This window comes from Herbaspirillum sp. CF444 (genome assembly GCF_000282135.1).
Classification (GTDB): domain Bacteria; phylum Pseudomonadota; class Gammaproteobacteria; order Burkholderiales; family Burkholderiaceae_D; genus Herbaspirillum.
In genome coordinates, this window is the sequence record NZ_AKJW01000011.1 from 57672 (window position 1) to 115342 (window position 57671).

Below are 57671 nucleotides of genomic sequence, written 5' to 3' on the forward strand. Positions count from 1 at the left end.
GGTGCATGGTCACCATCAGTACGTGCGATTCTTTCCCCAGTTGCAAGAGGCTGGCGCGGAACAGGCCGCCGTCCGCCAGAACAAATGCGGTTTTTGCTTCCTCCGCGATCAGTTCATCCAATCGGGCGGATCGCGCTTCCGGCGTCAGATGATCCAGTTGCCGGGTCGGGATCTCAAATGCGCTATCCGTGAATCCCAGGTAGGGCATGCCGTCTTTTGATATGAAATAACTGCGCAATGCCTTGTGTCGTTCCACCAGGCTGCGCAAGGCGTTGAGAAGCGCCGGCTGATGCAGGGGGCCGTCGAACCGTATGGCGATTGCCATGTTGTAGTTGGAGCTCTGTCCCTCCAATTGATCGAGAAACCAGAAACGCGTCTGTGCATAAGACAGCGGCACCTCTTCATCCGCCACTGGCGTAATGGCTGGCAGCGCCTGCGCGAAACGCTGCGTATCTATCTGTGCCGCCATGTACTCGATGGTGGGATTCTGGAACAGCACATGCAAGGGCAGTTCGACAAAAAACACGTCCCTGATGCGCGAAACCACTTGCATGGCGAGGAGTGAATGTCCTCCCAACGCGAAGAAATCACTCCTGACACTGACTGAATCCAGTTTCAGAATATCGCACCAGATTTCACTCAACAGGGCTTCCTGATCGCTTTTTGGCGCTGCATGTTCGACGTTTCCTGTGTCTCGAAGATCGCGGGCGCGTTGCACCAGGCGTGAACGATCGACTTTGCCATTGGCGTTCAATGGCATCTGCTCGATGTCGATAAAGGCAGAGGGAACCATATAGGATTGCAGGCGTTCGGCACCCCAGATATGCAGGGTATTGGCGTCAAGAGACTTCCCGCCAGTGACGATGAATGCAATCAAGCGCTTGTCCAGCTCAGAATTGGTCTGCACAATCACCGTGCATTCAACGACATTGGGATGTTCCAGAATCACATTTTCAATTTCACCCAATTCGATGCGAAATCCCCGGATCTTGACTTGATTATCTATCCGGCCCAGATATTGGATATTCCCATCGGACAGATATCGCGCAAGATCCCCCGTTTTGTACAATCGCGCGCCTGGTTCCGCGGAAAAAGGATCCGGAATAAATTTTTCAGCGGTAAGCGCGGGGCGATTGACGTATCCACGCGCAAGTCCTATGCCGCCGATCAGCAATTCGCCGACCACACCGATAGGAACAGGATTGCAATGCGGGTCGACGATGTGCAGCTGAATGTTCGCGATCGGCTTGCCGATCGGGATCAAGTCCAAGTCTTCATCGGGGCCGCAGGGGCAATGGCTCACATCGACTGCTGCCTCGGTGGGGCCATAAAGATTGTGCAAAGCGATGGGAAGGCGTTTGAGAAAACGTGTCCTCAAGTCGAACGACAGGGCTTCTCCACTGCAAAACAGATACTTGATTGAATCCAGGGTTTCGATATTTTTTTCACGAGAAAATATCTCGAGCATGGAAGGAACAAAGTGCAGATGGGTCACATTCTGCTCGCGGATCAGCCTGACCAGGTAAGCCGGGTCCTGGTGTCCATTGGGCTTGGCAATGACCAGGCGTCCGCCGAACAGCAAGGGCAGGAAAAATTCCCATACGGAGACATCGAATCCGAATGGCGTCTTTTGCAAGACCGCGTCGCCTTCCAGGACGGGAAAGGTTTGTTGCATCCAATAGAGCCGGTTAAATATGCCTTCGTGTGAATTGCCGACGCCTTTCGGATTTCCGGTAGAGCCGGAGGTGTAGATGACATAGGCCAGATGCTCGGGCGAAGCGGGATTGGGGCAGTCGTCTTCGCTCCAGGCGTCGTCTGCATGTTGACCGTCATCGATGGCATCGCCGTCCAGCGACACGACGGTTCCTGAAAACGATGAAACGCTCTGCGCAACTGCAGGATGGGTGAGCAGAAGGGTGATGCGGGCATCATCCATCATGTACCGCAAACGCGCATCCGGGTAAGACGGGTCCAGGGGGAGATAGGCGCCGCCTGCTTTTTGTATGGCCAGGAGACCGACCACGAGCTCTATAGAGCGCTGCATGCAAATCCCGACCACAACATTCGGCGTTACGCCATGCCGGCGAAGACAGGCGGCAAGCCGGTTGGCGCGCTGGTTCAGGAGCTTGTAGCTGAGCTGCTCACCTTCAAAAGTCAAGGCGATGCGATCCGGAGTTCGCCTGACCTGGCTGAGAAACAGCTCGGGCAGGAGTTGCTGTTCTTTGGGGTAGTCGATTGCGGTATCGTTCCACGCGCGAAGCTGCGCGGCGTCCTGTTCGCTCAAGGCGCAATAGTCAAAATGGTCCGCCTCGGGATTCTCCATCAAGGTATGCAGCAACTCCTTGAAATGCAGCGCAAAGCGCTCGACGCTGGCGGCGGAAAAGAGATCGACATTGTATTCAAAGCTGGTATGAAGACCGTCTTCCGATTCGTCCAGAGAGAGCGTCAGGTCAAATTTCGCGGTCGGATTTTCCAGCCGTTGAAAGCGGCTCTTGCTCTGGCCAAAGCCGGGCGGATTCATTTTCTGATTCTGCAAGACGAACATCACCTGGAACAGCGGCGAGTGCGCCAGATTGCGGTCGGGCTGCAACTCTTCGACCAGACGATCAAAGGGCACATCCTGATGGGTGTAGGCGTCCAGGCAGGTCTTTCTGACGCGTCCCAGAAAGCCGGTGAAGCCTGGAGCGCCGGAATAATCCAGGCGCAGAACGATGGTGTTGAGGAACAGTCCGATCAACGATTCGACCTGGCTATTTTGCCGTCCCGCAATGGGCGAACCGATGACCACATCCGTGCCGCCGGTATAACGGGCCAGTTGAATGCCGAAAGCCGCCAGCAATACCATGAACAAGGTCGCGTCCTGTGCCTGGGCAAGTGCGTTCAGCTTGTCGGTCAAGGTTTTGTCGATGTCGAACTTCACACTGGCGCCCTTGAATGCGGGCACCGGAGGCCGAGGATAATCCAGCGGTGGATGGAACAGCGGCGGCGCGCCCTCAAGCTGCTGTTTCCAGTAGGCTAGCTGGTGTTGGGATGAGGGGCGTGTGAATTGGTCTCTCTGCCATTCGACGTAATCCGCATACTGTATCGGCAAGGCCGGCAATCGAATCTCGCGCCGGCCCAGCAGTGCGTCATAGATTTCCGCGATCTCGTCCATCAGGATGCCCAGCGACCAGCCGTCGGAAATAATATGGTGCATACACAAATAGAGTGCATTCTTCTCTGTTGAGTAGCGCACCAGGGCGGCTCTGAAGAGCGGGCCGCGCAAGAGATTGAAGGGCTTTTGAACATAGCTCAGCGCAGCCGCTTCCTGTTCTGCTTCGAACACCGCGAGTTTGAACTCCGCTTCCCGGTAAGCGGTGTATGCCTGCTGTTCCTTGATCGGATAATAGCTGTTCAAAATCCTGTGGCGCTGACAGATCATCTTGAAACAGGTCTCCAGGATGCCGGCGTCAATTTCTCCCTCGATTTCCAGGTTGAGCGGAACACTGTAGGTTAAATTGTCCGGCACCAATTGATCCAGGAACCAGATACGATTCTGGGCATAGGACATCAGCGTTATCGGGTGTTCTGAGTGAACAATCTCTGCGCTCTTGTCTTGTTTTTGTATTTGCAGCTCTCGTTCAATGAGCTTGGCAAAAGACGCTATCGTCGGAAATTGAAAGAGGGAATCAAGCGTAAGCTCGAGATCGAACTGCTCCCGCACGCGTGACATCACCAGCATCGCGAGCAGCGAATGTCCGCCCAGTCTGAAGAAACTGTCGGTGACGCCGATCTGACGACAAGCCAGTATTTCCGACCAGATGCTGCGCAGCTTTTCCTCGACTGGAGACAAGGCGCGCGGTTCTGCGGAGCTTGGCAAGCCATCTTCCACGTTGCCGGCGTGGGTCTTGAACGCAATTTCAGACGGCCTCGTTGCAACAAAATCTCGTCTCGTCAAAAACTGGTGCCCGGTTTCGTCCGGCATTTCCAAATCGGCGAGCGCCGATTCCGGGTTCCGCAAGGCGGAGTTCAACAAGGACGAAAAATGATGCGCCATTCGAGCAATCGTCTCTTGGCAAAAAAGGCTGGTGTTATACACCCATTGGCATTCCAGATGGCTGTCATGTTCCAAAAGATTTAAGGTAATGTCGAACGCCGCGCCGCGCTGCGTGCCGGTCACTTGGCTAAACCACATTTGTGACGGATTATCAGAGATGTCCGTGCTTCGCAAAGATTGCCAATTGACCAATACCTGGAATAACAGTGGGCGACCAGGATCGCGTTCGATGGCCAGGTCATTGACCAATTGTTCCAGGGAATACTGCTGATGTTCCAGCGTCTCCAACACTTCGGTTCGACATGCGAGCAACAAGTCGTCAAAAGAGATAGACGATTTAAAGGGGATTCTCAGGACGACGGGATTGACAAAATAGCCGATCAGATTTCTCGTCTCTGAAGCGTCGCGCCCCGCAGCGGGCAAACCGATGAGGATGTCGTCCTGAGCGGTATAGCGGTTGAGGAGGACCTGAAAGCTGCTTAACAAAATCATGTAGGGCGTGATCCCTCGTGATTTGGATAATTCATGCACGCGGTCACAGGTGGGTTTATCAATCGCGTGGCAATAGGTCTCACCACGGTATGTCTGGATCACAGGACGCGGATAATCGGTGGGCAAATTCAAGGTCGGCAAGTCTCCTTTTAATTTGTCGCACCAATACTGCTTCGACAGAGCGTGTTTCTCTCCGAGCAGGAATTGTTTTTCCCAATTGATATAGTCCGCATATTGCCACGGCAACTCTTCGGGAAATGTACTCGAGGCGGGAGCATAAAAATGGCCCAGCTCCTTCATCAGGATGTCGAATGAAAGATAATCCCATGCGATATGGTGGACCGAAAAGACGAACAAATTTTCTTTCGTCGCGTCTGTTTCGATCAGCGCCATTCTGCACACGCCGTCATGGCCGAGATCAAACGGGGCATCCGCTTCTTGCGCCAGGCAGTTTTCAATTTCTTGCTCTGTCCAAGTGGTCGCGTCGATGTGTTTGAGAGGGAGGTCATGCGACGCTTCAAGAATAAAATAAGGCTCCAGAAGGACATCAGCGTGAAAGCGCGCGCGCAAGATACTGTGCCTTGCCATCACGCGAGACAAAGCCGATGCGAGGGTCGGCAAATGGATTGCGTGATTCAGATGGATCGCATAAGAAATGTTGTATGCACTGCTCGTGGGGGACAACTGTTGAATGAACCACAATGCGCGCTGATTGCGTGACAATGCATAACGTGAAGCCTGGTCTTTGATGGTTGGAACCGTTGGCGTCTCTTGCTCCGCATGGGGTTTATTAAGCTTGATCTCCTCCGCCAATCGTCGGATGCTCGTCGTGTCCGACATCAAGTGAAGAATACTGCTCGCGTAGCCAAATTCGGAGGCGAGTTCTCGCTTTAACTCCAGGAGGACCAGGGAATTGATTCCCAATCGATTCATGGGAATATCCAGGTCGATTTCTGCGCTGGCGCGCAAACGCAAGGATAAGAAACGCACGAGATATTGCGCGGGCTCGTCGCCAGTCGATAAAATCTGCGTTTCGTTTTTCGCATGACGGGACGGAACGCGTTGGATCGCGTTGGGCTCCCGATCCGCATCAAACCAATGATAACGACGCTCAAACGGATAAGCGGGCAAGCGGATTTTTTGCCTGGGCAAATAGGCATCGCCTTTGCCATAGAGGGTCTTCCAATTGATGGCCAAGCCTTTGGACCAAATGGAGAGCAGCTTGCCAAATTTGCCCTTATCCATCCAGGCTTCAATGGTTTTCTCCATATCCTCGTCATTCGCCAGGAGCGACAAGGTGAGTTCAGTCTCGTCCTTGCAGCCAAAATAGACGTCGTTCAATGCGATGGTGGAAGAGGGCTTGGATAAGTCTTGCCGGGCTAGTTTTCCCAGGACTTCGCTCAATTCAGCCAGGCTGTGTACCAGTAGTCCTAGCCGGACGTTCATCATTTCACGACCCGTTTGCAATGAAAATGCCACATCCTCCAGCACCAGGTCGGCATTTTCATCGATGTGTTTTTTGAGGTTCTTGACAAGGGCGCTTAACTGCCCGGGATTTTTTGCCGATAGCGGAATGAGGCAGGGAAAGTGTCCACGGCTTCCGGGGGGAGGCAATGCCGCCTGGTATTCTTCGAGCAGGATGTGGGCATTGTTGCCCCCCGTGCCGAAGGAATGGAGCGCGGCAAGCCGAGCTTGTTTTGTTCTTGCCCACGTTTCGGTGCTCGTGGCCAGGCGACAAGCTTGTCCTGCTATCTCGAGGTCTTCATTGATTTCATTCAGTCCCCGGATTTTGTGTATCTTCCCGTTCTGAAAACTGCGGATGATCTTGGCAACGGCCCCCAAGGCTGAAGCCGCCTCCATATGTCCTATCATGGGCTTGAGCGAACTGACGCGGCAATATTGTTCGGGCAGCGTCACATTTTTTTTCTTCGCGACATTTTCCAATGCGCGATTAAATGCGCGCCATTCCGCACTGTCCGATAGCGGATTCCCCATGCCTTGGGCTTCGATATAGCCGAGGTCGCGCGGATCTATGCCTGCTTCGTCGTAACAACGCTCTACGAGGTCGGCGTGCGCGGAAGGGTTGGGCGCGCCGATGGATAGGCCGCCTCGTCCGTTAAAATTCACTGCCGTGTTCTTGATGACCGCATAAATTGCATCGCCGTCTTTTTCGGCTTGCTTCAATGGCTTCAACAAGAGGCTTATCACCCCCTCCGAGCGCAAGTGGCCATTTGCCTGGCGTCCAAAGCTCGCCACCGTCGATGTGCGATTCAACAAATTGGCGCGTTCCAGCGCGTCATAGGGTTCCGGGCGCAATAACAGATTCGCCGCACCCACGATGGCCTGGCTGATTTCCCCGGTTCTTAAAGCACTGACGGCTCTATGCAGCGCCACCGCGGCTCCTGAACACATGGCATTGATGGATTCGCTCGGGCCTCTCAGGTCAAAATGATAGGAAATCCGGTTGGCGAGCATGCTCGCGGACTGACCGATTCCATCACGCGTATCGATACCCAACAGCAACATGGTCTGGGCGTACTGATCTTCTTCGGCCGCCACATAAACGCCCGTGTCGCTGCCCGCCAAGCTACCCGGGATGCAGCAGGCATCTTCCAGGCAGTGATAGACCGACATCAACAGCAAGCGCTGGCGCGGGTCCATGACGTTCGCATCTAATGCGGAGATGCCGAAAAAGTCGGCATCGAATCCCGCGATGTCGGGAATGAACCCACCCCAGTGCTTGCTTACGGTTGTTCCGGGCGCACTCATGGCGGCACGGCTGTCGGGAGTTTCCTGGATGAGGCTGGTATCGAGATCGAGCGCTGCCCAGAATTCCTGAAGCGTCATGCAAGCAGGGAAGTTTCCCGCCATGCCGATAATGGCGATCGGTTCCAGATGCACGGTGGAAGCTTCCGTGGGAAGCACTGCGGGAGCGGCCACGGATGCAGCCGCAGGTGCAGCCACTTCAGCTTTGGCGTTCTTGTTGAGCGACTGCATCATGCCTTTTTCCAGCACGCTTAATTTTTCAAAGGTATCCATGATGCGTCCTAGTTTTCGTAAATCGTTAAGAGATGTTTTTTCAGATAGTCTGAAAGACTCTTCACTGTTGGATATTGGACCAGCCATTCAGGCTTGATTTCATGTTTGAACCGTTTTTCCAGTCTCATGGAGACCTGTGTGCCGGAGATGGAATCAAGACCATAGGTCTCGAAATGCTCATCGTTGTCCAACTCCGCCAACTCAAGCACGCTGGTCAGGACTTCCCGTATGCTGTCCACCAATGAGGTTTCGGCATGCACGGTGTTTGGCCTGGCCGGGGCGGGAGTTGGTTCAAGTTCAAGCAGTTGGAAAATTCTCTCGATGCTGGACGGGTCCAGCGCGCGCAATTCTTCCAGCGAGAGGGTGCCGGCGAGATCGTCAAAGGAAAAAGTTCGCCCTTGCGCTTTTTGGGTTTCCCACGTTTTCAATTGCTCGGAAAAATCATGGCCTTCGACTTGCGTGCTCTTGCTTGCAAGATGAAGATCATCAAGTAATCCCAGCTGCAGTAGCGAACATACGTTGTCAACGTGATTCACATAAGCCAGTCCAAGCTCGGCGCTGGTGTGCTTGAGACTCATCGCGATGACTGGAAACGCTTTTTCGATGTCGATGAGTGAAAAACCATCGGCGTGGATTTTTTCTCTTCGCTTGGCGTCCGAGCTGGCATGAACCGGATCGCTGATCCACGGGCCCCAAGCCAAGGCCCGCGTCTTTCCTTTGCGCAGCTTCATTTTCTGGAGGTCGTCCCGGTAGCGCGCAAATTCATTTTGGAACGCACAGGCATAAGCGTACACGGAAGATCCCGCCAGCCCATACGCGCCGATGGAAGAAAACAGCAAGAAGAAATCCAAGTCTTCGTCTGCGGAAACGATGTCCAGATTTTCCGTGCCGTGCACCTTCGCCAGCATATGCTCAAGACTATCCTCCCACGTCTTGCGCAAGATCAGCGTAGTGTCGCTGGAACCCGCGAGGTTGAGGATGCCATGCACGCGAGGATGGCGTACTTTAATCAGCTCATAGGTTTCACCCAGCGCCTTCAGATCGGAAATGTCCACGCTGTAATAGCTCAGATGACCGCCCAGTTGAGCTATCTCCTGTGCAAAATGGGCGATGGCGTCGTCGTGTTGACGGCGCGACAGGATGATGATGTCGGCGTTGAATTGTCCGGCGATTTTTTTGCAAAAATCCTGACCGATGAGACCGAATCCGCCCGCAATCAGATACGTTCCGCCATTCCTGAAATGGGTATCCAGGCTAAGGCCATCTGCATCCGCCGGCTTGCTTAAGCCGTCGAAAAGCACGGGGACTTTTTGTTTGATTCTTCTCTCGGCATTTTCATAAACGACTTGGGAGAAGGTCGCTGTTTGAAAAATTTTCCCCCTTTGCCGACGCGGTTTGTGCGGTTGCTGATTCAATGCATGGGCAGGATCGGCCAACCATTCTCGCACCGCCAATTGCAGGCTGTTCAGGCGTGGCGCCTCATTGTTTTCAATGATGGTCCAGGTGTGCAAAGGGTTCTCCATCATCGCGGCCCCCAGGAATCCGCTCAATGCGCCGCCACGGGGCGATGAAGACTCCTCGATTAAATACAGGGAGAGTCGTCTGTCGTAAGCCTGTTTCATCAAGGTTTGGCTGGCCTTAAAGACGGGGTATAAGGCCCATTCGTCCTTGGGGGACTTATCCTTCGTTCCCGTGAGAACAAACACCACATCAGGGACGGGGGAAAAATGCAGGTTGGCGTCCTGATCGCAGCTTAAGCATTGAATGGGGATGCCATCTTTCGCGCCGACCGATTGTTCTATCTTTCGAATCAAATCAGAGAGCGCAATGGCTCGCTCTTCCTCCCCCGAGCAATGGACAATCGCGATATTTTTCCCCGTTTGCGCATTGAAGTTGTCACGCCAGGTTATCTCATCTGGAAACGCTGCAGACACGGTCTTTTCATGAATGATCATCCATTGATGGGTGTCGCTCGTTTTGCTTGTCTCCGTCACCGTTGGCGGGATCACGTGTCGATCTCGCCCTACCCAATAAGACTCCTGGGCAAAGGGATAGCTGGGCAGGGAAATCCGCTTGGCGGTGTTTTTCTCATAGAGTGCGCCCCAATTGATACTCGCACCTTGCAACCAGCGCTCCACCAGATTGGCGGTTGTTTTTTTCTCCGGCATATCCCCGTCGTCGGCAGTCTCCTGATGCAATTTAACCTGACTGTAGAGAACGGTTTCGGGAAATTGCCGGCTGTCTACGACTTGCTGCAATTGCTCTTTGAGCGCATCCAGCGTCGCCACCATCATCGCCAGGCGATGTTCTTTAGCTTCTCTGCCCACTTGCAAAGTGAATGCCACATCGCGTAGTGCCGGCGGTTCTTGCTGCACCTTGCTTAATAAGCGTTGGCAGCATTCAAGCAGTTGCGGTCGGGTTCTCGCCGAGAGCAGAATCGCGTACGTCGCCGGTTCATCGCCTCCAGGGATCGCGGGAAGGGATTGCCGGTATTCTTCGACAATGACATGAGCGTTCGATCCACCCGCGCCGAAGGAGGAGAGGCAAGCAATCCGAGGCGATTGCCGACGCCAAGGCCATGGCTGCAATGTTTGCTGAACATAGAACGGAGTCTGATCGAAATGAATATTCTGATTAAGCTGTTTGGAATGCAGCGACGGCACCAGTTGGCCATGCTTCATTTGCAGCACTATCTTGGTGAGACCCGCCAGACCCGCCGCCGCTTCGAGATGTCCGATATTCGATTTGACCGAACCGATGGCGCAATAACCCGTGTCCTGCGTATGCTGCCTGAAGGCGTCGCAAAGACCCGCAATCTCAATCGGGTCGCCCAAGGAAGTACCCGTACCATGCGCTTCAACATAGCTCACTTCGCGCGCCGACAGTTGTGCGATGCGAAAGGCTTCCGCGATGAGTTTTCCCTGTGCCTTGGGATTGGGGACGGTGAAGCCGTGGGTCTTGCCATCGTTATTGATGACGGATGCTTTAATCACGGCATAAATGTTATCGCCGTCCGCCATCGCATCCTTGAGCGGGCGCAACATACACGCGGCGACGCCTTCGCCTGGCACAAAGCCATCCCCGCCATCGCCGAACGACCTGCAGCGGCCATCGGTCGAACTCATGTTGATCTGCGACTGCAGGATGTATTTGTTCGGATGAATCGACAAATTGATCCCGCCCACGAGTGCGGCTTTCGATTCGCCCGTTTGAATACTCTGTATCGCCAAATGCAAGGCGGTCAGCGAAGAGGAACAGAGGGTGTCGACCGCCATGCTGGGCCCCTGGCAATCCAGTATGTAGGACACGCGATTGGCGATGGCGCCGTAACAGGAGCGAACGGCACGGCCATTCCCTTGGTCATCAAATGGCGCGCTGAAGAGTTGGTAATCGCCATAGGTGACGCCAACGAATACCCCGACCTTCTTGTCGAAAGTGTGTTTGAGCGCCGATCTGTCATAGGCGGCATCTTCCAGGCATTCCCATGCGACTTCCAGAAACAAGCGTTCTTGGGGATCCAGGCTTGCGGCTTCTTTGGGTGAAATATTAAAGAACAGTGGATCGAACGTCTCCACATGCTCAATGAAGCCCCCCCATTTGTTGTAGTATTTTCCAGCGCCGATTTCGCCAGGCTTGGTATTGGCTTGAAAGTAAAGTTCGTTGTTCCATCTCTCCTTGGGAATCTCGGTGATGCAGTCCTTTCCTTCCATCAAATTGCGCCAGAACTGATCCAAAGTATTCGCACCCGGGTAGCGTCCGGCGAGTCCAATGATGGCGATATCGCCGATTTCCCCTGCCTGGCGCGGTGAATTCCCGGTTCCTGCTTTCATGACGGGGGAAGGCGCGTTGTCGCCACTGGGACTGTTAAAGAGAGACGCGACCGAAGATGGATGATTTGTCACCAGATACGCCGCCAGTTCGGCCAAGGTCTGGTATTCGAAGAACAGTGTCTTTGATAGCCCGGAGAAGTGTTGTTCCAAGACGGTATTTAACTTGGTCACCATCAGCGAGGTGATTCCATAATTGTCGAAGGTTTCGTTCGCCGAGATTTTTTCTGCGGGTATTTCGGAAACCTGCGCGTATATCATTTTCAGGTAGGCTTCGGTGTCTTTGGCAAGGGCGTTGCTAACGACAGCCGGTTCTTGAGGGGCGCTCGGGGGGAGAGGGCGGGCGTGACTCGGGCGCTCGCTCACCCAATGCACGTCGGCGGCGAAACTGTAGGTGGGCAAGGGGATGCGCATTTCATCGCCGCCGTGAAGCGCTTGCCAATCCACGGCATTCCCATTTACCCAGGCACTCGCGGCAAGCGGGAGTGGCCCGGTCGTTTGAGCCGACGGGCATCCTGTCCTGAATAAGCCGGTGTGATCGATATTTCCACGCATGACCTGCTCAAGTTTTTCGCAAAGATCGGGTATCGAATTCGCGATGATGGCAAGACGCTCCGGCATGTCAACACGGCCGACTTGCAAGGTGAATGCGATATCTTTGAGTCTTATCTGAATAGGCGGCGGACGCTTTAAGTAAGCATGGAGTTTTTCGACCAGGCTTAACAATTGCGTCTGCGATTGTGCAGACAGATTGACGAGGGCGGGTGCATCGGGTGCGTCGGGTGCATCAGGTACGTCAGGCGCCTGAGGGCTTTGATTCTCATGACTTTCGAGCACCACGTGACCCGCCGATCCTGCCGCGCCGAAGGCATTGATCAAGGCGATCTTGCGTCGTGTTTCCCAAGGCCTGAGCTGGTTATTGATGTTGAGTGCGCCGTTATTCAGTTGCAACATGGGATTGACAGGTTCGCAGTCCAGGCTGGGAAAAAGCTGCGCATACTGCATTTGCATCAAAACCTTAGTCAGTTGCGACAGCGCGGATGCGGATTCCAGATGCCCGATATTGGCTTTTACGCTGCCCATGTATAACGGATTTGCACGATCGCCAAAGACGCGCTTCAGTGCAGTCACTTCCGAAGCATCGGCAAGACTGGCGCCTGGCGCCGCGGCTTCTACATAGCTGATGTCCTCCATGTCAATGGACGAGTTTTTGATCGCCTGTTCGATGGAGCGCCTTTGATTGTCTGGATTCGGCGCGCCGAAACGCGAGGTCTTGCCCCCATGACTGATCGCGCTGCCTTTAATGACACCCAAGACAAAATCGCGATCTTGTATGGCTTGTCCCAAGGGTTTAAGGAGCACCGCGCCCACACCCTCGCCGACTACCCAACCGGCTGCATTTTTTCCGAATGGATAGCAGTGCCCGTCTTTGGATAACAAATCGAGTTGGTCGAGGTGAGATTGATGATAGGGGTGGCTCATCAAATTCACGCCCCCTACGACGGCTGCCGCACATTCACCGTTTTTGATGCTGCTGCAAGCAAAGTGCAATGCCGTCATGGCAGAGCAGCATGAGGTATCAAGGGAAATGCTGGGGCCTTGAAAGTCAAAAAAGTACGATATCCGATTCGCCATCGAGGGATGCGAGACGGGATCCACTTCCAAGCCATCCCAGTGGGAAGCTGCGTAATACTGGTAGTCGTTCCACATCGCACCGACGAACACCCCAACATCCTTGCTGCCCTGGTTCAATGCATGCGCTGTATAACCCGCGGACTCCAGGCATTCCCAGACTGTTTCCAGCAAGAGTCGTACTTGTGGATCAAGACTCCTGGCTTCGGATGGGGCAATTTTGAACAATAAGGAGTCGAATTGATCGATCTGGTCGAGGAAGCCTCCGTGATGAATATGGTCATGCCGATGCGCGTCGACCGCGTCCTTCGCGCTGCGATATTTTGTCGTGTGAGAAAATTGTATATCGACAAAACTCTTCTCGCCGCGCATCAGGTTCCGGGCAAACTCTTGTGGAGTTCGCGCGCCCGGATAGCGTCCGCTCAGGCCTACAATGGCGATATCATCCGACTGGCCGGCGACGAAGCCGGGTTGTTGCGGCTGGGCTCTTCCGGAAGTATTCAACGCTTGATACGAGTCGGGAAGAGGCATTTGATGGCTTCCGCACAGGAAACTATGCATCAGCATATCGTCACCGGAAAAACCAAAATCGGCAGCAATTTTCTCGAACATCATGCCGCCGATCGGACACGCCCCGATACCCAGTTCAGCCTGGCGTTCCAGCAAGAGCTGCCCCATGTACCCACTTTCCAGCAGGGAAAAATAAGCATGCTGCTTCTTTTGAGAGAGAAAAAGAGCGAATTGACTCGCTTGCGCGTGTCCCCGGTTGAAGGGCGTAAAACAGCTCTTGAAATCGACCGATAACGTCGATGAAATGAGCGTCAGATGATGGGTGTCGCGCTCGTAGCGATAGACCCCGCCAGCGAGTCCTTGCACACCGGAGGGTTGAATCAAAACGTGTATGTTGATCCCATGTTCACCGTCGATACTGGGGTACAGGTAACAGGATTCATTCTGTATCGACTTTGCTCTGAACAGAGATAGAACCAGACCCAGCGTTTTCAGTGGAATCTCACCCGTTTGAAAACTTCGCTTGGCGGAATAGAGCTTCTGCAATTGAGGCTCATGGGCGGCGGAGGGAAGAGGGATGATTTTCTGATCGTCCGTGATCACCCGCAAATGGGCGCGGGCCTGGTGGACTCGTTCCGCCTCGTCTTGCTTGGGAAGCTGAATGTCGGAGGCGCCTGCCGAGGCAATACAGTGGAGTTTTTCGGAGGCGAGCGCATTCTTTCTGTGGTATTCGCTCTTCCGTTCGCTCAGTTGCGGGCTCTGCGCCATGCGAGCGGCATGACCGCCCAGAATGCAATGAATGAAGCGCTGGCTGGGCTTGAGCTTGAAGAGACAGGACATCCTGTCGAAATCGAGTCCGCCCAGGGGCAGGAGCGATACATGATGTTGATGCAGTTTGCTTCTCAGCAGCTGACCGATGTAACCCGCTTCCAATATCACCAGTTGCTCACTGGACTGGCCATACAGCGGCGCGATGGCATCCATTTCTGCGATCATGAAGATGGCAAAACCGGACGATTCATAGAGTGCCTGGTCGTGGTAATAAAACGAAGCCGTTTTGATCTGCGCGCTATCATCGATGAGAACCAGTTTCCCGTCGTCGGGGTGATAGTAATAAACCCCCCGTGCCAGGTTCTCAACCGCATTTTCCTTGACCCAGACATATACCTGTATCGGCGTGAGACCGCCTGCGGAAGAGTAGAGGTATTTGCTCCTGCTTTCGACCCAGATGGGCTTGATCAAGCCGAGCAGTTCCCCCAGGTTTTTCAGCGTAGTGGTGTTGGCGAATGCCGATTCGGACGCCGGCTGATAATGACTCTCGTGAAAATCATCGACGGGAAGTTCGATGGTCAGGTTTGCAGGCGTTTCAACTGTTTCACCCTGGAAGTCTATGCCTCCATGCTGCAAGACGACTTCTGTTGAGACATACTTGGCGATGGCCTGAACCGTGGGCGTGGCAAGCAAGACGTCGAAGGGGATGGCAATACGATACTTATCCTGAATTCTTTCCACCGCCTGAACCAGGGTGAACGAGGTCGCGCCTCGATCGAACAGATCATCATCTGGTTTCAAGCTCACACAATCGAGTGCCGTCAGGAAGATGGCTTCTATCGTTTCCGTCACGCTGCTTATCGTCATGTTGCCTGACTCCCTTGTTGCTTCATTTTGTTTGCCGGAGCTGTGTTTTTCCTGATGCCTGAGCAAGCCATCGTCGGGGCTGACGACCGGCCACGGGAGCGCGGTTCTATCGAATTTCCCGTTGGCGGTGATGGGAATACTCGCCACCGTGACGACAATATTGGGCACCATGTAGTGAGGAACCCGTGCTTGCAGGTAGGCGCGCAAATCCTTGATCGCGATTTCGCCGGCGGGCTTCAATGCCAGATAGGCGACGATTTTTTGGTCGCCCGGCCTGGTTTCTTTGACCAATACCACGGCCTCAGCGATGTGCGTATGCTGCAGCAAATGAAATTCGATTTCACCCAGTTCGATTCGGAATCCTCTCACCTTGACTTGATGATCTTTTCGTCCGAGGAATTCGATATTGCCGTCCGCGTAAAATCTTGCCGAGTCGCCGGTCCTGTACATGACGGCATTCGGTTCGGACGCATAGGGGTCGGGAAGAAAACTGTTTGCCGTGATCGCCGGCGCGTTCAAATAACCGCGGCTCAAACACTCGCCACCGATGTACAAATCGCCCTCGTCACCAATTGAACAATGCTGCAGCTTTTGGTCGAGTATGTAATAGCGCGCATTTTGTATCGGGCGTCCATAGGGGATGCTGCGCCAAAGAGGGTCGATGTCGGTGACAGGAAAATAGTTGGACCATACCGTCGCTTCGGTGGCGCCGCCCAGGCTAATGAATTCCGCCTTGGGAAACAGCATGTTGATGTCGCCTGGAAGCGTGAGCGGAATCCAGTCGCCGCTTAAGAAAAACAGGCGCATATCGGACGGACTGCTCGCGTCCGTCCGCTCTTTCCTGAGGAAGGGCAAGAGTATGCTTAACGTACCAGGCGCAGAGTTCCAGAACGTCACATCACGCGTACAGAGCATGGTGGAAATTTGTTGCGGATTCTCTCTTTGATCTTCGCCGACGATGATGATTTTAGCGCCATAGGCAAGCATGCCAAATACATCAAAGACCGACAAGTCAAAACTCAGGCGCGTGATAAAGAGTGCGACATCCTGTTCGTCAAAATGAAACCTTCGCTTGGCCCATTCAATCAGATTGATGACGGGACGATGTTCGACCGGGACCCCCTTGGGTTGACCTGTACTGCCAGAGGTGAAAATGGCGTAGGCGGCATGATGGGACTTCACCGTATCGATTGGCTTGGACTCGCTTTCAAGCGATACGCCGGGATCAGAAATGGAGAGGAGGGAAAGTTCGGACTCCGAAAAAATCGCGGCTGTTGCCTCATTGACCAGGACGTGACCGATACGAGCGGTCTCGATCACGCGGAACAGGCGGGCGCTGGGATCGGACAATTCCAGCGGTACATAGGCGCCGCCTGCCTTCAAGATGGCGAGCAGCCCCACAATCAAATCCACCGTGCGCGGCAAGCAGATGCCGACATACACTTCCGGGCCCACGCCGTTTTTTTTCAGTTTCCATGCCAGCTGATTGGCTTTTCGGTTTAACGTCTCGTAGCTGTATGCTTGCTCGCGATCAGTGACCGCAATTCTCTCCGGGTACTTAAGTGCCGACGCTTCAAATAACTGATGGATGCAGGTCGCTTGAGCATAGGGGACCGCGGTGGAATTCCATTTCTCGATTTGAGCGTGTGGCGACGCTGCTCTGGTATCAAGCAAATCTTCATGATTTTCAGGGAGCGACACGAGAAATTGGTGATAGCGGTCGAACATCTGATCGATCACATCGCCTGAAAAAAGCCCCGCATTGATGTCCCAGCAAATTTCCAGTTCATCTCCCGTTTCAAAGCAAATATGATCCCATTCGACCTGGGTGGTGTAGCTTAAGCCGCCCACGCGTTTGAATTTTTCAGAGTGCCCAAGTGTTTTCAAGGGGGACAGATCGGAAAATACCAGCGGGAAGCGCTTCTCTGCATTTGCTTTCTTTAGCTTCCCTAAACCCCTTAATCCATTCACCAGGGAATGCCGCATGTCGCTCTTGAAGACGGCTGCATTTTCTAAAACACGCTGAACAAAGGAGCTGTTCGAGGGGGTATGCGATATCCAGGAAAGGGAAGTGAAATCCCCGATCACCTGATAGATGTCGGGATGCACGGGGTGGCGCTGCCAAGTGGGGATGGCGACGGAAAACTCCTTTTGATCCACCCCGTGTGCAATAACTTCCATAAACGCGGTCAGTAGCACCATCGTCGGTGGAACGTCCAACTGCTGCGCCAGGTTTTTGATCGCACCCCAGTTTTTCAGATGCCGGCTAAAGCGCTTGATCTCCGTGGTCTCTTCTGTTTTTGCGAAAGAAAAATCGGGGCCGGCAGGGATGTGGCTGAGTTTCGACTCCCAGTAGCTGAGACACCCGGCCTCACGCTCAGTGTGTTCGAAAGATCTTAAGGACGCGGCATAATCCCGATAGGTGCAGGCCGGTGCTTTGACTTCCAGCCCGGGATGTTCGTAGTGGTAAAACAGGAGTTCTGGCAGGTATTCTATGCAGGCGCCGTCGGCGACGAGTAAATCGATTTTACAGTGCAGCCGCGATGTTGAGTCGGAGCGTTGGGTGACGCGCAGGTCAAAGCAAGGCCAATCGCCCAGATCGGTGCTTGCCGCACATATCGCCTTGGCAATGTCGTCGCAAGCATCTTGCGCCTGGGCGGGTGCAAGGGCACGCAAATCGGTCGTCCGGATACGGTATTCCGGAACGTGTTCAAGCACCCTTTGCGTGCCATTTTTCTCAAATACGGTGCGCAGCAGTTCATGGGCTGAGAGTATTTTGTTCCATGTCTTTTGCAGCAGGTGGATATCAAGCTCTTGAATATCAAAACAAGCATAGATATACGAGGCTTTCGCACCGCCAAATTGACTACGCCCGAAGAGATAGGCCTGCTGCAAATAAGTCAGCGGAGCGGGGAGGGGCGTCGTCGTCAAGCGAGTCGCCAGAGAAGAAAAATGTTGAACGGTTTCCGCAACCGGCCATTTTCCGTGATTCAAGGCGCAGTGCTGCATCACTTCCAGGTAGTGCTGGAACACTTGCTCGATAAACCCGGCCGGATAAGTTTGTTTCGCGACATACCAGCTGATTTCAATTTGATTTGCTGTTTGAGACAGCTGGTGCTCCAGGCTAATGTGCGGGTTTTGCACCAATGAGTAGCTAATGGCATCATCAATCGGCGATTTTTCTTGATGCAAGTCACTCAGGAGCGAGGTAAATGCGATGGTCAGATTGGGCCAGCGCCGGTGTCGATTTTCCTGGCGCGCCAGTTCTATCGCGCGTATGCCGCTCACATGGCGGTGATCCAGGTCGCTTAATATTTGAGCGTGTGATTCCCTGACAAAGGATTCGAAATCGGCTTGCTTTGCATGCCTCGCTGCGAACAGACTGGTCGATGTGAAGGGCCCCACCACTTGATCGATGTCCGCATTTAATCGCATGCGATTAAATATGGTTAATATGAGCGAGAAATCCCCGCTGAAGCTGTAATGGTGGAGCGTATTGGTGAACAGGCACAAGATCAGTGTGCTGACCGACACCTCCAATTCCGCCGCTTTGCGTTTCAAGCCGCCGGAGACTTCCACGCTCAGCAACTGTCGGAGCCGGGTACAGGCTGAATCCGAGGAAAGGGCGGACTCAGGCGCTCTCAACAGTAGGGGACCATCGGGCAAATCGACCAGACGACGTTTCCAATAGGCTTCATCTTTTTGAACACGTTGGCTGGTCTGAAAATTCTTGATGGATAAAACGTAATCGCGAAACGAGGTTGCCGGCGCGGCGAACGTTTTTTCCGGATGCCTGATCAGTGTTTCCCACTGACGCAGGAGTAACTTGATGCTGGCGCCGTCGGCGATGATGGGGTCGATGGAGAAATGCAGGAGGCATTCTTCTTCAGTTTCATTCTTCGTTTTCGATATGCACAATGCAAACAAGGGAAACTGTTTGGTATCGTAGATTTTTTGTGTGAGCTTGCCTCTCAATTGACGGCGCATTTTGTTCTGCTCCGCCGGTGGCAATGCACTATAGTCAAATTGCTCAATGCGATAGGGCGCGACGTGCTCAAGTATGCTTTGCTGGCCATCATCCGAGATCACGCAGCGCAACATCTCATGTTTGGCTACGACATCGTTCCATGTCGTGTTGAGCCTGTCGATGTCCAGCCCAGGCAAACGCAGCTCGTAATAAATTAAACTGCCGACCTTGATGCCCCATGTCGATCGCCGCCCCAGCCAGTAAGATTGCTGCAAATCCGTCATGGGAAAGGGAGCAAAACGCAGGTCCGGTTGATGGATCAATCGGGGGGATCCGTACTCGATGGGTTCTCCGGTTGAAATAAGATTGTTGAGTGTGGCGACCAGCTCGTTGGCGCTTTGATCCAACCGGAAACAGGACAAGGGAAATTCGTAAGCCGACTGGCTTTCGAGCGCTGATTTCAGGGACAAGACCTGGATGGAATTCAATCCGAAATTGGATAAGGCGGTCTGGCCTTGCAATTCATGGACGGGAACTCCCAGCAGTGACTCCAGCTCTCCCAATACCACTGAAGACAGATCGGCTGTCCGTATGCTCGCAGTGGGCGGAGTCCATGCGAGAGAGGACGAACGGGATGCCTGGGATGCCTGAGGGGCGGGGGTGATCCAGTAGGATTTCGTCTCAAATACATAGGTAGGAAGCGGGATTCTTTTCCTTATCCCGGCAGGAAAGTGAATGGCAGCCCAATGCATGCGAAAGCCGCTGCGCCACAACTCACCGACTCTATCCAGTTCGCCGTTTTTTACCCAGTGTTGCACCATCGGTTCCACTTGGGAAAGGGGGAGGTTTTTTAACAGGTCGGCATCAGCGCCTTGGGCTGCTGCGGTTTTCTGGATGTCGTCGTCATCGGAATCAATGAAGTGACCGAGTTTTTCAAGCAGATCGGGAAGGGAATGTGCAACAAAAAAGACCCGTTCATTCAGCAATTCTCGCCCGGCGAGCAAGGTATAAGCGATGTCCTCCAAGTACAACTCATGAATGCCGAACAGTGAAAATTCTTGTTTGTTGACGTAATCGACAAGTCGTTGCGCGAACTTTTTGAGTTGCTTCAGTGTTCTCGCCGATAGCACAATCAGCTCTGGCTTTTGAGCAGGGGTGCGCGGGGCGGACTTGTGATCGAGATACTCTTCCAGGATCATGTGCCCATTGACACCCCCAAAACCGAAGTTGTGAATGCCGATATGTCGCGGTACACGGGCACCGCTTGCCATTTTGGATGGCCAATGCGTGGTTTGGTCGACGGTCTGACACGCGAAAGCGCCGTCACCGTCATCCCAATTGAGCGATTCAAAATTGCCGATCTTCGTTAAGGTATTTTTGTTCAGCGAGAGGGTGCACTTGATTAAAGACACGACGCCTGATGCACTCGCCAAGTGCCCGATATGGCCTTTGAGTGAACTGAGCAGGAGTTTGCCAGGCAACACGCCATGTTCAGATGTGCGCGAAAAAACACGGTGATACGCCTGAAGTTCAACCTGGTCGGCAATCGGATTGGCCGTGCCTTGCGCTTCGAGATAATCGATATCGTTGGCGCGCAATCCCGCCTTCAGCAGAGTCTCCTCGATGATTTCGCAATGCGAGCGTAGGTTGGGAGAGAATAGGGAAGCCTCGCCGCCGCCATGCCGCACGCTCATTCCCTTGATGACGCCAAGAATATGATTGTTGTCGGCGATGGCGTCTTTCATGCGGCGTAGACAAACCAGTCCCACGCCATCACCAAAGAAATGCCCGGTGGCTTTTTTATCGAAAGGCCGTATCCGTTCTTCACTGGTGAATAATCCGAGCTTGCGATTGTAGATCATCACATCGGGCGCCAGGACGAGATTGATGCCGCCTGCCATCGCCATATCCGCATCGCCATTACTCAAGCTTTGCATGGCGGAGTAAATCGCGCTGAAGGAGCCGGCACAGGCAGCGTTGACGGTCGACACCGGGCCTTTCCAGCCAAAGAAATGCGACACGCGATTCGCCAGCATGGAGTGCGCATTGCCGACATTGAATTGGGGATCGACCGGATAGCGATGGAGCTTGATCAGGTCAAGATAATCCTGGCGCTCGGCAGCGACGAAAAAGCCGACTTTTTTGTCCGCCCAGTCTGCCTTTGCGTAACCTGCGTTTTCCAAGGTCTCCCAAGTCGCTTGCAACAGCAGGCGCTGTTGAGGATCGATCAATTCTGCTTCTTTGGGCGCGATGTGAAAGTGAAGCGGATCGAATTGGTCAACATCGTCAATAAATGCGCCGTAACAGCAATCCGTTTTGTTGGCATCCTTGATATCGCCAAAATAGTCTTGCCAAGACCAACGTTCTTTGGGGACCTTCTTGATGATCGGTTTTTCATTGAGCAAATTCGACCAAAATTCATGGATATTCTCAGCGCCAGGGAACCTGCCTCCCATGCCGATGATCGCGATATCCTGATCCCCCCATGCTTGAATCTGCCGGGACGTGCGTGGAACGGGCTCGGGCGCCAAGCGCGGCGGCGGCTCCTGCACCGGGTTCATGGCATTGGCGGAGCTTGAGTCAAAATACGACGTGTGGAGATGACGGCACAATGATCCCAGCGAGCCATGTTGCATGAAAGTGGTGGGTTCGAGGCGGATATTGGGATACTGCGAGAGGAGTTTTCGGGAGAACTCCGTGAGTAGTATCGAATTAAATCCATAGTGGCTCAGGGGCTCATCGGGAGCGACAACCTGAGCGTCAACGCCGAGAGTCGTTGCCACCAGGCGTTGGACTGTGTCGAAGAAAGCCTCGTAAGGGATTGCGGAAGAATGTGATGTGATTGGCTTTTTTGCGCCGTTCTGTTTGATGGCGACATGCAGGGCCTCGATTTTCCGTATCGCTTCTTGCTCCGACAGATCGCCTCGTTTGACACGTAAAATAATATCGCTCGCATCGTGCATCATTTCACAGATCCATTTCAGTTAATGTATTGATGAGGGTGCGGGTATCTACTTCACCATTTTTGACCCTGAGGTATAGCTGCTTGTAGGCGTGAAGCTTGATATTTTCGTCGTGCGATTGCGGCACTTCGTCCATCTCGCTCATTTCGGTCATCTCGCCCATCGTCATGAATTGACGCGACCAGTCGAGATGGAGGGGATTGTCAAACGCCCCCTGTGCGCCGAGGAATTCTTCCGAGGTAATCTCTTTCCGTGCGAATAAATCTTGCAGGCTTGCTGTGCCCAATCCTGCGAGAATCCGATATTTGAGTTTCTGTAACTCCGGATCGTGGCGATCATCATGAATGAGCGAGCGGCGCTGACATTCCTCGAGGCGTTGCTTTGCATGTGGATCGGCATGATCTCCCCGTAATCGATAGATCATGGAAAACGCGGGTGAATTCAGGATTTTCCAGAACTCCTTGAATTCCTCTTCAGGTTTGGGCAACAGTCCCAGTTTCAGGCCAAAGAGTATGCTGGCGATGGGCGCGACCACAATCTGCCGGGGATGGTTGCGGTAGCTCAGTTCCTCCGGGGACAACTGATACGTGCCGGATTGAATTCTCGCGTACCAACGTGCAACCATCTCCAAAAATGGAAACGTTCCGACCGTACCGATATCGAGCAAGCCGTACAGGTTCACGAGGGTGGGATCCTGTTGATAAAAGAGTCCCATGGAAAAATCTTTGACAGGATCGATGCCTTTCAGGAATGGATAATTGTGCCGATATTCGTATCCGGTGCAGAACACGATCGCATCCACCTCTTTGAGCGAGTTTTCCTCGTTGGAAAACTGGCAGCCATTCTCGCCAAGCGAGACGATCTCGTCGAAAATTGGCGTGATTTTCCCACTGGCCACGCAGGACAGCACACCGTCGTTAATCAGGATAAATGGATATTTTCTAAACTCCTCCAGGCTTGGAAACAGACCCGTGCTTTGATAGAGGGCATAGTAGTCGGGCATGGACAACGATAAATTTTCAAGATTTCTCCGACTTCTGATGTCGTCGGGCATGAGCAGGTTGGCGGGGGATACATAATCGTTAGGCAGGAAACCTACCATGCGCGGCAGCACCAACCGCAATGACCGCATGCTCCAATACACCTTGCGCGCGACTTGGCTCGCTTCTTCTGCGATGTCCATGCCGCTTACACCATTACCCACGACCAACACGCGCTTACCGGTCAATATCGCGCTATCAAAATACGCTCCCGCATGAATGATCTCGCCACGAAATTGATGCAGGCCTGGAATCGATGGCATTTTCGGCACACGATACCGCCCCTGGCACATGCATACCCCATCGAAATAGTCGGTTTGCATGAGCGGCGCCTTATCCGCGCCCTGTGTTTTTTCTATGACGACTTTCCACGCTGAGCCCTCTTTTTCAACACTCTTCACCTGGCTTTGGTAATGAATGATGGACGTCAGCTTGAAGCGATCCGCGTACTGTTTGAGATAGGTGTTGACCTGAGCAAGACTTAAGAACGCCTCATCGACATCGGGATAGAAGTCAGAGAAAAAACTGGTGTCTTTGGAGTTCTGAAAGCGTGTTTTTTGATATGCACCCGCTTCTTTTTGTTGCTTCATGTTCCAAATGCCACCCAAGACTTCTTCTTTCTCAAAAATCGTTGGCAAATGACCTTCTTCCAGGAGGGATTTGGCCGCCACCAGGCCCGCCGGCCCGGCGCCTATGATGCAAATGCGTTTTGGGCGCTTTGTTGTTGGGATCGCTTGGGTGGATGCCACGTTGGATGTCTTCCGCAGCGGGTACCAATAGCGATCAGTCGAAAACGGGTATGCGGCCAATGCGATGCGTTGTCCGGAAGAGGAGGCCAGATAGGCGCCCAGATCGATGTCTTGCCCCTGAACCCAAAGTGCGATGGCGTCTTGCATCGAACTGTGTGTTGCCAGGGAACCGGGCTGCGCTACGCCGCGCACAACATGTTCTGAAATGGGGGACTCGTTCGACAGGTAGGCATGCAGATGCACAATGATTTGCGGGACATCTTCCGCGATGAATGCAAGCCGATGCTTCATTGCCTCTCTTCCGAACCACAGCGTACAGGCGATATCCTGTAGCGCGCTGGAGGGATGCTCCGCCAGGAATGTGGCAAGACCAGATGCCAGGAGACGCAAATGTTCCGGCGTTCTGGCCGATATCACGATTGGTAGCTTGCCTGATGTTCGGGATGTTTTTATTGGCGACGGATATTCTTCGATGATCGCGTGGGCATTCACGCCAAAGCCATATCCGTTGACTGCGCCGCGACGAGGCAAAGCTTTTCCGTCTTCACCCGGGAGGGAATCCCACGCGCGGTTGTGCGGTGAAAATTCAAATGGCGTATCGATGATTTTCGGATTGATATTTTCTGGCGTGTACCTTGGCAGGCCGGGAAGAATCCGGTGTTGCAGCGCAAGGACCACTTTGAAAATCGCAGCCAATCCCGATACGACTTCACCATGCCCGATGGTGGTTTTCAAGCTGCTGATACTGATTTTTGCTTGGGGGGAAATGGCGGGCGTATGTCGAAATTCACTGTCAATCATGTCGACCAGACTCTCCTTCAGTGCGCCCATCTCGATCGCGTCTGCAACGGGCGCAGCAATGCCGTGCGCTTCCACGTAGGAAACCGTACGAGGATCAACCGACGCCGCTGTATAGGCTTGCGAGATCGCGCTTTTCATGCCGCGCGGATTCGGCGCGGTCAAGGAAATTCCTCGGCCGCCGTGCGCGACGCCCGTCCCCTTGATCACAGCGTGTATGGTGCAACGATTGGCGATGGCCGTTTCCAGGGGCATGAGCACCATTGCACCGACGCCTTCCGATCGGACGTAGCCTTGGCCGCAACTTTCAAAGGGTCTCGCCGTCCTTTCGGCGCTGAGCAAGCCCATTGCCTCGTAGGTGGAAAATGCGTCGGGACTCAGCAACAGATGAACCGCCCCCACAATGGCTTGCTCACATTCGCCGTTGCGCAGAGAGTGCATGGCGTGGTGCAGGGCGACCAGGGAAGAGGCGCAGGTTGCCTCTATCGCTTCGTTGGGGCCGTGCAAGTCAAAAACACTGGAAATCCGATTGGGAATCATCGACGCGAGAGCGGCGGTTTTTGCGTAAGCGCTATCCTCTCCCGACAACGCTATGAGGTGCTGATAATCGCTTTGCCCCGCAGCGATGAATACGCCTGTTTTCCTGGCGCTGAAACTGCCTGGTTTTATTCCCGCGTGTTCCAGGGCCCACCATGTGTGCGTCAGTAACAATCGCTGTTGCGGATCCATGACACTTGCTTCGCGGGGCGAAATGTCAAAGAAAAGCGGATCGAATTCATCCACGCCTTTCAGAAAACCTCCCCACGTAATTCTTGTTTTGCCGAACGCGGTTTCGGGGCTGCCAAAAATGGTACGCGAGTCCCAGCGCGCCTTCGGTACTTCGGATATGCAATCCTTCCCTTCGACGATGACCTTCCAAAATTCTTCAAGATTGACCGCATCGGGAAAGCTGCCTGACATTCCGACGATCGCCACATCGTGTGCCGACACTGATTTTTCCATGCCCGATGCTTCATCTGATGGAGGTTGGCACTCCGAGGTTGCATCAGTTGCATCAGTTGCATCAGATGCATCAGATGCGTCAAGAATATACTGGGTGAGTTTGCGAACACTGATATTCTCAAACAGCGCGGTGAGTGGGAGAGGGGACTTGAGTTGGCGATTGATGGTGTCCATCACTTCATATGCGGACAACGAGTCGCCACCTATCCGAAAGAAACTGTCGTCCGGGGCAATGTCATCGAGCCGCAAGTGGCGCCGCCATGCGTCCAAAATCAATTTCGATACATTGCCTGGATTCAGCTGGCCACTGAGGATTACTTGCTCCGGTCCTTGGCGTCGTGGCGATAAATTCAGCGCGCGCAAGGAGATTCGATCGACTTTTCCGCTGCTTAGATGAGGGATCTTTTCTACCGGCACGAAGGCCGCCGGGATCATGTAGTCGGGCAGGGACTTTTGGAGGAAATTTATCAGTTCTTCATGTGCGACGCTTGCCTGCTCTGTATGTGATTCGTAATACGCCACCAATTGAGTCGTATTCTCCAACGGCTTATCCAACACGACCGCGGACTTGATCGATCCATGCGTTTCCAGCACTTTTTCGATCTCACCAAGTTCGATACGAAAACCGCGTATTTTTACCTGGGTATCGATTCGTCCAAGATATTCAATGCTGCCATCGGCGCGCCATCTTGCGAGATCTCCGGTTCGGTACAGTTTTTTCTCATGCCGCTTGAACCACCTTGAAAAAGGGTTTCGCACAAATTTTTCTTCGGTGAGCGCGCGTCGATTCCGATAGCCGCGCGCAAGTCCAGGTCCCGCAACACAGAGCTCCCCAACCACTCCCAGCGGCAACGCTTGCTGATGGTGATCGAGAACATACATCTTCGTGTTGGAAATGGGCTTTCCTATTGGCGTGGTCGAGGCAGTGGAATGAGCATGTGATTGCTTGCAACTGAAATACGATCCATAAATCGATACTTCGGTCGGACCGTAGATATTTTCGATCTGAACTCCCTGGAAAATATCTTGCGCGAGTCTCACCACCTCAGGCGGAAAGGCTTCTCCCGCGACCATCAAATACTTTAGCGCTAAATGTTCATTTGAAATCGCCTGGTTGCGTACGCTCAATAAAAATATTCGCAAGGCGGAGGGGGCAAAATTGAGGTGGGTGATTCTCTGCGCCTGGATGAATTTGAAGAGCAAGTCCGGTTGCTTTTCAAGCAGCGGAGGCAAGATCACCAGACGCCCTCCACCGAAGAACCAACCGAATAATTCCGAGAGGGAGACATCAAAGGTGTAGTGCGTTTTTAATGCGTAGGCATCCTCTGGTTTGACGGGATACTGGTGCTGCAAAAAATAGAGCGTATTCATGATATTGCGATGCTCTATCTCTATGCCCTTTGGTTTTCCTGTGCTGCCGGACGTATAAATAACGTAGGCCAGATTGTTGGGTTTCGTGTGACGAACCAAGGCAGGTGGTTTGCCTGATCGAGCCATGAGCTCATCGAAAGCATGCAAGCGAACTTGAGCGGACTCAAGCTGAGAGAGCGCCAAGGACGCATGGCTCTGCCGGATACACAGGCTTGCTTCACTGTCTTTGAGGATATAGGCCACGCGTGCGCTTGGCGCATTCGGGTCAATGGGAAGATATGCGCCGCCGGCTTTGAATATGGCAAGCAGCGTGATGACCATCTCAAATGATCGTTCGAAACATACCGCGACGAGAACCTCGGGGGCGACGCCCATCTCTTGCAAAATGCGCGCGAGACGGGTGCTCTGCTCGTCCACTTCTTGGTAGCTCATCGCGATGTCGCCGTAAACCAGCGCTACGGCGTTGGGGGACTTCCTGGCTTGCCGACTGAAAACCTCATGTACCAGTTGGACGCCGGGAAAACGACGGCCGGTATCATTCCCAAAACTGAGCAGGCGCGATTGTTCCCGACGGCTTAACAGCGGATAGCTTTGAACAGGCTGATGAGCCCGACTTATTCCATGCGACAAATAGTGGTTGAAATGCTTTTCAACCAGACGAAAACCCGCCTCTTCGGATGTGTTCAAGTAGTAGCGCACTTCCAGCTCGTAATGCGAATCCATCTGCCTTATCACCAGGCTGAGTGATTTATTTTCTTGCTGAGCTGCTTTTAGCGCTTCCTCATTGACGCCGAAATACCAATCAAGTTGAGTGACAGCGGCAGAGGACGTTGGCTGAGAAGATTTGAGCTGAACCACCAGATCGAACAGGCTTGTCTCTTTAGTGAATGAGACCGTGGCGTCAAGCAATTTCACGATGCCGATATTTTCCATCGACAAACGCAGTAAGAACGTCGCCAGGCTTCCCAAGAAAACAATCGGGGCCGGGATAGCGTGGGAGTGAACAAAACGATCGACTTGACGACTGATTCGCTTCTCAGTTTGAACACGAATGCGATGGCATCCATTCCCCGAAATATCCACTGGTTGTGCATGTTCCGACGGTGGGGGGAAGCGTGGAGGATCGGTATGCATTTTTTTATAATTTTCCCAATATTTGTCAGCGTCGACATTTGAAAGACCCGCAAGAGCACGGCAAGCAACCCGGCACAAAAAGCCATCGCTTCCTCATGATCAGGCGCAGCTTATAACCGGCCGCACAGAATCGCCTGCATGGCATTCCTGAGTGCTCCCTTGAGCCAGTTTTGCAGAGCTTGCCATCCGTCTCACATATCAAAACATCGGTTCAATAGCACTGCGCCATGTGATCCGAGACAAGATACTGAGGAGACTATTTTTTTACTGAGAAAAGATACTGAGAAGATTATCTTTTAGTCTTGTTGCATAAATCCTGTAGCTGCGAGTTATTCTTAATTTGCGTACTACAACAGGTACAACGGTAGTGCTGTTAGCTTGATGTCGAACCGGGCGTATCGCCCGAATTATCCATCAATGGAACATCTTTATTTTCAGAGTTGATGATGCACAACGCCACACACAGTGACCGGAAATTTCAGCGGGAAATCGATGGTGATGATGTTGCTATTCTAGCTTAGGAACTTGGCTTGACAATACCTTTCTGTCGGGGCGATCACGGCGTTTTTTATTCATGATGTTTCCACGTGGACAGGTATCGTCGCATTGACGTGACAGGCCGGGGGAGGGGCAGGGAACATGCACTCACCGGGATGAAAAAGCTCTCAAAAGAAAGGGCTGTCGGCACAAATGGATGCTTCAATCCGTGTTTGCCGCAACAGCGTCGGACGCAACATGGTTTCGTCCAGGCGCGGACGGCAATGGTGCACGCGCAATTGCAAGGGCTGCTCTTGCCGTGCACACACACTGAGCAGGTGATCGTTGCCCACCGACAGCAGAAAAAACTGCCACGTTGATGGTTGCGCCACCAACTGCGTTTGCAAGCTTACCCGTCCCTCTGTTTCCAGATTCATGCTGAACTGGTCCAGTGGAATTGACAACCCCATGCTGCGCGCCTTGATCCACGCTTCCTTCAAGGTCCAGTATTCAAAAAAACGCTGATGACGCTGCGCTAATGGCAGCGCATTCAGACCGGCCACCTCGTCAGGGGAAAAAAAACTGTTGGCCACATCCAGCGAAGCCGGACGGATGGCAATGTTTTCCGAGTCCACCCCCATTTCCTGGGCTGCACTGACTGCCATCACCACCAGTCCGGCGGTGTGCGAGAGATTGAAACAGAGATGCTGAGCAGCTTCCTGCACTACCAATGGGCGACCGTGGCTACTGGCGACAAATTCCCACGCCGACGGTGCCAGCGCGGCATAGCGCGAAAGCACGCTGCGCACCAGCGCACGGGTGATGACGAATTGCTTGCGGTCACGCTCGAAATGAAAACGCAGCTCGCGCTCGCGTTCTTCGGGACTGAGCAAGCATTGCCGGTACAGATGCAAATGGTCATCATTGATACTGTCGTTAAAACAGCACCACAGATCAATCTGATGCGGTAAAACAGGAATCTTCTCGGGGACATTCATTGGCGCACTCTACCATCAGAAAGACGGTTAAAGTTCTCGATTGTCGATTTGCTCGGAAGCCAGCGTGACACCGATGCACTGCGTGGCGTGAGGACCCCGCACGGGAAAACCGGGCTTCGAGTTTCTTTTATTCGGCATAGTATCATCGGTATTTTTACCGGCCATACCGTATGTCTCACTTTTTAGAAACTGTCCGGCAATCGTTCAGCGCATGCACGATCGGCCTGAATAGGCTGGCTGATGGATTCGGTGAATATGAATCGGTACCGGTTGCAGACCTGTCTCTTCAGATTGGAGGCCGTTTTCCGAGCCGTGACTGCTCGTACTATCATCAAGCCGTGTTGCGATTTCCACTTATGACCTTGCCAGGCGCCAGATTTCGCGATTCGAAACTAATCTCCGCTCAATGACACCGCTACTTTCAAGTTCGATTAACGCTGTATAGGTGACAAAGATCGACTCTGACGCGACTGGCCATTCGATCCACCATTCATGAATCCCTTCAATCGTATCCGCGCATTCTTGATGCGCTTGCAGGTGGCGCATGATGGCATTGGAGGCAAACTGAACAAGTGCTTCGCAGGTCATTTCTTTACAGTGTAGATACGAGATGGATGATTGCTTTCCCCTCCCTCTTGAGAGACGGAGTACTGTACTGACAGCGGTAAAGCGTCATCCGTTCCCTTGATATTGTGTTTGCGCGCCAGTTTGCCAAACGCGCTACGTTCTTGTCCGGCCAATCGGGCCGCCAGTGAAAGATTTCCCGCTGCTTTTTGTAAAACATTGCCGAGATAGCGTCGCTCGAACTCGGCAATGGCATGTGCCTTGGCATCCTTGAATAGCAGGTTTTCCGCCGCTTGTTGCGTGTCGCTTGAGGCCGCTCCAAGGCGAACTTCATTACCTTCTGTCATTAGAAATTCGCGATGAATGGCGTTTTCCAATTCGCGGATATTGCCTGGCCAGCGGTGACTGCCAATAAACGTAATAGCCTCTGCGTGCAAGGCTTTCTCCGGCATTTGGTATTGGCGGCTGAGCTTGGCCAGGAATGCGCGCGCCAATTCCACGCCGTCGCCTTCTCGCTCTCGCAAAGGCGGCATGCGTAACAGCAGCACATTGAGGCGATATAGCAAATCCTGGCGGAAGCGCCGTTCTTGCACCAGTTGTTCAAGGTTGCTATTTGTGGCGACGATGATGCGTACATCGGCATGTCGTTCGGTGCCGCTGCCTAGACGGCGGTAACTTTTGTCCTGCAGGAAGCGCAACATGGCTGATTGAGCGCGTGGACTCAGAGCATCGACTTCATCGAGAAACAGGGTGCCGCCGTCAGCTTCGCAGACTAGCCCGACTGAAGCCGCTTTGGCATCAGTGAATGCGCCGCGTTCATGGCCGAACAATTCGCTTTCGATCAGGGCTTCGGGCAGGGCACCACAATTAACGGGTATGAAAGGTTTATTTTTGCGAGTGCTTTGATAGTGGATCGCACGCGCCGCCAATTCTTTCCCCGTTCCCGTTTCGCCGCAGACCATGACGGTCGCGTCGACAGCAGCGATTTTCATTATCTCGGTACAGGTCTGCTGAAATCTGACGGATGAACCTATTAGTTTTTTTTTCAGTAACTCGCTCATCAATCACTTCCTTGTACACCGTGAGAGGTTCTAAAGATGAAGAAACGAAGTCATGCAGGAAAATCGCAGAAGCTGCCGCCGGGAAAAGCTGTTTTTTTGTTACGACGGGGAGCCGATTCTAATATGCGATATTTTGAGGTGTCAAAAGAATATCGATAGGAATTGAAAAATAAATCCAATGTTGTAAATCGTCATTTGCGTATGACGCATCCTTTGCGTGCTTGCAAACGATTACGTACTACCTGGTATTTTCAATTAAGTACAAAACAGCATTCAACGGCCGAAGCGACCTTGACAGCGATGCGGGCCTTGCCAGCCGGCTTCGCTGTAATTGTCGACGAAACAGATCTTGACCTCCGCCATGCCGAGGCTGGTGACGAAGAGCCAGGTCGTGGCGTCCTGCTTGTCTTTGGTGATGTACCAAAGCGCATCGCCGCGCGCCAGGCCCCAGCTGTCGACGCGATGCACCAGCAGATCGGCGACGCCGCGTTCGTGCACCAGAGCGACGCGGATGTGGGCTTCACCCATGGAGGCGGATTGATAAATACGGGCCATATGAAATAGTCCTGTCCTCAACGAAGAAAGTGAGAAAGCGCTTTGCAAGATGTCGGGTACGCAGTAATACTGTACATGCCCGGGTTCACAACACAAGCAGCCGTCCAGATCCTGCAAGGAAAATCGCATGAGAAAGAATTCCTCGTTTCAACCCGTGCTCGGCTTGCGTGATGATGCGCACCGCGTCGACATCATCACCCCCAACGGCGCGACCAGGCCCATCCTTGGTACGCGAGAGCCCGGCACAAGCGATCAGCGCGCAGGTACGATAAGGCAGGCTGGCGGCATACTGCATTCTCCACGCCAGTCCGAGCCGGACTCCTTCGAGTTGGGCCTTGAGCAACGCACGCAGACCGTGCTCACGCATCGTTTGCCGCGCGCCGTGCAGGATCGCCTGAACGGCGGCGCCGGCCCGCTGGCGACATCTCGGCAAGATCCGCCCGATGAAGCCGGCGTTGAACTGGAGACGCCAAAAAATTAGAACGTCGGTGAATGGGTTCCGGCGGTCGTATGCCGTTGTTGAACGGCGCGGATGCTTTCGCTCAAGGTTCCCGGATATTTTTCTTTGCCGTGATACGACTCGGCCATCTGGGTCGCGTTTCTTCCCTCCAGATTGTTTCCCTCCTGCAAATCCCCTGACACGGCGATCTGGGTCGAGAAGGCGCGCATCTCGCCGGCCAGCCGCTCTTGCGGAATCGTCGCGTCAACCTGGCCCTGGAGATGATCAACCGCGTGCCGCATCTCATGCGCCAGCGCATTGAGGCCCATACTGCGTTTGCTGGAAACCAGTCGGGTGTCGGGATTGAAATGCGGCGTTTCGCCTTCCGACTCTTCCACATGCACTAATAGGCTTTTATAGACGTTTTCTTTGCGGCCGGGAAGCTGATGAAAATCATGTAGCGGCGACAGTTGCTCCAACCGGGCCAGCTTGGCTTCCTTGCGTGCCGCCACCGTCTGATGTTCCGTCAGCAACGTGTCCAATGCCGGCGAGTGCGTACGCGCCGAAGTCAGGCGACTACTCAGATCGGGAGCCATGACCATGCCTGAATAGCGGTGCGGCGGCGTGGGCGTTCCCATTTCCGAGCCACCCATGGGGCTAAGTGAATTTCTGTTCATTGTTTCTCCTGAAGGAAGTTGATCAGTGATCTCTGCTAACGGCGCAAGCTAGTGCCGCTCGGGAGCCCGGATGGAGGAGACGGTCTTGGTGCTTGACCTGTCAGGGCGAGCCGCCGTCATGGTCGGCGCAATTGCCGGCGGTTTGCGACCCTGCAACGCGGGCACCAGTTCTGCCATGTCGGGAGCCATCGGCGCGGTGTGTCCGGTCGCCCTGAACTTGACCACCATTTCATTCCATTCGCCCTGGCGTTCTCTGCGCTGGATGGGAACGCTCTCATTGAACGATTGATAAAACACGGCCTTCACGCGTCTGGCGTCCTGGATTTTTTCGTCAAAACTGGCATGTAGTTTCGGTTCGGCAGGTTCCTCGAAATGTCCCTTGCGCACATGGGGCGGTTTGGCGGCGTCGGCATCTGCAAGAGGGTGCGTGTAGGATCCGATGTCTTCAAAATCGAAGAAGACCGGCCGCGTCACACTGGCGCGCATGCCCTTCGCATGTGCGGCCAAAGCGTCGACCTCATGCCGGCCGGGCGCCGCTGCCGCAACGCCATCGACGGCGGACGGGGCGGCGGCTTGCTTGCGATTCATTTCCTTGGCGACGGCATTGAAAGCAAAGAATGCCGCATAGTGTTCCTCGGGCAGCAAGGCGGTGACAGTACCGTGTTCGTCATTGAAAACCGACGGTGTTTTATCGCCGCGCTGGAGCAGGGTGGCGGGTGTTTCTATGGTCGGGTACACGCCCTCGGCGCGCGCCTGGTAAGCCGCTTTGTGTCCCCGGAAGGCAGCCGGATCAAGCAAGACATTGAGCGCATCGAAGCCGACATGGGCGCGGACCTTTTCCGGGTGGTCCGCATCGGCGCCCGGCAGATCGATTTCATCGACGGCGCCGGCCTTGTGCCAGCTGCGGAAAATGGCGCGATTTTCGCCATGCGCCCGGTCCAGCGTATCGCTCTCGTCGTGCCGGCGCATCGCGGCGTGCAGCTCCTGGCCGAAGGCCAGCACCGCGGTAGGCTCGCTGGCGCTCAATCTCTGATACAACCTCTGCATCATTTCAGTCTTTGCCGCGAGCATCTTCTCTGCATCCGGCTCATCGATGCCCTGAAGTCCTCTGCGAAAATCTTCGAAGTTTGGCGCTGCCATCGTGGTTTCTCCGTTTGCCTGCAATACGCTTTGGAAAAGGTTTATATCAGTGCTTGCCACCGGTGGCGGTAGCGCTTCTGAGGGCGTCGTGCGCCGCTTCCGGTTGCGCTGGTATCCATGGAATGGCGGCATGCTCCGAGTCGTCCGAGTTGTCCGAGTGACTCAGGTTACTTCCGCAATCAATGCACTTGTCTGTTGCGCCGGGAGGGGCGTGACGGACTTTACTTGCCGTGCATCTGGCGCACATAGTCCTTGGTCGACTTGTTCATCTGGGATTTTTTGATGGTGGTCACCGTCCCGCTTCTTACGCTGTGATGCGAGGCGGTACCCATGCTGTTGCCATGCATGTGCAGGTCGGTATAGCTGCCTGTGCGATGAAACACGCGCACGTTATGCGTCGTGTTGGATTTGCTGGACAAATCCTTGAATGAAGTATTCGTGCCAGACCCGGCACGCGTTCCACCATCGGTGACCGCATCGGCAAATACATCGTTGATATTAGGCATGGAAACTCCTTGGAAAATGGTGATGAAGAAAAGACCTAGCCGCGCTTGAGGATGCTTTTCCCGGGCGCCGCATGCGACGGTGCAAATCCGGGCGCCGCATCAGGCTCGATGACTTGGGGAGGATGAGCCGAGAAGTTCACCGAAGGACGCCGGGCAGGCGCCGCCGTTGTAGAGGAAGCAACTTCGTGCGGCGCCGTTCCCACGTCCGGCAGGAAGGGGGGCGGGGTGCTGCCTGGCTTCGTATTGCGGCGGTCATGGTGAACGACGCCACCCAGCAGTTGCGCGGCATGCAGTTCTCTCATATAGCCATGCTCAAGGCCAACATGCTCGGGGTTGCGATCCGCACTGAGATCCCCCGGAAAGTGCGTCGCAAGCGCGGTCCGCGCAGCCAGTGTCTCGGCAGACTGCTGCATTATCTGGGTATCCTGTAGTGGATATTGCTGTCCCGTGTCTCCCGGGACCGGTGTGCGGGCGCGCCATGCTGCTGCCTGCCTGTCGGCATGGCCCGCCACATCCCAGGAGGCGAGATAAGTGCGCGCAGCCTGATGCTCCATGTTCATGGTGGCCTCATCGCCCTTCGGGATGACTGCTTCGGTATAGTTGGTGTTGTGCACAGTCTTCGGCGCGGCGGGACTGTCAATGAGACGGCCCATGGCGGAGTCTTCGCGCATCACGGCATGCGAGCCGGTGCCCCATGAATCCAGAACGACATCGTGCGGATGCACCGTCGAGGGCTGTGCCCCAGGGGCCGGCCTGAGCTCGGCAAAAGTGTGACGATCTTCAACCACGACCGCCGCCACGTCGTCCGCTGTCATGCCGCGTACCGCGTTGAATGCGCCCACCGCTGCATGGAAGTCGCAATTTCCGGCCCGCGTGGTTTCGGCGACCGCTGCCTTCGAAGCATAGGTCACCGGGTTGACGAAATCGAGCTGGCGATATGCTTCCTGGGTCCTTGGCACGGCCTCAGGAAAGGACGGATTGTCCCCATCCACGTTGCCGCGTCCCATCGGCATTGCTGCGCGGGCGGTGGACATGACCTGCGTACCCAGAGCCAGGCGGCGATGCAAATCTGCGTTCATCATCATATCCTGTGCACCGCTGGGCTCCATCACGGCGCGCGTGACCAGAGCGGCGCTGTATTGATGCAGATCGGGGTCCGGTGCGGCTGCCGGAAGACTGAACTCCATGGCCCTGGGATGCAATTCCTGCGTTCCTCTCCTCCAGTTCGCAGGCGCTGCGCGCCGATCGTCTTGCGTCCCATCTTCAAGTTCTCGTTTGCGTGACATGATGCTCAACCTCCGGTAGGTGGGTGCTTCATTGGTGATCAGCGGCCAGGGTCAGGGGACTGCCGATGGCGAGGCATAGAGCGCACAGGGCGGCGCGTTGTGCGCTGTCGTCGGCGGCCTGCCGGCCCAGGTAAAAAAACTGCAGTTCGTCATCCGGCGCCAGCGCACGCAAGGCCATCGCCTGGAAACCCAGGCGCGTCAGGGTATGAATGGAGCGCAGGTTGTCGCGATAGGCGGAGGTAAAGATTTCGTTCACGCCGCGTGCGCGCATCATGTCGATCAATAGCGCCGCGGCTTGTCGACCCAGGCCGCAGCCCTGGAAATCGCTGCCGATCCAGAAATACAAATATCCCGTCGCGCCTTCGCAATGCATGCTGGTCATGCCGACGAAGCCCAGGTCGCGGTGCATGACGGCAAAGCCGGCGCGCGCAGGAGGTCTTTGCTCACGCTCCATCCACTGGCGAACTTGAACGATGGATTCAAGTGGTGGCAAACAGCTCATGATGCCGATCTGAGGGTCGCGATATTGATACAGCATTGCGGCTGCGTGTTCCCGGCCCAGCGGTTCGAGTGTCAGCGTGCCGGACCGCGCCCGTTGCGGCAGATACCAGGCGTGTTCGCGCCAGGCGGCCAGGCGTGCGGTCAGTTCTGCGCGCAGGGCTAGGCTTTGCGCATGCAGCGGTTCGCACGCCAGCGCGCGACCTAGCAACACGTCAGCCTCGGCGACACCGCCGCTGAGCGACTCGCACAAGGCGAGCAAATAGAGTTCGGCCGTTTGCTCGCCGTACCATGCCAGGGACAAGCGCAGGCATTGCCTGGCCAGACCCGGCTCGCCCAGGTACAGCGCCAGCAGCGCCATCTGATAGCAGAAACCGTCCTGGCTCGCAGACGGGAAATAATTGTTCCAGGTGCGCCGGAGTGCATCGCCCCAGTCGCGTCGTACGCCTTCATTGCAGGCCGGGGGCTTGTCCAGCAGAGACCCAATGCACTGCTTGAGCAGTTGCGGGTCATACCGCGACAAGCGCAACAAGGACAGGCAGGCGGCGGGGTCGTGCGCCATCCGGGCCAGTTGCGCGACATCGTCGGCCGCAGCCTGCGCCAGCAGGGTGGCGAGTGCGCCAAAGACCTGCGGCGGGACTGCCTGTGCGTCGTCGCGCCAGGCGGCGTACAGGACCAAGCCATCGTCATCCAATTGCCGTTGCCATGTCGCCACGCCGTGCTGTTGCTGATGCACACGCAAGGCGTCGAAGTTGACCGGCGGCGCGGCGGCGCCGGGTGACCAGGTGGCCGGTGGATACAATGCACCCAGCCTGATCTGACGCACCTCGCTTACACCCCGGTCGGCGGCCAGCAGCAGCGACCGTCCATTGCCGAGGCGATCACAGGCATCCAGCCGCGCGCAGGCCAGCAGAGGTAGTTGCACGACGCTGCCGTTGCAGTGACGGCGATAATGCGCAAGCATGGCGGCAGGCGGTGGAGGCGTCTCGTCGTCGCAGGTTTGCCACTCGTAATCCAGGTGCGCCGTATCGATGGTTTCTCCGGCCAGTACCCCGGCCATGGGTTGGCCCTGGTGAATGCAGAACAGCTCGGAAGCAAGCGTCTGGAAATGCGCAAACGCGACGATCACAACGGGATGTTCGCTGCGCACCAGCGTCACGCCCCTGTTGCGTAAACTGAGTGCATCGTGACGATCGTTCCAGCAGGCAAAGTCAACCAGGCCTTGCGCGCTCCACTGCCGGAAGTACGGATGTGCAGCGCATTGTTCTGCGGCGGCGGCGTTGTCGTGACACGCCAGGTAGCACCAGGGAATCTGCAGGCCTTGCTGCATCAGTCGCGCTTTGAGCGCATTGAGCAAAAGCCAGGCGGCGGCACCGTCACGCGGCTGCAGATCGAGCAGATAAAAGGGATGCTCCCGATCCTTGCCCTCGACCTGGTAGTGCCGCCAATAGTCGACGATGGCCTCGGCCCAGGCGTGCGCCAGATCCGGACTGGGCACGACTTGGTTGCCGGCGTCCCCGGAGAACAGCGGCAGGCTGCTCAGGCGGCGTCGGCGGGCAGGCGCGGAAGCGGGTTGCGCAGCCATCTTACTGACCCCGGGACGCCGCCCCGGTTTCCAGGCCCAGCATCTCAAAGATATTCAGTTGCCCATTAAGCCTTAGAAACAATTCCTGATACAACTCCACCGTATTCAAGCGGCCCCATTCGGTTGCCCTGCGCACCAGATAGGGCACCGGGCTGTGCGGGTCCAGACGCATCAGGAATTCGGCGGCTTCGGCCAGTCGCGCGTAAGCATCGGCGCGGTCGTGGATGGCGCCATCGTTGAGGCCCGCCGACGCCGTCTCGTCCGTGGGCGGCTGCACCGACGCCGCCAGCGTTGGGTCGGGGAGCTGCGGCGCGTCTTCCCGCAGACGCACTCCGCGCCGGTGCAATTCACCTTCCACCAGTGCATTCATTTGCTGCAGCAATTGCACCATGCCGCCCATACCCGGCGCATGTTCGCCAAACAAGGGGTCAAGTGCGACGCTGAGTTCGGCAATGGCCTGCAGGCCGGCTTGCAACTGGGTGTGCAAGGCGAGGAAACCCTCGGTGGGGGCGGCCGTTGTCGCGCTTTGCAACTCCGTGAGGCTGACGCCTTCGACCTCGCTATTGACCTTGCCGTTGGCGACCTTGATCTGCTCGTTCAATTGCGCCTGTTCCCAGTCGGCCCAGCTGTAGCTGTGTCCCTGTCCGATGCCGATCAACGGTGCCAGTCGCAGCGCCGGCAAATTCTTTTCGGCGATCGAGTTGATGATGTTGGCGCGGTGTTCGACGTCGCCATCCTGCACCTGCGGATGCAGCTGTTCCCAATGCTGCAGGCACAGCGCGCGCGTCAACACCAGCGTCGCCGCCACGCCGGCAATGCCGTGCCGGCGGATCTGTGCTTCCAGCAGCCAGGCCAGCAATTGCATGTCCTTGCTCTCGTGCTGCAGGGCGTGCACGATCAGGCGGCTGGCCTCGGCCCAGTCGGCGCGTTTGAGGTCGCGTTGCCAGGTCCCCAGCGGCAGGCTCAGGTCATCTTGCCGGCGCGCCTCCTGCAACGCCGCATGGCAAGTGCTGTAGCGCGCCGGACTGCCGCAAGGCGCGGCGTCGTTGATGGGAGCGAGCAGTGCTTCGAAACCCGTGCCCAGGGTGTCCTGGAAATGCCGTTCGGCGGCGTCCTGCAAGGAACTCGTCATGGTTACTCCTGTCGTCATGGCGCTTTCGGCGGGAACGCCGTCGGCAGTTTGAGGGCGGTTTTGGCGCCGGGATTGGTCAGCTTGATGCTAAGGAACAGGTGTGCCGTGTCGGTGAGCGCCTTGCCCGGCGTGGTGACGTTGAGCACATCAACGTCGAACTCCAGCAGCAATCGCGTCGGATCGCGCGGGTCGGTGCGGCCGGCCGATTTGGGCAGGTGGCGTTCCAGCATGCGCAGCAAGGCCCAGTTGCCGCTGGCGGCGAACGAGGCGGTGCTGCCTTCGACCTGCAGATCCGACTTGCCAACCGATACGGCGGGACGCCACACCGACAAGCCCGCCCAGGACAGGTCAAGCACCAGCGGCTGGCCATATTGCCAATCCATGCTGTTGCCGCCGTTGGGGAAGGAGATCTCCTTGGCTCCGGACAGCAAGGCCATGCGGCTGAGCTGGTCGGCGCCGGTCGAGGAGGCCGACAGTGCACGGAAATTCACGTTCAGGTTCAGCAGGGCGTCGGCCTCGCCGTCCGGTGCGGTGGGGTCGGCCGGCGTGATATTGCCGCGAATGAATTTGCTGACGTCGTCGAGCTGAGCCAGGAAGCGGCGCACGTCGGTCCAATACGGATCATCCAGGCCACTGACCATTTTCGTCAGCGCTGTGCGCTTGCTTTCATAGTCGATGAAGAAGGCCTTCACCGTGGCCAGGTTGGCGTCTTCGGCGTCCAGCGGGCCGAAGGGATAACGTCCCCGCAACTCGCGGTTGAAGCGCGTAGCCACGGCCTGGTAGGCGCTTTGGGCCTGGGCATAGCGTTCTCCCTTGCAGCGCATCTGCACGCTCTTTTCCAACTGCTGGCGATGGCTGGAGAACAGATCGTTGCCCAGTGCCGGCGATTGGTAGGCCGCCAACTGCTTGGCGCAGGTGCCGTTTTGCAGATCCGGAAATTCCTTGAGGAACAGATTGTCGAGCAAGCTCGGCTGGGCGGTCGGGTCCTTGCCTTGTGCGTACTTTTTGAGTTCGTTGGCGGTGTTGTTCCAATATGGCGCGTTGGCGGTGTTTTCGCTGCTGCCGGTCGACGCAGGATCGGCTTGATTGAGGTAGTCGAGTACCGGCGCGGCATAATCCGACAAGACCTGCACCCGGCTGACCTGACGCGCCAGCATGTCCTTGATCACCGGCGTGCTGCCCAAGTCAAAGAAATTGGCGTCGGGATTGCTCGATGCCGGCAGGAAGGCCGGTTGATACAACTGGCTCTGATCCGCCAGGAGGGCGATGTTGGCCAATTGCGCGTCGGCGTACTGGCGCACGCATTGTCCCAGTCGGGTAGCGCTGCCGTTCATGCCCAGCGTGCGGAATTGCTTTTGCACGGCCAGCAGCGTCGGCGCGATCTTGCCGAAATTGCTGCTGTCCTTGCTCTGGCGCGTTTCGCTGCTGACCGTGCCGGCCGGATCGATATAGTCGTCTACTGCGTTTTGCGCCAATTGCAGGCTGTTGTTCATCGCCAGTTCGAGCTGGTAGCGCGCCAGCTGGCGATACAGCGCATCAGGACGCCCGTTCTTGAGCTGCGGTTGCGCCAGGAACTTGGTGTATCCCTGCGCATACTGGTTGGCCTGGTTGAGCAGGTTCGGACTCCAGTTCGCCACCTTGCCGCGACACGCGAAGCCTTGCAGCGGATCGACGTGCATGTAGTCGAGATTGGTCAGGGCATTGAGCCCCAGCAGCTCGTCCTGCAGCGCCGGATTGAAGGTGATTTTCTGGTCCACGGTGATGAACAGCGCGCCATAGCCGGGCAGGGTCATGCGGCTCAGCGACTGCATCGCCTTGGGGTACTGGCTGGCGGCATCGAATTTGGCAGCAACGCGCGCCGGCAGGTTGGCTGGATAGCCGGCCTCGTCGACCAGTGCCTGTAAGCTGGGCGCCAGTTGGTCCTGTGCCGCCTGCAAGGGATTATTGGAGACGCTCGATCCCAGCCAGCTGGTGCGCACCCAGGTGAGCCACGCGGTGAACTGTTGCACATGCAGGAGCAAAGGCTGCTGTCTTTGCTCCAGTTGCCGCAATAGCTCTGCGCCCGACAGCAGGTTGTTGTTCATCAGCCGTTGCACGCGGTCGGCCATGTCGACGATATGCGTACTGACGTCTTGAGAAAGTTGCGGCGGTGTGTTGAGCGGAGCGCTGAAGTCGCGGTTGTTGAGTTTCTCCAGCACTGCGGGCAGCAGGCCGGGCTGGCTGCGCAGGCTGACCGGCAGCGGCGTACCATAGGCGTACTCGATCAGACTGATGAATTCGGGCAGCTGCACGCGATCCTTGGCATAAGGCGAGCGCCCCAGCAACCGCTGGAAGCGGCTGTTGTTCTGTTCGTAGGACTGCGCCTGACGCACAAAATCCTGCAACTGCGCCAGCGCCTGCTTGTAGTCCACCCCGGTATCTGTAGCGCTGTTGGCGCGATTGCCCAGCGCTAGTGCGCGTTGTCCCATATTGCAGGCAAGGCCGGGCAGGATCACGTTCTTGAAGGCCTTGTCGGAGACCCGTTGCGCGCTCTCGTCGCGCAGACGCGTATCGAACAGTGACAGCGGTAGCAGCCAGCTGTACGCAGCGGTGTCGATATGCGCGACCTGTCCGATAAGTTGATACACCGGTTCTTGCGGGATGCAATTGCCGGCGCCGGCCGCAGGAGTTTGCAACTGCTGCATCAATTTCAGCGATGACACCACGTTCTTGATCTGTGCGTCGAGCTGCCAGGTGCGTATGCCGCCCGCCACAATCAATGCGGTAAACAGAAAAATGCCAAGCCATTGCAGCCGGCGGATCAGCAAGTTGCGCGACCACACGCCGGCGCGTGTGGGACGTGCCAAGTGCGTCTCGGGCAAGATCTTGGTGAGCATCAGGTCGCGTACGAAAGAAACATCTTCGCGCACCTCGGCTACGATACTGGCCTCGCTGCCGGTGGCGGCGACGACGCCGGTGAAATAGACACCGCGCAGGAAGAACGTGGTTTGCCAGGCTGATGCTTGGAACACAATGGACAACCATTGCTGGAACGGTGCCTGTAATTGCGCGAAATGACGTGGATACAGGAACAGCAAGTCGGCATCATCAGGCGCGATGCGTTCACAATGCGCTGCCGCCTCCACCTGCAAGGCGCGCAACTGGCGTCCGACGTCGTCGAAGATCGCCTCGCTCCAGTGGGAGGGCGGACTGTCCGTGGTTTGCGTCGCTGCCGACCAGCCCACCATTTCACTACGGCGCCCGCCATCCTGCGAACGCCAGAACGCCGCATAACCATCGATGCTGTCGCAGGCGCTGACCACGACATACACAGGCAGCGCGAATTCGAAGCGCTCCTCTATCGTGCGCAATTGTTGGCGGGCGTTTTGCGCGGCGGCCTGGCAAGCAGCGGCGTCGCCACGCGACAGGGTTGCCGCCGACACCACCAGCACGATGCCGTCGAGCGCGCGTTCGGGGCGCAGGGCGTCGAGCTGGTCGAGCAGCTTTTTCCAGCGCCGGGACACATTCTCATCTTGATCGGGCACGCCCAGCGCGACATTGGCGGCGACATAGGGCAATGCGCCCTCGGGGTCAAGCACCAGGCCGTCGGCAATGGCGTGCCAGGTGGCGCCGCTCACGTTCAATTTTTGCTGCAGCCGGCTCAGCGGTTGCCAGTGTTCCGGGCCGATCGAGGCCAACAGGCTGCTCTTGCCGGCGCGTTGCCCACCCAGCATCAGGAACCATGGCGTGGCGTAGCGCCATTCGCGTTTGGTGCGTAAGTAGTCGATGCTCAGCGACAAGCGCGCAAACCAGCCGGGCCGGGGAGTTGGCGGCTCCGGATCGCAGCCGCACAAGGCAGGCGCCTTGGGGGCCGTCAGCAAGGGCTTGAGTTTGCCCCAGATCGCCTTGGCGCCCCACAGCAGCAGGACTGCCGCGACCAGCGCCGCGACGCCCAGCAGCACGTACTCCAGCGTGCCGGCGTCGATCGACAGTCCGGTGCGCGCTTTCAGTTGTGCCAGCAATTGCGGCGAGACGTTCACGAATAGGCTCCTGTTACAGATCAACGGCGGGCGCTCAGGCGCCCATATAACGTTCAAAGGGATACATCAACACCAGCCATACCACCGCCGACACCAGCACATAGCCGAGCAGGCCGTACAAGCCCAGGTTGCGCCACGGGGACACCGGCGCCAGCCGCTCGTCGCGCATACCTTGCAGCGGATAGTCGTAGGCTTCGGCGAACGCATGCACAGCGGCATCGCCGGTGGCGGAGGCGGTGACGAACTGATACAGGCGCTGACGCATCGCGGCCAGTTCGGTCTGCCCCTGGCGTGCGCGCAGGCTGCCTTTGAAACCAAGCTCCATGGCCAGCAGGAATACCGCCGCCAGGTCGATATGCAGGCGCGAGCGGATGTTGTCGTGCAACAGTTGCTGCGCCATCGCAAAGAAGCGCGAGCCGGCATTGCTGGAGTCGAACATGCTCTGTTCCAGCAACACTGCCAGCCAGGCGTCACGGGCCGGCCATGGCAACTCGAAAATCAGGATTTCATCGGCCAGTGCCGCCATCACGTACAGTGCTTTGCGTTGCAGTTGTCCGGCTTCGGAGGCGCTGTCGGCAAGGCACAGGCGTTCTTGCCGGCGCAGCAATTCAAGCAGGCGTGCCGACACGCGTCGCGCCAGTTCGTCGGCCGACGAACTGGCTGCTCCTTCAAGTCCCAGGTAGGCCGGCAGGCGAGCTTCGTTCTGGGCGCGTTTGATGCTTGCGACTTCCTCGTAGAAATCGGCAAACTGCGCTACCAGCCTAAATTCTGGCTCGGCTTGCCGATCCACACGCGGCTCTATGGCGTGCTGTGCACGCAGCTCGGGTTCACGCATGATGATCCCGCCCCAAGGGAGTGGCTGCGCCGGCTTTTTGCTTGCGGCGGTATAGCGTGATGGCGGCCGGGAGATTGCCATTCTTGCGCCCCTGGATATGCAGGGGCTGGTTGTCGCGGAATGCCGTTTTCGCGCCGTCGTCGTCCAGCATCAGTCGCTGGTTCTTGAGTACGAACAGGAAGGCCTGGGGGCGTAGTTTTTCGCGTTCGACTTCATGGGGCTCCAACGCCCGCGCCGTGGCACCTGTCACGCGCGCGCGGCGCAAAGGTTCGACCAGGGTGGCGTCCGCGATCAAGGCATCGTTGAGCCAGGCCAGCAACTGAGCGCTGGTCTGGGCGCCGCGCGGTTCCAGTTCGATCAACAGTTCATCGGACATGCCGGGCGGCAGATGCCGTTCGAAACAGGCATCCTGCGAATCAGCGTCGTGCTGGTCTGTCAGCACAAAAGCTAGTGTTTCGTAACGCGTATCCACCGAATCCAGGCGCGCCTGGATAAAGTCCATCACCAGGCGGAATTGCGGCAGACAATCATCATGCTGGTAGGGTTTCATCAGCAAAGGCAGTGGATTGCTGCCGATGCTGCTGACCTGGCCGGCGATCTGAGCCAGCGCCTGGTATAACTGCACCGGATGCGTGCGCTCGTGCAACAGTACCGACAGGGCAGGCAGGGCAGTGCTGATGGCGCGCGCGGCGGCCAGGTGCTGGCGCTTTTCGGTGCCCAGGTTTTCTTCCGCTTCCTGGTTCTTGCCGTTTTCGCTCAACTGCCCGAGTTTGTCCCACAGGCGATCGTGCAATTGCTGCAATTGCCGCCACAGGCTGTCGGCGCCGAGGAAGTCGGCACTGCCGATGTGCAGCAGCGGGGGATGATAAGCCGTCGCCTGCAGTTGCTGGTTTTCGCCGCGCACGATTTCCAACAGCGGCACCGCACTGTCGGCCGCAGGCGAACTGTTGCCGAGGTAAAGCTGGAAATTGACTTGCAGACGCGCCAGCGCCAGGCCGTTGTCGCCGGTGTTTTCATCGACGCTGGGCGCATCCAGGATGGAATTGTAGCGGCGCTCCTGGCTGTCCTGGCAAGCCGCGTGGGAACCGCGCTCGTTGACCCAGCACCACAGTTTCAGCGGCGGCGCGCCGCTCTTGCAGGCGCTGCCGACTTCAATCTCGGCATTGCCCGCAGGGTGGCGTGGGGATTGTCCCGGAAAGCCGACCAAGAGGCCGTCGGGAAGGAGGCATTCGAGTTCGCTGATGCTCACGATGTCGTTAACGATGTCAAAGCGTAGGTGCAGCAGCCCCCAATAGTGCGGATTCAGCGCTTGCAGGCGATGACGCAACTGGGCATGCCAGTAGCGATCATTTTGCTGAAAATGCTGAGGCGACATCATCATGCCTTCCGACCATTGGACGGCGTCTGGGAGAGCGGGATTCTGTGTCATGGTGGTTTGCTTTCCTGTGCCTGCGTCAGGGGAACTTGTACGTAATGCCGCTGGGAGTGAGCCAGATCGTCACGCTTTTGTAAGGCGTGATATTGCTCACCGCTTGCCCCGCGGCGCTCAGATAGTTGGCGAAGACGTAGACGCCGATTGCCTTGCTGTGCCGACCCGGCAAACGTACGTCGGCGATGGTCGCCGGGGGCACCTGCAAGCTTGCGACGTCGATGCTGTCGGCGGCTCCGGCGAGCAGGGCGGCTTTTTTGTCGAACCACTCCGGCCCCGTTTTAGGCAACAGCCCCGTAGCGGCGGCGTCATAGACAAACACGACGTCGAGCTGAGTTGCGCTGCTCTGGTTGGCATTGATCTCGGCAACGACCTTGATCTGTGACACCGAGGCTGTCTTTGGACCGCTGAAAAAGCTGCAGGCGGCCAGCAGCAGCGAGACCAATACAATGCCGGTACGGTGCCAAGGCTGCGAGGAGAGGATCGCGTTGAGCATGTTCATGACAGGATCAACACACGAAATTGCGCCGGTACCAGCGAGATGCCCACGGTGTTGAACGGCATGCCGTTCATGCCCACCAGGGAAGTCATGTGCGTGGCGAAGGCGGTTCCGACCGTCACCACCTCGCTGCCGAGGATATAAGTGTCTTTTCCCATGAAGATGCCGGAGACAATGCCACCTTCCACGCCGGGCTCGTCGCCCATGCTGAGTGTGCCTTCAGTCATCAGGTTTTCCGCCAGGCCGGAGCCGAACATGACATTGAATACCGAGGGAATGTGCATGCTCGACATGGTGATATTCGGATACGGTATCGGCACCGGCACAATGATGGGCGTCTTGCAGACGTCAGGCACGGTCATCATCGACATGGCGGCCAGGCTATTGGTGGCAAACATAAATACTCCGTCGCGTGGTTATAGGGTCGTCTCAACCCATGCTGATGCGTTCGGCATCGACCTTGACGTCCTGCTCGGCGGTCACCAGGGCTTGCTGACCGTGCAGACGCAGCAATTGCCGGACTTCCAGCAAATAGTGACCGGCCTTGCCGATGAAATTGCCGACGTTTTGCACCAGGCTGTCCTGCACGGTCGCGAACAGATTGCGGCTATTCAGGCTCAATACCCCGGTGGCGGCACTGACCTCGACATCGTGCAGGGCGCGTACGGCTATGCTGTGGTTGGCGTTGAGGGCAATCTCGGACTGCTCGATGCACAGGGCTTGCGCACCGGGCGCGCTCAGTTGTACCTGTTGCAGTTCCGGACGTTCCAGTACGTGCAGGATGTATGGCGTATCGTTCTGGCCGTTCTGGCCGGACGCCGCCAGCACGTGGTCGCCCACCTCGGGACGGACCAGGCAGCTCAGCGCCTGGCGCGCTACGCGGCCGTCATTGAGCAGGTAGCTGTGGCGCTCCAGCGCGACGACGATTTTTGCCTCAACCAGATGCAGCGGCAAAGGCTGCGGAAGTTTGCTGGCGGCAGGGGCTGATCGCATCATTTATTCTCCAGGGCTAGGGTGCGGGTTTCCAGTTGCAGGCGGGCTGCATCGGTTCTGGCCAGACGATGCATGCTGGCGCCGTCAAAACGCGCGTGACAGATATCGGCATTGTGAAACTGGGCGTGATCCAGATTGGCATGCGAGAAATCGACGTCCTCGCCCTGAATCTGCTCCAGGCGGGCATAACTGAGATCGGCGCCGAGGAAAGACACTTGCGCATGTTTGCTCTTGTTCCAGATGCTGGTTTTCAATTGCGCTTGGTCGAGCTGGCAATCGTGCAGGGTGGCCGCCTGGAAGATCGCGCCTTCGAGATTGGCGCCGGTCAGGTTGACGTGCTCCAGGCTGGCTCCCAGCATGAGCGCGCGAGCGGCGTTGGCCTGGCTCAGATTGGCCCTCAGAAATTTTGCCTGATGAAAATTCGCCCCCTGCAGGTCGGCCGCGCCAAAATCGACGTCGCTCAGTTCCGCGCCTTGCAGCGAGCAGCGCTGCAGATGCAGGCCGTTCAGGCGTTGCCCCTGCAGATTGGCGTTGGCAAACACCACGCCGTCGGCACGCATTTCCTGCAATTGCACCTTGCGCCAGTCGGCCGGACTGACCACGCATTGCGCCAGCGTCGCGCCACCCAGGTTGGCGTCGTCAAAGCGGTCGTTAAGGAAACTGCTGCGTTCCAGTGTCGCGGCACCAAGCTGCGCCTGCTGCAAGCTGCTATTGACTACGGAGCTCACTTGCAACTGCGCGTGCTCCCAGTTGCTGGTGCTGAGATCGCAATCGACCCAGCAGATATGGCGCATCTGGCGAGCGCACAGGCGGGTTGCCTTCATTGAGCATTTGACGAAGATGGCATGATCCAGTACTGCATTGCTGAAGTCGACGCCATCCAGGTCGCAATTGATGAATTTGGCCCGCGCCAGATCCGCGTCAACAAACGAGGCGCCGGTCAGATTGGCATGGCTGAAAGTGGCGCCCCCCAAAGAACGCTTGCGTGCATCGAGGCCGGCAAGTTCGTGTTGATGGATGGGCTGGTCCAGTTGGATCGCCAGCGCGATGTCGTCCCAGATACTCATGCCGCACTCCTTATCGGCTCAATCGCCTCGGTGAGTTCGCATTGCGCAAACACAGTCGAGGCCAGCTGCGCACCGGAGAAATCAGTTTTGCGGCACAGGCATTGGAAGAATTCGGCAGCGCTGGCGCTGACCATGCGCAAATCAGCCTTCAGGAAGCCGCAGTAAGAAAACTGTCCGGCATCGAATTGTCCCCAGCGCAGGTCGGCTTTGCTAAAATCGCAGCGCAAAAATTGCGCCTGACGGGCATCGACATGCGTGAACTCGGCGCCATGAAAACCGCATTTCTTCAGGACCGCGCCCACCATGCCGGCACCGTTCCAGTTGCTGCCGGCGCCACCCTGAACCTCGTCCAGCAATGCGCCGTCCCAACGGCTGCGCTGCACATTTGCATTGTTGAATACCACTTTGAGCAATTGCGCCTGGCTGAAATCGGCATCTTGCAAATTGGCGCGCAGGAACACCGTTTTTTTCATCTGCGTCTGACGCCAGCTGGTGCCGTCGGCTTCTACATCAAACAGCATTGCTTTGCCCAGGTCAGCCTGGTCGAATTGTGCCCCCGGGCATTGCAGCCGGATCGCCAGCAGCCGGCGCAGCCTCGCGCCTCGCAAACCGGCGCGCGGCCATTGGGCGTCGAGTGCCTGGACACCCTCGAGATCGGCGCCATCGAAGCGGATATTGCGGCCGTGGCTGGCACAAAGATTGGCTTGTTGCAGGTTGCAGTTGCTGAAATCGGCGTCATCCAGTTTGGCCCCCACCAGCACGGCGCCTTGCATATTGGCGCCGACAAAACTGGCGCCACTCAGATCGGCGCCGTCGAGCATGACTTCACGCAGATCGGCTCCTGCAAAGTCGACCCCCGCCAGGCTGGCGCCGGCCAGGTCGCGGCCGGCCAGCGCTACACCTGTGCGCAGCCAGGCCTGGATTTGTGCGCCCAGCTCCAGCGCCACGGATTGAGGATAGGGCAGTGCCGGCAATACCACCTTGGGCGCTGCCCGGCGCGACTGTCGGCGGTGAGCGGGAATTTTCATGATGTTGGCGCGAGCGGCTTGATCGGCTTTGATCGCGGCTGGTGTGGCACCGTCCGGCGGTAGCTGTAGTTGCGTCAACATGGCCGCCAACTGCGGATCGCAGCCGGTTTGCCCGGCCGGCAACAGATCGTAGGCGGGCACGGCGGCGCGCGCCAGGGCTGTGGCCAGCATCTTTGCTACATCGGCGACCACAGGCGTGATCTGCGGAATTCTGGCCAGTGCTTCCTTGCCGGCCTGTTCGACCTGGGCGGCCAGTGCGCGGGCTTTGGCAACGATGTCCGATACATCGAAGTCGCCCTCGGCGGCAGTGCGCGCGGTCATCACGCCCAGCACCGGCAGGGTTGCGCGCGCCGTGCGATGTCCGGCTGGTGCGCTGACGCCGCGGGATGCCCAGTACTGAGCGTCGAGCAAATCGATGCGCTGCTGGCTGCGCGCCAGCACGGCGTCTTCGGCGGCCTTCTGTTCCTGCTCCCGGCGTTGCCGTTCGGCTTCGTCGGGCAAGGGCGCCAGTTGTGATTCGTTGAACACGTGCAGCCTGCCGCTCTCGCGATCCAGGCGCAACGCCATCACGTCGCGGTAATGTTGCTCGCTCTTGGGCGCGGTGTTGCCTTCATAGGCCACCATCAGAGCACTGATATCGAGCGCGTCGCTGTCGTTGATTTCGGTCTGGCCATGATAGATCGCGATGCCCAGATCGTAGTCCGGCAAGAACCAGACGGTGTCCATGCGCAAGCTGACTTCCCTGATATCTTCGATCGTCTTGCCGTTCTCCAGCAGGAAGGCGCGCGCGCGCAAGTCCGGCAGCTTGCCCATCAGTTCCCCATGACGTGCATGCAGATTGCGCAGCAGATACGCTTCACCACCCCGGAAGTCGCGTTCGGACCACTGATCCGGCGGCGCCATGTTGAAGACGCTCCAATCCATGTCGCGCGCAAAGCCGGGTGCATCGTTCTTGCGCCAGGCCGCGCCATAGCTTCCGAATTTTTTGCGACGTGTGCGATTGCCTATGGGGATGGGACCGAAACCAGCGGCTACGCTGGCGCGCCAGTCCGCTGCGATGGTGTGCGGATAGCTAATGTTGGGCATGAGACCGGTGCAGGCTGACAACCAGGCTCCAGCCGGGCGTTCGCCGCAGCCTTCGGGATTGACGTCGTTGCGCGCGCCGCCGTAGGCGCGGCGGTAACTCAGCGCCATGCTGGTGAAGGGTTTCGGTTTGCTCACGCGGCGCGCGCCGAGGACGCCGGCGCGCCACTCGCGTTCGCCGCTGATGCACAGGCATTTGCTGACCAGCGCCCGGCCGTCGGCGTCGTCCACGCGCAACTGCGCCAGCAAGCTGGTGCAGGCTTGCTGTTGCGGTGCATAGGCCGAACCCAGCAGCAGTACTTCAGCCTGTTGCCTGGGCATCACTTCGTCCAGTGGCATGCCGGGCGGCAAGCTGGCCATTACGTGCGGCCACTGCAGGTTTTCCGTAAGGAAGCGCGGATTGTCCGCGCCCAGCCGGAAGAAGCCCAGCGCGGCGATGGACAGGTAGTACTTGCCCAGATAAGTGTAGGGCTTGTGCAGCAGGCCCAGCGATTGTGGTTTGATGATCCTCATGGCGGCTCACATAAAGATGATCATGGCTTCGATGATGCATATCCGCGTGACGACATTGTCGATATGCGGTGTTTCATCGTTGTTCGACACCCGGGCTCCGGGACCGGAGGTCTCCACCGTCGTTGTTTCGGCCATAGTCACGATGTTCGAGCTCGCCGCTGAAGTGACGATGCGGGTGCTGTCGCCGCTGGAGACGTTTTCGACCACGGCGGCATTGGTTTCATTCTTCACCACTTCGCCATTGACCTTGTTGATGGTTTCTCCGCAGCCGACGTGGTCTTCGACAGTCAGGCCGGTGGTGACGGTGCGGGTGATCATGCCGCTAATCGTGGTTTCAGTCAGGTCGCCGCTGGTCGATGTGCGGATGGTGTTGCCGCTGGTGGTGGTTTCCATCAGATCTCCGCTGGTGGAATTCCTCACGGTGTCGCCGGCCAGGCTGACGTCCAGGGTGCTTCCTGTCATGCTGGTATTGATGACGCTGCCGGTAGTGGTAACGTTGATCGATACACCGGTATTTGAATTGTTGGTGGCCACGCCCATCACCGACGTTGAGGTGCTGGTCAGGCCGGCGCTGGCCGATAAGCTGTTGCCGGTGTAGCTGGTGCTCTTGCTGGTATTGGTGTGGCTGGTGCTGGTGCTGGTGTCGACGTAGCTGCTGCTGACGCTGTCGCCGGTCCAGCTATCGCTGTCGGATTTGGCGAAGTGCGTATGGCTATAACTCATGTTGCCCAGCGCCCGGCTATAGGTCGAGCCGAACGATTCCGAAGCGCTCAGGATGTCGGTAGCCACCGGGTCGGATCCGTACAGTTCGCCACTGTCGGACTGCGCGCCGGTGGCGGCCGATTCGGCGCAACTGAAACTGTAGCCGGCGCCCTGGGAAAAGCTGGCGTTGCCGAAGCGGCCAGTGTCATAAGCGGTCTTCACGATGCCGCTGGATTGTTTCAGATCGGGGGCCGAATACTTGCCGTAGCTGATGTTCTGGTTATCGCCGTAGCCAGTCGAAAAATTGCTGCCGATATGAGTGTTTGACAACCAGCCGGATGGCACCACCAGCGTAGTGCCGTTCGATTGCACGATGTTCTGGATCTCGGGCAATTCAGACTCGTCCTGCGCGCGACCGACCATCACCACCGAGCCTACAGTGGGGGCGGTTTGCATGGAGGAGGAGAGCTTGATCCACACACTGGGCGCATCTTTGTCGTCCGTGGAAAAACGCACGTATACGCCAATCTGCGGGAAGGCGGATGGTTTGGCGAGGCTGTCGGTGAAGTTGGTCTGGCCGGTGCTGAAGGAGCTGGCGGCGCCGAAGTCGACCGGGTTTTGTCCTGCAGTTGTGGCATCTGAAACCACCAGCGCCAATACGCTGCCTTGCTGGGTGTCCTGGATCGAATAAGGCGTGATCAGGAAGGTAGCGGCACTGGCCTGGAATTGGTTCTGGTAATTGCCATCGGCATCGACCTGATGCTTGACCGAGGTCAGTACGAAATCACCTTCTTCCAGGCAAGGCTGACGCGGGTTGTCGGGACCGCCGGCGCCGTTGCGCATTGAGAATCGGTGTGCTGAGCGGAAATGGCTGCAGGTGCTGGAACCGCTGAGTTCGTGGCGCGAACTATCGAGTGTGCTCTTGGTGGCATCCGCAAAGGCGCGTGCCTCGTCCTTGCTGCAACCGTATTGATAGCTTTTGTACAGGCGAAACGGTAGCGTGTCCGCGTCCGCGCTGCTGGCACCTTGGAACGATTGGAAGTCGACCACACGATTGTCGAGCCAAGCGCCGTCTTGTTGTGTCAGTACGCCATGCACGCCTGTGCTGCCCAGCGACTTTTTGAGACTGTATTCGGTAATGATGTCGGCCTGGGTCGCGCCCAGCGCTTGCGCGCTGCTGAAGTCATAGGACAGCGGACGGCCGTCGGCAAACACCTGGGGATAGGTAGTCTGATTGGAAAACACCACAGTGTGGCTGTTGCCGGTGTGGGTAAAGTAATAATGCAAGTGCGCCTTGCCGAGCAGGCGCATCAGGAAGTCATAGTCGGTTTCGCCGGCCTGCATCCAATCCTGACTGCGGTTCTGTGCCAGATTGTCTTGGCTGCCGGAAAACGGCGCATAGGCGATGTTGTGAGCATCGAGCAGGATAGTGATCATCTCCCACACGGTTTTTCCGTGAAACACGCGATAGCTGTTGGTCAGCCGGAGTCGATGCAATTCGGGCGCCATGGAAATGCTGTAGCTTCCGCGATTCTTGACGGAAAAACTGGTCACCATGCCATGAAACAGGGACAGCGTCGCGCTGGCGTTGTGATCTGTTTTTGCACCGCCCAGAGCTTGGTTGAAGGCGGCAGGATTCGGGCCGCTGTCGGCCGGAATTTCGATACCTACCGTAATCGGCCTGCCGATGATGTCGTTGAAGCTGAAGGTTTCGGCATGCGCACCGTCCGAATTGCCGTTCAATTCCAGTTCGAACTCGAAGAGGCCCGAGACTTGTTCTTGCCCCTGGAAACTTTGCAGGCGAAAGGTCTCGGCGCCGAGCGTGGTGTGGCGATCGAGGAAGATGGCGCAATGCAAATAAACCACCGGTTCCGGCGGTGCCAGGCGATTGACGGCAAAGGCGCGCGCTGCGGCTGCGGAGAGGGAATCGTTCATGCCGCCTCCAGGGACTTGGTGGTGCTGATCAGGTAACGCACCTCGCGTGGCTGCGCATCGCGTGCGGCCTCTTCGTTTGCGGGCAGGAGCCACGCCGTCTGGCCCAGCCGCCAGGAATTGGCGTCGCGACGGCGCGACGGCTGCGCCAGAGGCACGCCGCGCAGGCCGCTGGCGGCAACGTGCAACACGACCTCACAGTCCGCCAGCCGGTCTACGAGCAGACGCACCATGCCGTCAAGCAACTCAAAATGCGCTGTACCCGGCGGCCCGGATTGTTCTGATGATGGTTCCAGTTGGCGCAGCGCCGGTGGCAACAAACGGCAGAGGGCGTCGTAATCGGCTACGTTGATGTCGAGCCGAAACCTGGCTTGCTGGTCCCACACGCGACGGCCAGCGACGCTGGTGCGGCCGAGTCGATGATTGCGGCGTCCCAGCAGGCAGCGATCCTGTTCGTCGATCTCTTGCCATGCGCCGATGAAGGGCGTCAGCCGTACCGGCGCGCCCAAGGCCAGCGATAGCATGTGCACGATGGTCGAAGACTGTTTGCGCCGATTAGCCAGCAGGCCCGCCAAGCCCAGCCAATTACGGGCGGGCATTGGCATCTGGCTGGCCAGTTGTGGTTGCGACAGCCCCATTAGAGCCGCCATGCAGTGCGCCATGCCGGTTTGCTGGGGCGGGGCCTGGTGCAAGCCCATAGTGAGCTCCTGCTTCATCTGAAAACGCAGGATGTTGGCACGCTGGTTGAAAATGTCGAGGAAGTCGGACATGGCCGTGTAGCGCGCTGCAGCCAGTTCGCGCACCCATTCGGTGAACGATTCCGGCAAAGGGCCGATCACGCTGGCGATGCAAAAATTGGCGGTACTGATTTCAATCGAATGCGTGGCTACGCCATCGGCACGATCAGGGGTGGCCAACAATTTGAGCTGGGTGAACTCGCGCGCGGGAAAGGCCGCCGACAAATCGGCGCGAAAACGCAGGCGTTCTCCCATGCGGGCGCCGTCATCCGACTCAGCCAACAACAGGCGCATCAACTGAAAGACGTTGAAGTCGCCGTAGTGGCGGAGCATGTGCTCCCTTACAGTGCGATCGCGACGCCGGATTGTGCTGGCCATTGCTTTTGGCTTCCTTTGATGTTGCGTGTTTCCAGATTGACTTCAACCAGATGGTTTACACTGGCGTACATGCGCAAGAATTGCCGCAGCACCGAACAAAACAACACTGTGCTGCCGGCGCCGAAGTCAAGCGGCTCCATCACCACGGTCAACTCGCTGCCCCGCACGAAACCGCGCCAGCCATCCTGGCCGACATGGCGCATGATGCTGCGGCTGCGCAATTCCTTGATGGCGTCAATCTGCTTGCGACCACTATCCTGATTGGAGCCTAAATGCAGGCGCAGGATGTCTTTGAGCGCGGACAAGGCGACGGCCCCGCCGTCGAGCGACAAATGATTCAGCGCCAGTTGGGAAACCATCGCCCACGGGCGATTGCCGATCTGCGCAGCGCTGTGATGCGGCGTCGGTTTGGTCAGCGCGCGCACCGCCGTCACAGGGCCGGCACCCTCGAGATGCAGCGGACTTCCGGACATCAGGCGTTCGGGCAAGCGGCGGTTGGTGCATAAAGCACGGCCGCCGACGACTTCGTCGCCCGGCTGGCCCAGGTGGAATTCTTGGTCGAGGAAGGACACGAATATTTCGCTTCCCGACACATGCAAGGCTGTCGCCGATTGCCGGCGTGCCAGGTAGAAATAGTCTTGCTGCTCCAGACGTTCGAAGTTATCCATGGCGAAATAGGGCGCGATCGTGCGCGCCTTGCCGTCGCTGGAGAGCGACTCCAAGTGCTCGATGGTGTAAATCTCGCAATAGCGATGATTCTTCAAATCGCCCATCAAATGGTATTCGTAGCTGTTATGGTTCAGCGAGATCGGGTCGATGCGCTGAGAAAACAGATTTACCAGCGGTACGCAGTTCAGATACAAGGACGCGGCGCTTACATTGAGCGCCGCGTCGTAGGGGGTGTCCAGTACCAGTAGCAGGTCGAAATATTGATCGACCGCGCTGAAATCGAGCGTATCGAGTTGACTGATTTCAAAGAACAGGAATTTTTCGGGAAACGAAAAGTATTCCTGCAACAGGCGATAGCCGGGATGCGTATGAGGATTGGTTTTGAGCAGAGCCTCCTCGGATTCCATGCCGAGCCAACGCAGTACCTCAGCGTCGAGCAGGCGGGGTGAGCGTGCCGGGTCGTAAGGCGTGACCGCAATCGCAGTCAGATGCAAGGCCAGCAATTCATACAAGGCAAGTGCATCGATGTGGGCATCATTGATAAAGAAACGCAGGCGTTGCGGCCCCTTGCCCTTGACTTGCAGGGCACCGATGCCGTCAGCACGCAAGCGCACCCGCAGCACTGACTGCGCCGCCGGCGTAGCGCCCAGAAAAGGATATTCTGCCGCCGCGGAAAAACTGATGTCGTCAATGCGCAAGGGGAGTAGCGGCGTATCGTAAGCGGTGACGAAGCGGCATTCGCTCTTCTGACCAAGATGATTGGCGGCCGCCGCGGTGATGGTGCGACCGCGCGCCAGCAATTGTTCTTTGGTGAAATCAGTGCCGTCGGGTTTGACATCGAGCTGGGCGACGAGCATGGCCGGTATCGGTGCTTCCAAATGAGGATATAAGAAGGACAATAGTGCGTTGGGCAGGTTGGCCTTGTCCTGCTCGACCTGATGGCGTAAGCGCGCGCCCAGAAACGCAAACGATTGCAATAGCAATTCGACTTGCGGATCGGTGGCTTCGCGCGCATTCAGGCCTAGCGTACGCGCCAGTTCCGGATGCTTTTCACTAAACAGCAGGGACTCTGTACGCAGCGCCGCCAATTCCTGCCGGAAGCTGTTGTCGAGAGAAAAATTGCTTGCTTCCATCCTGTGCTCCTCAATGCGACGGCAACTCGAAATGGAATACATCCGATTCATCGCTTGCACCAATCAACCCGGACACGGCAAGGCGATAAGGGCTGGCGCTGTCACCGCTGGGCACAATCTGTACCTTGGCGATGCGCAAGCGCGGTTCATAGCGCGCGATCAGTCGTGCTATCCGGGCGGCATACTGCTCCAGTCGCAGCTTGTCGTTGGCACCTAGTTCGACCACGCTATGCACGCCGAAATCGAGCAAGTCGAGATCGGCGCCGGCCGCTACAAAACGGGCCCCGACCAGGCGCTGGATTTGCGCATGGATGGCCTCGCGCAGGTCGAACTGCGAGGTTCCATTGAACGATGGTGGCTGCGCCAGACGTTCGAGCAAGAACTGCATAAGACCTCCGATGAACCTGAAATACCGCGCCTGCCGGGTGCCGACCGTACAGACAGCTTATGGATTGGACGAGAACTTGCCGGCGATCGGCATGTTCTTGGCCAAACTCCATCCCGCAGTCTTGACGCCCTTGGAAGACATGTCGTTGAGCTGCAATGTATGGGTCCAGATTACTTCGGTGAAGTTGAGCTTGAACTGCTCGGTCGGCATGTCGTTGGGATGGGTCTGCAGCTGGATTTCGCTGATGAGGGCATCCTTGAGCTCGATCTTGATGATGTTCATGGTCTTGCCGCCCGACTCGCGCGCAATGTAGATGGTGCTGGGCGCGCCGGCGCCGGTGCCGAGCAGCTTGGCGCCGAGGCAATATTCATACAGTTTCACCGAAGTCTGGTCGACGTATTTGACCAGGGTGAATTCGGTGATGATGGGGCGACCCGAAGTACGGGCGTTGTTACTGACATCGGTGGTGACTTGTTGCTTCATGCCCTGGTGCAGCGACACCAGTTCAATGCACAAGCCGGTCGGGCCATCGGCCACCCAGCCGCTGTTATCGACCTGGCTGCCGTCGCCGCTCAGGATGCTTTGATCGCCTGGCTGGAAAAGAATCAAATCCATGACAACTCCTTTGAGATAAAAAGTTTTCCGAGTTATTTCGGCAGATTGGCCACCAGGCGAATCGATGTGGTGAGTTCTTCCAATTGGAAGTGCGGTTTGAGGAACACCGTCGCGCGATAGGCGCCTGGTTCACCGGGTACGTCGGTGACTACCACGCGGGCTTCGCGCAAGGGATAGCCGGCCTTGGCTTCCTGCGAGGCGTTGTCGTCCAGCAGCACGTAGTTGGAAATCCAGCTGTTGAGGTAATCCTCGACGTTGCCGCGGGTCATAAAACTGCCGATCTTGTCGCGCACCATTACCTTGATGTAGTGCGCGAAGCGCGAAGCAGCCAGCATGTAGGGCAACATCGCGGAAATCTTGGCGTTGGCATTGGCCGAATCGGAGAAATATTTTTTCGGTTGGTTGGTGGTCTGGCCGCCAAAGAATGCAGCCTGGCCGGTACCCTTGCGATGGCACAACGAGATGAAGCCCAGATCGTTGAGTTCTTTTTCGCGGCGATCGGTGATCGAGACCTCGGTCGGGCAAAATAGCTCGA

Annotated in this window: 27 protein-coding genes (2 of these 27 cut by a window edge); 1 reads left to right on the plus strand and 26 read right to left on the minus strand. The window is 56.8% G+C overall.

The window, feature by feature from the left end; all coding sequences use genetic code 11:
* The 6 genes from PMI16_RS24930 to PMI16_RS02065 all read right to left on the minus strand — a co-directional run.
* Window positions 1-7567, minus strand: partial view of a non-ribosomal peptide synthetase gene (locus PMI16_RS24930; protein WP_007875873.1) — the 5' portion only. 3623 nt of this gene lie to the left of the window's left edge; the window shows 7567 of its 11190 coding nt (coding positions 1-7567); it begins with the start codon at window positions 7565-7567; the stop codon falls past the left edge of the window.
* A gap of 8 nt (window positions 7568-7575) precedes the next feature.
* Window positions 7576-22107 carry a non-ribosomal peptide synthetase gene (locus PMI16_RS02040; protein ID WP_007875875.1) on the minus strand — a complete coding sequence of 4844 codons (14532 nt, stop codon included), beginning with the start codon at window positions 22105-22107 and terminating at the stop codon, window positions 7576-7578.
* Between the two features lies 1 nt (window position 22108).
* Window positions 22109-28198, minus strand: a complete 6090-nt coding sequence (locus PMI16_RS02045; protein WP_081493352.1) for an amino acid adenylation domain-containing protein — start codon at window positions 28196-28198, stop codon at window positions 22109-22111.
* A 665-nt stretch (window positions 28199-28863) separates the two neighbouring features.
* Entirely contained in the window at window positions 28864-29673 is an 810-nt protein-coding gene (locus tag PMI16_RS02050) for a 4'-phosphopantetheinyl transferase family protein (protein WP_007875880.1), read from the minus strand.
* Window positions 29674-30257: 584 nt separating this feature from the next.
* A complete protein-coding gene (locus tag PMI16_RS02060) occupies window positions 30258-31298 on the minus strand; it encodes a sigma 54-interacting transcriptional regulator (RefSeq protein WP_007875882.1) in 1041 nt (346 codons plus the stop codon).
* A gap of 273 nt (window positions 31299-31571) precedes the next feature.
* Window positions 31572-31853, minus strand: a complete 282-nt coding sequence (locus tag PMI16_RS02065) for a DUF6150 family protein (protein WP_007875883.1) — start codon at window positions 31851-31853, stop codon at window positions 31572-31574.
* A 127-nt stretch (window positions 31854-31980) separates the two neighbouring features.
* On the opposite strand from PMI16_RS02065, the gene PMI16_RS02070 reads away from it, so the two are divergent.
* Window positions 31981-32334: a hypothetical protein gene (locus PMI16_RS02070; protein WP_007875884.1), complete on the plus strand. Its 354-nt coding sequence runs from the start codon at window positions 31981-31983 to the stop codon at window positions 32332-32334.
* On the opposite strand, the gene PMI16_RS02075 is transcribed toward PMI16_RS02070, so the two are convergent.
* The 20 genes from PMI16_RS02075 to tssC all read right to left on the minus strand — a co-directional run.
* Window positions 32331-32969 carry a hypothetical protein gene (locus PMI16_RS02075; RefSeq protein ID WP_007875885.1) on the minus strand — a complete coding sequence of 213 codons (639 nt, stop codon included), beginning with the start codon at window positions 32967-32969 and terminating at the stop codon, window positions 32331-32333. The genes PMI16_RS02070 and PMI16_RS02075 overlap by 4 nt on opposite strands.
* 48 nt (window positions 32970-33017) lie before the next feature.
* Window positions 33018-34109: a hypothetical protein gene (locus tag PMI16_RS02080; protein ID WP_007875886.1), complete on the minus strand. Its 1092-nt coding sequence runs from the start codon at window positions 34107-34109 to the stop codon at window positions 33018-33020.
* A gap of 221 nt (window positions 34110-34330) precedes the next feature.
* Window positions 34331-34615: a hypothetical protein gene (locus tag PMI16_RS02085; RefSeq protein WP_007875888.1), complete on the minus strand. Its 285-nt coding sequence runs from the start codon at window positions 34613-34615 to the stop codon at window positions 34331-34333.
* Window positions 34616-34650: 35 nt separating this feature from the next.
* Window positions 34651-35901 (minus strand): hypothetical protein, encoded by a 1251-nt coding sequence (locus PMI16_RS02090; RefSeq protein WP_007875890.1) that lies wholly within the window; start codon window positions 35899-35901, stop codon window positions 34651-34653.
* Window positions 35902-35929: 28 nt separating this feature from the next.
* Entirely contained in the window at window positions 35930-37984 is a 2055-nt protein-coding gene (locus PMI16_RS02095) for a GNAT family N-acetyltransferase (RefSeq protein ID WP_007875895.1), read from the minus strand.
* 1 nt (window position 37985) lies between these two features.
* Window positions 37986-39116: a type VI secretion system protein TssA gene (gene tssA / locus PMI16_RS02100; RefSeq protein WP_007875897.1), complete on the minus strand. Its 1131-nt coding sequence runs from the start codon at window positions 39114-39116 to the stop codon at window positions 37986-37988.
* 14 nt (window positions 39117-39130) lie between these two features.
* Window positions 39131-43135, minus strand: a complete 4005-nt coding sequence (locus tag PMI16_RS02105; protein WP_007875898.1) for a type VI secretion protein IcmF/TssM N-terminal domain-containing protein — start codon at window positions 43133-43135, stop codon at window positions 39131-39133.
* Window positions 43136-43169: 34 nt separating this feature from the next.
* On the minus strand, window positions 43170-43970 hold the full coding sequence (locus PMI16_RS02110; protein WP_007875899.1) for a DotU family type IV/VI secretion system protein: 801 nt from the start codon (window positions 43968-43970) through the stop codon (window positions 43170-43172).
* Complete coding sequence (tssK, locus tag PMI16_RS02115) at window positions 43963-45399, minus strand: type VI secretion system baseplate subunit TssK (protein ID WP_007875900.1); 1437 nt, start codon at window positions 45397-45399, stop codon at window positions 43963-43965. Before tssK ends, PMI16_RS02110 begins: the two co-directional genes overlap by 8 nt.
* A 25-nt stretch (window positions 45400-45424) precedes the next feature.
* Window positions 45425-45901, minus strand: coding sequence for a hypothetical protein (locus PMI16_RS02120; protein WP_007875901.1), 477 nt, complete (start codon window positions 45899-45901; stop codon window positions 45425-45427).
* Window positions 45898-46296 carry a DUF4150 domain-containing protein gene (locus tag PMI16_RS02125; protein ID WP_007875907.1) on the minus strand — a complete coding sequence of 133 codons (399 nt, stop codon included), beginning with the start codon at window positions 46294-46296 and terminating at the stop codon, window positions 45898-45900. The genes PMI16_RS02120 and PMI16_RS02125 overlap by 4 nt, the downstream gene beginning before the upstream one ends.
* A gap of 31 nt (window positions 46297-46327) precedes the next feature.
* On the minus strand, window positions 46328-46894 hold the full coding sequence (locus PMI16_RS02130) for a DUF3540 domain-containing protein (protein WP_007875909.1): 567 nt from the start codon (window positions 46892-46894) through the stop codon (window positions 46328-46330).
* Entirely contained in the window at window positions 46891-47958 is a 1068-nt protein-coding gene (locus PMI16_RS02135) for a pentapeptide repeat-containing protein (protein WP_007875912.1), read from the minus strand. The genes PMI16_RS02130 and PMI16_RS02135 overlap by 4 nt, the downstream gene beginning before the upstream one ends.
* Entirely contained in the window at window positions 47955-50582 is a 2628-nt protein-coding gene (locus tag PMI16_RS02140; protein WP_007875914.1) for a DUF2169 family type VI secretion system accessory protein, read from the minus strand. Before PMI16_RS02140 ends, PMI16_RS02135 begins: the two co-directional genes overlap by 4 nt.
* A gap of 6 nt (window positions 50583-50588) precedes the next feature.
* A complete protein-coding gene (locus tag PMI16_RS02145; protein WP_007875916.1) occupies window positions 50589-53219 on the minus strand; it encodes a contractile injection system protein, VgrG/Pvc8 family in 2631 nt (876 codons plus the stop codon).
* Window positions 53216-54286: a type VI secretion system baseplate subunit TssG gene (gene tssG / locus PMI16_RS02150; protein ID WP_007875917.1), complete on the minus strand. Its 1071-nt coding sequence runs from the start codon at window positions 54284-54286 to the stop codon at window positions 53216-53218. Before tssG ends, PMI16_RS02145 begins: the two co-directional genes overlap by 4 nt.
* Before the next feature lie 8 nt (window positions 54287-54294).
* Window positions 54295-56133, minus strand: coding sequence for a type VI secretion system baseplate subunit TssF (tssF, locus tag PMI16_RS02155; RefSeq protein ID WP_007875923.1), 1839 nt, complete (start codon window positions 56131-56133; stop codon window positions 54295-54297).
* Between the two features lie 10 nt (window positions 56134-56143).
* Window positions 56144-56521 carry a GPW/gp25 family protein gene (locus tag PMI16_RS02160; RefSeq protein ID WP_007875931.1) on the minus strand — a complete coding sequence of 126 codons (378 nt, stop codon included), beginning with the start codon at window positions 56519-56521 and terminating at the stop codon, window positions 56144-56146.
* 57 nt (window positions 56522-56578) lie between these two features.
* Complete coding sequence (locus tag PMI16_RS02165) at window positions 56579-57136, minus strand: Hcp family type VI secretion system effector (protein ID WP_007875932.1); 558 nt, start codon at window positions 57134-57136, stop codon at window positions 56579-56581.
* Between the two features lie 32 nt (window positions 57137-57168).
* Window positions 57169-57671 carry the end of a type VI secretion system contractile sheath large subunit gene (tssC, locus tag PMI16_RS26345; RefSeq protein WP_007875933.1) on the minus strand. It continues 1867 nt past the right edge of the window, so 503 of the gene's 2370 nt are visible here — the last part of the coding sequence; its start codon lies off the right edge, out of view — the gene reads right to left on this strand; its stop codon occupies window positions 57169-57171.

Bases quoted from the DNA above. Each gene is read 5' to 3' on its own strand.
- tssA (WP_007875897.1), bottom strand. From the start codon at position 39,116: ATGACGAGTTCCTTGCAGGACGCCGCCGAACGGCATTTCCAGGACACC.
- PMI16_RS02070 (WP_007875884.1), top strand. From the start codon at position 31,981: ATGAGAAAGAATTCCTCGTTTCAACCCGTGCTCGGCTTGCGTGATGAT.
- PMI16_RS02165 (WP_007875932.1), bottom strand. From the start codon at position 57,136: ATGGATTTGATTCTTTTCCAGCCAGGCGATCAAAGCATCCTGAGCGGC.
- PMI16_RS02160 (WP_007875931.1), bottom strand. From the start codon at position 56,521: ATGCAGTTCTTGCTCGAACGTCTGGCGCAGCCACCATCGTTCAATGGA.
- PMI16_RS02040 (WP_007875875.1), bottom strand. From the start codon at position 22,107: ATGATGCACGATGCGAGCGATATTATTTTACGTGTCAAACGAGGCGAT.
- PMI16_RS02135 (WP_007875912.1), bottom strand. From the start codon at position 47,958: ATGAGTATCTGGGACGACATCGCGCTGGCGATCCAACTGGACCAGCCC.
- PMI16_RS02095 (WP_007875895.1), bottom strand. From the start codon at position 37,984: ATGGCTGCGCAACCCGCTTCCGCGCCTGCCCGCCGACGCCGCCTGAGC.
- PMI16_RS02145 (WP_007875916.1), bottom strand. From the start codon at position 53,219: ATGAACGATTCCCTCTCCGCAGCCGCAGCGCGCGCCTTTGCCGTCAAT.
- PMI16_RS02050 (WP_007875880.1), bottom strand. From the start codon at position 29,673: ATGAATGTCCCCGAGAAGATTCCTGTTTTACCGCATCAGATTGATCTG.
- PMI16_RS02130 (WP_007875909.1), bottom strand. From the start codon at position 46,894: ATGATGCGATCAGCCCCTGCCGCCAGCAAACTTCCGCAGCCTTTGCCG.
- PMI16_RS02060 (WP_007875882.1), bottom strand. From the start codon at position 31,298: ATGAGCGAGTTACTGAAAAAAAAACTAATAGGTTCATCCGTCAGATTT.
- PMI16_RS02075 (WP_007875885.1), bottom strand. From the start codon at position 32,969: ATGAACAGAAATTCACTTAGCCCCATGGGTGGCTCGGAAATGGGAACG.
- PMI16_RS02045 (WP_081493352.1), bottom strand. From the start codon at position 28,198: ATGCATACCGATCCTCCACGCTTCCCCCCACCGTCGGAACATGCACAA.
- PMI16_RS02090 (WP_007875890.1), bottom strand. From the start codon at position 35,901: ATGTCACGCAAACGAGAACTTGAAGATGGGACGCAAGACGATCGGCGC.
- PMI16_RS02085 (WP_007875888.1), bottom strand. From the start codon at position 34,615: ATGCCTAATATCAACGATGTATTTGCCGATGCGGTCACCGATGGTGGA.
- PMI16_RS02080 (WP_007875886.1), bottom strand. From the start codon at position 34,109: ATGGCAGCGCCAAACTTCGAAGATTTTCGCAGAGGACTTCAGGGCATC.
- tssK (WP_007875900.1), bottom strand. From the start codon at position 45,399: ATGACACAGAATCCCGCTCTCCCAGACGCCGTCCAATGGTCGGAAGGC.
- PMI16_RS02065 (WP_007875883.1), bottom strand. From the start codon at position 31,853: ATGGCCCGTATTTATCAATCCGCCTCCATGGGTGAAGCCCACATCCGC.
- PMI16_RS02140 (WP_007875914.1), bottom strand. From the start codon at position 50,582: ATGAGGATCATCAAACCACAATCGCTGGGCCTGCTGCACAAGCCCTAC.
- tssF (WP_007875923.1), bottom strand. From the start codon at position 56,133: ATGGAAGCAAGCAATTTTTCTCTCGACAACAGCTTCCGGCAGGAATTG.
- PMI16_RS02120 (WP_007875901.1), bottom strand. From the start codon at position 45,901: ATGAACATGCTCAACGCGATCCTCTCCTCGCAGCCTTGGCACCGTACC.
- tssG (WP_007875917.1), bottom strand. From the start codon at position 54,286: ATGCTCCGCCACTACGGCGACTTCAACGTCTTTCAGTTGATGCGCCTG.
- PMI16_RS02125 (WP_007875907.1), bottom strand. From the start codon at position 46,296: ATGTTTGCCACCAATAGCCTGGCCGCCATGTCGATGATGACCGTGCCT.
- PMI16_RS02110 (WP_007875899.1), bottom strand. From the start codon at position 43,970: ATGCGTGAACCCGAGCTGCGTGCACAGCACGCCATAGAGCCGCGTGTG.